Origin of the sequence: Mesorhizobium amorphae, assembly GCF_014843845.1 — a bacterium.
Lineage (GTDB): Bacteria > Pseudomonadota > Alphaproteobacteria > Rhizobiales > Rhizobiaceae > Mesorhizobium > Mesorhizobium amorphae_A.
Genome location: NZ_JHQS01000030.1, coordinates 1 through 56,040 on the forward strand (window position 1 = coordinate 1; position 56,040 = coordinate 56,040).

Consider the following 56,040-nt stretch of genomic DNA (forward strand, 5'->3'; position numbering starts at 1 on the left):
GAGCCCGGCCGGCCGCAGGCCGGTGCGCCCGGACCCTGCCGCTGCCGGAGCGCTACGCGCGTGGAGCTAGTGGCCTTTGTCGGCCAGCCAGAGGCTCACGTCCTGGATCGAGCGCATGAGCACCGACGGATTGTCCCGCGCGGGAATGAAGCCCCAGCTCTGCCAGTAGCGCTCGGCCTCGGCGTCGATCGCCCGCACCACCACGGCGCGGCCGCCGACGATGTCGGCGCCGGCGACGCAGCGATGCAGCGCGTCCCTGACCAGGCCGCTGCCGATGCCTTGTCCGGCATAGCGATGATCGACGGCGAGTTGGCCAATCAGCAGGCACGGGATCGGATCGGGCGGGCGTCCGGTGCGGATGGCGCGCGGCGCGCTGTTTGGCTGGATCACGCCCGGCGCGAGGCCGTAATAGCCGACGACGGTTCCCTGGTCGTGAACGACCAGGACGCGGGTAAACCCGCGCGCCTGGTTCGTTCGCGCGAAGCCGGCCAGCCAAGCGTTGAGCGCCGGCTTGCCGCAATCGAAGCTGTCGAGGCGGTGCGCGTCGTCGAGGAGTTCGATGCCTGAAAGCGCCACCTAGCGGTCCCAGGGCGGGGACCGACGCAGCCGCTCGGCCGCCTTCGGCGGGGGCGCGGCGGCGGGCGCCGAGATCGCCTGCATGAAGGCGTCATAGGCTTCCGGGGAGACGCGGATGACGGTTTCGTTGAGGATGGCCGCCTGCGCCTCGTGGAGTGCCGCGCGCCGCACGAACTCGGTGCGCGACAGACCGAGCAGCTCCGCGCCGCGGTCGATGATCGTGAGATCATCGTCGCGAAACCGCATCGAGACGGGTGTTTCCTTTCTCGTGGCTGTGGTGGCCATGGCGCGCTCCTGTGCTGCGGACATATATACGCCGATGTAACGCGGAACGCAATACACTGCCTGGCGGAACGCTCCACCGCGTCGATACAACCTTTGGAAACGGGTGGCGCGCTTCGAGCGGGCCGAACCCGACCGCGCGCGGTCGGGTTCGATAGTGCGGTTGCGAGGAAACCGGCGCTTCACGCGCCGCCCTCCGCGAACCGCCAGACTGGGATGCCGAGCCGACGGGCCTTGTCGGCAAGGTTGTCGGTGATGCCGGAGCCGGGAAAGACGATCAGGCCGTAGGGCACCACCGAGAGAAGCTGGTCGTTGCGGCGGAACGGTGCGGCCTTGCCGTGGCGGTTCCAGTCCGGCTTGAACGCGATCTGGGTGACCTTGCGGTTCTCGGCCCAGCAGGCGGCTATGCGTTCGGCGCCGCGGGGGCTGCCGCCGTGGAGCAGGACCATGTCGGGATGCTTCTCGCGGGCCTTGTCGAGCGCGTCCCAGATCCGGTCGTGATCGTTGCAGTCGAGACCTCCGGCGAAGGCGATCTTTGTGCCGGCCGGGACGAGCACCTCTGTTTCGGCGCGGCGGCGGGCGGCGAGGAAGTCGCGGCTGTCGATCACCGCCGCGGTCATCGCCTGATGGGAGACCTTGGAGCCGGTGCGCGGCCGCCATGCCGATCCGGTTTGTGCCTCGTAGAGGTCGGCGGCCTCATCGCGCATGATTTCGAGGACATTGCGGCGCTCGATATAGGTGATGCCCTCGGCCGTGAGCCGTTCCAGCTCGACCGACTTTACTTCGGAGCCGTCCTGCTCCTGCTGGCTCGAACGCTGCGCCTCCTCATTGCGGTCGAGACTTCGGGCGACGCGCTCGGCGGCACGGTGGAAGACGTTTGCGAAGGACCAGAGCAGGTCATCGAGATCGGGTTCGAGCCTGGTGTCGCCGAGCATGCCGGCGAAGGTCTCGACGATCCCGGCCAGGCCGGCGCGGATCACCTCGTCGTCGGGAAGTGGCCGAGGATCAGGGTCGTCCTGATGCGGGCGATGGCCGTACATCTGCAGTTCGAGGATGACGCGATCCGTCGGCGAGGAGGCGTGGTAGGGCTCGTAGCCGTCTTCGAGAGGAAGCTCGTAGGTCATGGCGTGTCTCCGGCGGTTGTGGCCGCGCCTATCGCGGCCTGACAGCGCTCCCCGGCCGCGCCGCGGACGCGGCCGCACCGAAGGCCGGAGCGCGAGCGGAGGACGGCGCAGCCGTTGCGGCCGTGACCGGGGCGTGGCAGGGGTCGCCTCTCGGGCAGGCCGCGGGCGCGGCCTCTCAGGCGGACCGCCGCCACGCCTAAGAGTGTTCCGGTGACGCCCCCCGCCCGCCTGCCGCTCCGGCCGTTCATCCCGGCGGCAGGAAAAGACGGGCATCCTCGGGGACGAGCTGATCGCTGAGCCATGCCGCGAGATGGGCCGGGCCGAGATGACGCAGATCGTCGTTGAAGTCGCCGAGCTGCGGCCGCAAAACCAGGGCGAGGATCCCTGACTCGCCTGCGCGTTGGCTGAGACGCTCGATGCCGTGCCGGCCGGCGGCGTCGGCATCGGCCGCGATGTAGAGGCGACAGCAGCCAGGCGGCAAGATCAGGCCGGCGAGGTGATTGGCCGAGGTGGCGGCTGCCACAGGCAGTGCCGGCATCACCGTGCGCAGCGAGGCCATCGTCTCGAACCCCTCGCCGGCGGCCATGACCGGGACCGGGGCGCCGGGATCAAGGCCGAGCCAGATGCCGTTGCCAAGGAGATCTCCCAGTGAGCGGCGTGGATCAGTGAGTTGCGCCTTGCCCTGACCCGAAGGATCAAGCCAGGTGCGCTGCAGGCCGGTGATCTCGCCGTCGAGGTTGGTGACAGCGGCAATCAGCGCAGGCAGGGTCTGCGTCTCGCCGGTCACGAGATCCCTGTAGTAGCAGCCGGGATGGAAGCGCAGGGCGCGCTCACGCGAGGTCAGGAGAATGCCACGGCCGCTGAGATAGCGTTCGGCCAGCGTGCCGGCGATCGGCTGGGACATGGCGAACAGGCGACGCGCCGCCTCAGGCGAGCCGCGTGCCGCGGCAGGTTGGCGCTGCGTGCCCAGGGGCGGCGGCTGGGGCGGTGGCAGCGGCATGGCGAGGAAGCGGCGTGCTTCATCCGCGACCTCGCGGAAGTCGACCAGACCACAGCTCTGCTCGATGACGTCAAGCAGGTCGCCATATTCCCCCGACGACTCGTCGACCCATTTTCCAGCTGCCTTGCCGCCAACCGCCTTGAGCCGCACATGCATGGAACGGCCGCGCGTGTTGCGGACATCGCCGACCATCCAGTAATTGCCGGAGCGATGGCCGTTGGAGAGATATTCGCGGCACACCGCCTCGGCATGTTCGCCAAGGCGGCGTGCCAGCTCGGAGGCCGAGCCGGTCATGATCGCCTCCCTCAAGCCGCCGAGGAACGGTCGGTGACGCCAACCAGCGTATGGCGGTAGAGGAGCGCAGCGAGGATGGCGGCCCCTTGCGCGGATGTCGGGATGAACAGCCGGAGCTTCCAGGAGATGATCTCGGAGATCAGCCCCAGCGCCTTCAGTCGGGGAACAAAAGCGTCCGTGAAGCCGATCAGCTCGATACGGTAATCGTTCATGACCCGACTGCGGCGCAGGATCAAGCCGTCGGCAAGTTGCAACCCGATCCTGCCCTCGACCAAGCCGGTCCATGCATCGTCCGGTGCGAGCGCCGGTACATTATCGAGCCCCAGATTGCGGAACATGGTCGTGACAAGGGTCGGCGCAATGTGACGCCCGATGATGCGTTCGCCGGCATCGGTCTGGATCCGGTAGACCTGACAATCATGGTCCGGCAGCCGACACCAGATCGGCAGCAGCAGACCCGTCACGATGTGAAAGGTGCTGGTGGTGAACTCCGGAACGGCGGCGACTTCTGCCTGCCACAGGTCGCAGAACAGTTTTCGGTCGGCGGGCTGCCAGTGGGTTTCGGCAAGGGCGTCGAGGCCAAAGCGCAGCTCGTCGGTCGGCCGCAGTAGGCGCACGCGGTGCTCTATCGTGCCGTCGTCGAGCATCAGGCTCGCGGTCGGCAGTTGGATTGCCGCCCGGCTGGAACGCGTGTTCACCAACAGGACCGATTGCGGCTCCGACCGGATGATGGCCAGCGCGTCGATCAGACCGAGAGGACGAATGCGGTCCTTGCGCGCGACGGTGAGCACATGCGACTGCGCGCCCGAGACCGGATGCATGTAGACGGTGCGACGATCGGTGACGACGATGCTCTCCGCCGCAATCGTCTCCAGACCTTTGTCAAAGGAGCCGGCAGCGATCGCGCCCTCGACCTTCGCCGTCATCAGTTGCTCGAACACTTCGAACAGCAGGTTCTGGGTCTCGATGCGCAGCGCCAGCAGGCGGTTGAGCCAGGTCGTGATCGGCGGCAGCTCGTCGCGCAACCCGCCCTCGTCGGTCGTCAAAGACAGCCCGGTCACGGCCTCGAAGGTCGTGAGCGAACAACCTTCGATCCTGCCCTGATGCAGCAGCATGTAGAATTGGCGTAACGCTGCACGTGCATAGGGGCTTTCGAGATTGTCCTCGGCACGGAACAGCCCTGCCCCGCCGGTCTGGCGCTGGCCGCGCGTGATGGCGCCCAGCGTGTCGAGCCGTCGTGCGATCGTCGACAGGAAGCGCTTGCCGGCCTTCACATTGGCGGCCATCGGCCGGAATGAGGGCGGTTGCTTCTGATTTGTGCGGTGGGTCCGTCCGAGACCCTGAATGGCGTTGTCGGCGCGCCAGCCGGCTTCGAGCAGATAGTGCTTGCGTAGCCGCTGGTTCTTCACGCCGAGATCGGCGTGGTAGGAGCGGCCGGTGCCGCCGGCGTCCGAAAAGATCAGTACGCGCTTGTCGTCATCCATAAAACTCTGGGTCTCGGCGAGATTGGCCGAGACCGAGCGGTGCTCGACGGCCAGCCGGTCGATGCCGTCGCGGCCGGTCTTCTTCACGATGCGGCGCGAGCGGCCGGTCACCTCGGCGACGGTGTCGGTGCCAAAGTGGTGGAGGATCTGGTCGAGCGCGCTGCCGACCGACGGCAGCGATGCAAGTTTTTCGATCATCTCGTCGCGCCGGCGAACAGCCTCCCGGCACTGGACCGGATTGCCATCTTCGTCATGGACAGGCCGAGAATAGAGGTTGCCTTCGGCGTCCGAATATTCCTCGAACAACTGCGTGGGGAAGGAGTGCATCAAGTACCCGCCGACGTACTCGCGCGGCGTGACGTCGACATGCAGATCCGACCATTCCTCGGTCGGGATATCGGCAAGGCGTCGTTCCATCAGCGCTTCGCCGGTCGAGACGATCTGCACGACCGCCGAATGACCGTCGGCGAGATCCTGCTCGATCGCGCCGATCAGGGTCGGCGTCATCATCGAGGTGATGAGATGGCTGAAGAAGCGCTGCTTCGTGCTCTCGAAGGCTGAGCGTGCCGCCGACTTCGCGTTGCGGTTCAGCGTGCCGGCCTCGCTGGTGATGTTGGCCGCCTCGAGTGCGGCGGTCAGGTTGTTGTGGATGACCTGGAATGCATCGGCATAGGCATTGTAGATGCGGATCTGCTCCTCGGTCAGCGCGTGCTCGAGGAGGTCGTATTCGACGCCGTCATAGGAGAGCGAACGCGCCGTATAGAGACCGAGCGATTTGAGATCGCGGGCGAGCACTTCCATCGCCGCCACGCCTCCGTCCTCAATCGCGGCGACGAATTCGGCGCGGTTGGCGAATGGAAAATCCTCGCTGCCCCAGATGCCGAGACGCTGCGCATAGGCGAGGTTCTCGACCGCGGTCGCACCGGTAGCGGAGACGTAGACGACGCGCGCGTCAGGGAGGGCGTGCTGCAGCCGCAGGCCTGCCCTGCCCTGCTGCGACGGGGCGACGTCGCCGCGCTCGCTTTTGCCGCCGGCGGCATTGGCCATGGCGTGGGCCTCGTCGAAGACGATAACACCATCGAAAGACCTGTTGGTCCCTGAAGGGCCCTCGGCCCTTCCCGCGAGGTTCTCCCCAGTCGGGCCTTCGGAGCTTCCCGCGTCTTGTCCAACCCAGTCGAGGATCTGGGCGATCCGGGATTTCTTGCCCTCGCGTTCCTGCGAGCGGAGCGTCGCGTAGGTCGTGAACAGGATGCCTTCGGCAAGACGGATCGGCGTGCCCTGCCGATAGCGCGACAGTGGCTGGACGAGGAGCTTTTCCTGGCCAAGTGCTGCCCAATCGCGCTGGGCGTCTTCCAGCAATTTGTCGGACTTGGAAATCCAGATCGCGCGGCGCCGCCCCTGCAGCCAATTGTCGAGGATGATGCCGGCGACTTGCCGTCCCTTGCCGCATCCGGTTCCGTCACCCAAAAACCAACCACGACGGAAGCGGACGGCGTTCGCAGCACCTTCTGGCGCGGCCGAGACGACATCGCAGGTCTCGTCAACCGTCCAGGCGCCGGTGAGATGGCCGCAATGGGCCTCGCCGGCATAGATGACGCTTTCGAGCTGGGCGTCCGACAGCAGGCCCTCGTCGATGATCGCATCAGGAAGAAGCGGTCGATAGGAAGGTTTTGGCGGCGCGACGGCGGCCATTGCGGCCGACTGCACCAGCGGCGTCGGATGCGGCTTTGCGCGGGGAATGTCGATCGACTGGAGCGCGTAGGGTTCGTAGATCGTGTCGGTAAGCCGGCCGCCCTCCTCCGGCATCCAGTCGCGCAGCTCATAGGCGAGGGGGACAGCCGGCGTGCTGTTTGCCATGACCTGGCGAGCGGGCTTCACCCGCGCAATCGGACGGACCGATTGGATGGTCTTCGGACCAGCCGTTGAGACAGCGAGGGGGGCGAGAGCCGCACCCGATCGGGCACCCATGTGCATGGCGGCATTGCGCAGGATGCCGCTGGACAATGCACCGATCGAGTCCGGAAAGCCGCCCGGTGTCCGGGGCGGCAGCGCGGAGATCCAGGAGAGCAGCGTCCCGACATCCATAGCCTTGCCGGGCGACGGGACGAAGCCGGTCGGGTCGGTAGCAGGAACTTTGTCGATGATGGTCAAGCGGGTCTCGGCCGTTGTCCCATGGCGGGCGTAGACACGGCCGTCGATTGCTGCGGCGAAGATGATGGTGCCCTGCTCCCGCAGCCGTTCGAAGCCGGCCCGCCATTTAGGATTTTCGGGAGACAGCCCGGTGCCGGTGATGGCGACCAGGCGCCCGCCGGCGCGCAGGCGTGCGAATGCGGAAGAGAGATGCCGCCATGCCGCATCGGCGACATGGCCGTCGACATAAGCGCCGACGCTGAAGGGTGGATTCATCAGCACGACAGACGGCTTCATAGCCGCGTCGAGATGATCGTCGATATGGGCGGCGTCGTGCCGCGAGACGGGGGACCGTGGAAACAGCAGGCCGAGGAGATCGGCCCGCGTCGCGGCAAGCTCGTTTAGGGCGATCGAGGCGCGCGTCATCTCGGCATGGACGGCGAGCAGACCGGTGCCGGCGGAGGGTTCGAGAACGAGGTCGCAAGATGCGATCGCCGCGGCGTGCGCCGTGACGAAAGCCAGCGGCAAGGGCGTGGAGAGCTGCTGCATGGCCTGGCTCTCGTCGGAGCGCCGCGTGTGGGTGGGAAGAAGTTCCGCGATGCGCGTCATCATCGCCAGCATTGCCTGGGGCGTGCTCGACCGGGACAGGATCGCCGGACCGAACCGGCGCAGAAACAGAACCTGCGCGACTTCGAGCGCCTCATAGGCGTCCTTCCAGATCCAGGACCCTTGCGCATCGCTGCCGCCAAAACTTGTCGTCATGGCGGTGCGCAGTGCGGCGGTGGTGACAGGCTCGCCCTGCTCGAGAAAAGGCAGAAGCCGCATTGCCGCCTGATAAATCGCCTGGGCGTTGTTGACGGCGTCTTGTGCCGGCGCGGCGAGGGCAGCGGCCGTCCGGGCGACGATCGATGTCGTCGAAACGATGTTCATGGAGATGTCCTTCGCGAGAGGGAAGTGGCCCTCACGCCGGCACTCTCTCCGCGCCAGCCGGGCCGCACTTCTCCCGGCCCCGCTCTCCCTCTTGCGACGAGGAGCGAGACGTGCCGAAGGCTATTCAGGTAGGACAGCTGCAGACTACCCAGCGGCTGAAGGTCGCGGCTGTGTTGGGGTTGGTGGACCGCTGCTCGTGACCGAAGTAAATGACGACTGGATCCTGCAATAGGATCGATTCTCACTAGGGAATGCGTCTATGAATCGACCCACGCGACCTTTCGTCGTGGAAGTGAAGAGGAAGCGTGTCAGTCCTGCAAAACCGCGCGCAATCTGGGGCGATCTGGACCTTTCAGCCTTAACCGCCGGCGCATTGGCCGTTACCAAGTTGACCTCTGAGCCGGCTGGGAATGTTCGCGATCCCGATCGGGCCGTCGAGGTTGACTGCACGAGCAGTATCGGCTCCGCAATCGAGACCCCATCAGAAGACAGTGATGGGCATGCCATTGCCGACGCAAACCCTGCCGAAGCGCATCCCACTGATGCCGAGACGGAAGGGCGCTATCGATGAGCCTGCGAGGTCGCCTCGGAAACATGTAAGACATCGCGAAGAGCCAACATTGCCAGTGGGCAGCGTTGTGTAACGTCGGCTCCCAAAAGGCCTTCGTCGGTGAGCTGCTGAATGCTTCCGCGCGGAATCTTGGTCCGGTGGTGCTGCTCATGACCCTGGCGGTTCTGTCAGCTCATCGGGGTCGCAGCGTTCCTCGATGATCGCTTTTGCCTTCTCAACCGCGACAATTGCCCTCGGCAGCCAACGATCGAAGTCGACAGTCGACAGGCCCATCGGTTGGGCGGCATAGGCGAGCTGATCGAACAGCTCCTGGAAATGGTCGGCCTTGCGCTGGATCGTCTCTTGAAACTGCGATGGCACGGCCACGGACTCGGCACGGTAGGCGGCACCGGCACCGGACCATATGCCGGTGATGTATGCCTCGCCGGCCGTTTCGTAGTCGAATTTCTCAGCAGACCAGTCGTCATCCTCGATGGCCTGACGACAGGCGTCGGCAGGCGTCGCGGCATCGTAGGTACGGTGCCGATACGCGGGCAGATGGTAGGTGCTCTCGACAGTGAATTTGGACATTACCAATCTCCTGGTATTGGACGTGGCGACGACCTTTGCCGCATAGTCTTACGATGGGTCCACATCGTTGCCCCCTCGCCTCTTCGTGCGTCGTGCGCGGACCGCCGGCATGCGGCTGTCGATCTCTTCGTCGGTCAAATCCTCCAGCAGCTTAAGGGTGGTGCCCTGCCCGACGGTGTAAACAAGGATGGTTCGCTTGCCGTGATGCTCCGGCGGCCAGGCATCGGGATTGGCCTCGCCGGCGATGCCCTTGAAGTCGGCATGTGTGGCGGACCAGATCGCCTCGAGCTTTTCTTCACGCGTCACGCTGTCGCCGGCGCCTGTCTCGTAAGCAATGATCGCTGCACGCATAGCATCAGGACTGCGCTTGTCGGAAAGATCGCAGAAGCCGTGGAACCACCGTTCGCGGCCGCGGATCCTGATCGCGAAAAAGACGCTGGTTACGTAGCCAGCCTTGTATTCAGACATGCCGAACATGCCGGTTCGCTGGAACAGCGGCGGCAGGAGCGCGAGCATGAGTTGGTATTGCTCGGCGGCAATCTCGAAATACTCGCCGGCGTAGGAAGCGCCGGAAATTGGATTTATACCCGGGGTGTCTTTGTGCCGGTTGAAGAGCTGGAACATCTGCTCACGCGTTGCGACGCCGTCGAACACTTTTTGGAAAGGGGGATGGGTGGACATGGCTGCTCTCCGGAAATAGCCGGTCGCCCGCCACAGCAGCGCTGCAGCGGGTGACTGTCGGCGGGGGAAGGGATCGGTGGGCTGGTTTAGGCGGCGCGGCGATCCGCGGAGGGTGCGGCGCCACGACCGATGCCCGTAATGGCGCGGACCGCCGCGGCGAGCGCCAGGATGTCGTCGAGCATGCCGAGCGCGACGAAGTGGTTGGCCCCGCCGGTATAGTCCTTGCGGCCCTTGCAGGTGCGGATCAGAATACCGTGCCCCGACGACAGCCCGAACTGGCCGACCTGGATATAGGCGCGGTCATGATGCAGGGTGATTTCACCGGATACGGCGATGCCCGCCCTGTTCGAGCGCAGGTCAAAGCTACCCGACGGCAAGGCAAGTTCGGCGACAAGCTTTTTCAGCCGTGAGCGCGCCCTCGTATGAAAACGTCTCTTCTGCTGCTCGTCGTAAGAGCAGCTTCTGTTCCAGTCGAACATTTCGATCTCCATGAAACGGAACAGGCCCGCGATCGCTTGCGCGGTCGCCGGGCCTGTCGTCGGTTGGTTTATGCGGTGAGGACGTCAGGCGGCTGCCCGGCCCTCGATGACGTCCGCGTCGACCTCGTCGGCGGAGATCTCCTCCAGATAGGCCCGGCTATGCGGATTGTTGGCGAGCCAGCGTTCGGCCGCTTCCCGATCCCTGGCGAGATGCAGGAGTTCCGGGCTGTCAGCGATGTCCTGCAGCGCGCGGACCATGCCGATCGCGGGTCGCTCGATGATCTCGAAACACAAATCGCTTTCGACGGACCAGGTGCGCCGGACCGAGACAACGATAATGCCGCCCTCGCCGAAATCGCCTTCATGCAAGGTGAAGCAGGCTGGAGAGCTATAGGTCGCCCGCGACCGTGGCGGCTCCTTCTTGACGAGTCGGCCTGTGCCGTTGCGGCTCTCCCAGGCAGACAGCTTCTTTCTGAAGCGGGCCGGCGGTCTCGCAGTGCCGTCGGAATAGCGGATAACGCTTCCAAGGGAGGCGCAATCGTAAATTGTATGTGCGTACATGCGTTTTTTCTCCATGTCGGAAAACAAAAAGGGCCCGGCGGAGATGCCGGGCTCGATGGTCAGTGGGAGGCCGATTATTCAGCGGCCTGGAGATGATCGGTATCTTCGCCGACGGTGGTCCCCGGCTCATCGGACAATGGATCCGCATCGCCCGCGAGGAAGGCCGGTAGTTCGGCGGCATCCTCGTCGAGCGTCGCATCCGCCACATCGTCGGTGACGGTCTTGCCGGTATCGGCAGCCGCCTCTTCGCCATCAAGGCGCAGCGGCTCGGGCAGCCAGTTCGACCCTTCGAGAAGGCGAGCGGCCTCTCGTGCCATCAAGTCCTTCTTCATGTGGTCGATCAACTGCGCGGAGTCCCCGCCGCGTGCTTCGCGGACCGCCTGAACGATCCGGGCCTTGGTGACGCGGCCGAGATAGTTGTCGACGGTCGGCGTCCAGCCCGCCTCGACCATGTCGAAGCCGAGCGTGGCGGCCAGTGCGTCTGCATGGGCAAGCGCTCCGGGTCGCTTGTTCCAAGGCTCGACGACGGCGTTGAGCGAGAGCGACGCGCAGTGCGCGAACAGCGCCTTGCGGCTCGCTTCGTCGAGACCAAGCAGGAACTCCCACAGCTTGTCGCTGTCCGGCATATCCCTGTCCCAGGCTTCCTGACGCTCGGCGATCTCCTTCGCCCAGGGGGTCTCGGCGAGACCCTGGACCTGGCCAAAGCTGTTGCTCACCATGTTGATCTCGAGGCAGCTGTCCTTGGCGAACCGGTAGAACACCTGCAGCACGAGCGCATGGAGAACCGTGGCGAAGGCGATGTCGACGTCACTTGCGAGCGCGTTGCGCAGCGCAAGCGTCTTCTGCGCGGTGAGATCGAAGACGAGCCGTTCGGGTAGCGGCTTGATGTCTTCATCTTCGGGTTCTTCGGCCGTGTCGGATGCGCCGTTCACGGACTTAACAACGGTGCGATTGGCGCCGACATCGTCTGCCTGCGACGGGTCGCGATCCCCGCCCTCGGCTTCTTCATCGTCATCGCCCGTATCGACCCGCGATTCGTCCTCGGGACGAACGAAGCCGGCTTCGATCTGCAACTGGCCGTTTGCGCCGAGCGTGACGAACGCTCCGGCGATGGCCTTCTGCGCCGGATCGTAAACCTGGGGACTATCGCTGAACGCGTCGAGCTCGGCGCCGAGCTGATCGAGCTTGTCCTCGATCTCCTGATCGGCGTCCTCCATCTCGGCATACTTCGCATCGAGCGCATCATACTCGGCCTTCACCGCGTCGTAGCGAGCGATTTCCTCGGTGCTCAGCTCCGCCGGTTCGGCATAGACGCGCCGCATGCCGGAGGTGTGGCCGTACGGGAAGCTGATCGCCGCCTCGACCCACTTCCAGCCGTCGGCGCGGATGGCCTCGGCGTCGATCTTCAGCCGCTCGAAGACGAGTTGCTCAAGCAGGGCTGCATCCTGGAACCAGCCGCCGGAATCCTGCTCGAACAGGTCGCGCAGGATGACGCCGCCGGCCGCCTCATAGACCTCAGTGCCGACATAGACTGCCCGGCGATCGTCGGCACGCACCGTCGTCTCCGTCAGGAGGCGCCTGATGTAGTAGGGCTCCTGCATATGCTGGTTGTTATTGATGCGCTCCCAGACCTGCTCCTGGCGGGCATGGTCGTCCGAAATCGAGAACGCCATGATCTGCTCGAGCCGGATTTCATCCTTTTCATAGAGATCGAGCAGCCTGGGCGAGACCGAGGCGAGCCGCAGGCGCTGCTTCACCGTCGCTGACGAAACAAAGAAGCGCGCGGCGATTTCTTCGTGATCGAGCCCCTGGTCGCTCAGTTTCTTGAATGCCCGGAACTGGTCGAGAGGATGAAGATCCTCGCGGTGGAAGTTCTCGGCCAGAGAGTCCTCTTCGGCCGATGTCGCCGTGCTTCGATTGACGATGCACGGGATCGGCTCGTTCTTTGCCAGCCGCTTCTGTTTGATGAGAATGCCGAGCGCTAGATAGCGACGACCGCCGGCGGGCACCTCGAATATGCCGGTCTCCTCGCCGTCTTCGCCAAGGACGGGACGGACGTTCAGGCTTTGGAGCAGCATGCGCCGTCCGATGTCTTCGGCCAGTTGCTCGATGGAAACGCCGTCCTTTACCGTCCGAACATTCTTCTGCGACAACACGAGCTTGTCGTAAGGAATGTTTTCCGATGGGTTCATCACAATCTTCTGAATGGCCTTTGCCATGGTCAGGTTCTCCATGACGGGCGGCCCGGGGCCTCTCCCCGGACCTCCAAGCCCGTCAGGAAACCTCCCCTCCCCCCTTTGCCTCTGGTGGCGGCGCCAGCGCAGGCAACTGCGGCAATCGTGTCATGCGCGCTGTGAACAGCGCAGCGGATCTATAATTTCGGCTTTGCTGATTTCGGTACTTTCGAGGCTGCCCCAGTGCCTCCAACCTATCGCGTAATCCATGAGCTGGTGGATCAGCGCCTGCCGGCCGAGAGTGGCCAAGCGCCCTTCAGGTGTGCCGTCTGGCTCCGAATACAGCTGAGTTCCTCACCTCGGCCCGACGCGTGCTTCTTTCCAGCAATCTGCAAATAGTGAAGCGAACTTTCGCCGGTTCTTGCGCAGGGGATAATTCTCTATGTTCGCTCTTTGTTCTTTTCCAAAAGCAGTTCCTAAGCTATAGTCTGGCCCTCCTTCATCCAGATTCCTCAGCGAGTCACCGCGAATGACAGTCCAGCCGAGGATTCTCAACGAACCGACAATCAGCTGCCCAAGCTGCAAGGCGGAGATCAAGCTAAACGAATCGCTCGCGGCTCCCCTGATTGCCGCCACCCGTGAGGACTATGAGCGGCGTTTGGCGCAGAGCAACGCTTCCATCGCGGCCCGAGAGGAAGAGCTTCAACGCAAGCAAGTCGCAATTGATGCCGCCCAGTCGGACATCGACAACCAGGTCGCAGCAAAAATCAAGCTTGAGCGCGTGGCTATCGCGGCTGAGGAGGCCCGCAAGGCCAAGCTGCTGCTCTCGGTCGATCTTGAAGACCGGGACAGGAAGCTTGCCGAGATAGAGGCGACGCTCAAGGCGCGGGACGAGAAACTCGCCGAGGCTCAGCTGCAACAAGCGGAATTCCTGAAACAGCAACGTGCGCTCGATGATGAGAAGCGCGAGAAGGCGCTGACCATCGAAAGAAAGATCCAGGAAGGACTGGAGGCCGTTCGCACCAAGGCGAGGTCGGAAGCCGAAGACGGCCTCAAAATGAAGGTTGCGGAGAAAGAGGAACAGATCGCCGGTATGCAGCGTCAGATCGAGGAGCTGAAGCGCCGTGCGGCGCAGGGCTCTCAGCAGCTACAGGGCGAGGTTCTTGAGCTCGAGCTGGAATCCCTCATTGCCAGCCGCTTCCCGATCGACATCATCGAACCGGTCGCCAAGGGCGAGTTCGGCGGAGACGTCTTGCACCGCGTGGTCGGACCGGCCGGCCAGCCCTGCGGCGCCATTTTGTGGGAATCGAAACGCACCAAGAACTGGAGTCAGGGCTGGCTAGGTAAACTCAGAGGCGATCTACGAGCCGCGAGAGCGGATATCGCGCTGATGGTTTCGGAAGCGTTGCCTCCCGGCGTGGAAGCTTCGATCTTTTGGACGGAGTCTATGTCGCCCACCCCAAATGTGCGATCCCGATCGCCATCTTGCTCCGGCAATCCCTGATCGAGCTGGCCAACTCCCGCCTCGCCCAGGATGGCCAGGCTACGAAGATGGAGCAGGTCTATGGCTATCTGACAGGTCCACGCTTCCGCCACCGGGTCGAGGCGATCGTCGAAAAGTTCTCGGATATGCAGGAGGATCTCGCCAAGGAACGCAAGGCCACAACACGTCTGTGGGCCAAGCGCGAGGCGCAGATCCAAGGGGTAATCGAGTCGACCGTCGGCATGTACGGCGACTTGCAGGGCATCGCCGGAAAAGTGATGCAGGAGATCGAGGGGCTTGATGTGCCAGCAATTGCAGCCCCGCCGCCCGAAACCGAATAGGTGAACCGATCGGATTGATGTGAACGTGGGGTGGAGATTTTTCGGGTCGGGAATGCCGACGAAATGAACGACCGCGGACGGGCCGAAGGGCTGCTGTCCATCCTGACCCATCACGAGCGAGGCGTCGTCCTTGTGCTCGAGGACGACGCCCGGTTAAGCGGCAGATGCCGGCACAAGAGGTCGGCATTGGATCCTCAAGCGGCGAAATCGAGAAGCTTCTTGGCCTTGCCTTCCATGTCCAGGCGGACATCCTGGTGCGGCTTGTCACGGGCGACCCTTGTGATGCCCTGCACAAAATCGAAGATCGACTCCGGCGGCCGACCTTCTTCTGCCAACACGGCATCAATGATTTTCATGGTCTCGACCTTCGAGAAGGCGCGTTTGCGCAGAAAGCTCTCGCGGTCTTCATCGTTGCGGGCGACGATCCGCTCCCGCGCCGCCTTGATGCCGTTGACGAACGGCATGGGCGAGGATTCGGCAAACTGGATCAGCGCCGGCTCCGCTTCGGCGGCGAAGCGGGAAGCCGCATATTTGGAATGCCGGATGGTGATCTCCTCAAAATTTTCCACGCCCCAAAGATTGCGGTTCTGGCATACGGCGCGAAGATAGAAGCTTGCGATTCCCAGTGTCCTGGCACCGACTTCGGAGTTCCAGCAGTAGAAGCCGCGGAAGAAAAGATCTGGATCGCCGTTCGACAGCTTTCCGGCCTCGATCGGGTTGAGGTCGTCAACCAGGAACAGGAAAACGTCGCGGTCGGAGGCATAGAGCGTCGTGGTGTCCTTGGAGATGTCGACATTGGGGTTGTAGATTCCCGTCGACCAGTCGAGTACGCCCGGCACCTTCCAGCGCGTATCCCCGGTGCCATTGCCGGCAATCTTCTGCACGGCCTCGACCAGTTCATGGTCGAAAATCCTGCCGTAGTCGGGACCGGTCACCGCTCGCAACTCGAGGCGACCGTTCTGGATTTCGAGTGTCTTTACCTGCTCCGCCCGCTGCGAATTCAGCCCGTACTGGAGATTGATGGCGGCGAGCGGGGCCGGGAGCTGGCGCAGGTATGCAGCCGGTGCGCCGACCAGGCTGGCAAGCTGACCAAAACTCCAATGCGTGGGGGCAACGGGTGCCTCGGCATCGGGCAGCATGAGTAGGAGGCGTTCCGCGTCGTCGCGGCTGGCTTCGACGCGGATCCGTTCGCTTTCGACAATGCGCGTGCGGCTGCGCTGCGATCGCGCCCTTACCGAGTTCCCGAGGACGGTGAGGGACAGGTAGCGCTCGTCGGCCGGTCGGTTGAACCACTCCGACGACACGCGGCCGACGCGCTGGCCGCGGCTCACATCCACCTTGTAGCCTGCACGCGCGTTCCGCGTCGGTGCCTGAATTTCCACCTGTGTCATGGGTTTGCTCCGCGGCGGACGCCGGGAGCCTCTCTCCCGGACCTTCATCCGCCAACCGCAGCCCCCTGCCCTCTTCCTCTGCTGGCCGCACCGTCGCCTATCGAAGCGCCGCCTACGCGGCAGTGGCCAAACGCACGCCCAAGGTGAAGACCAGCCGCAGGCCACTGTTTACCGAAGCGCAGCCCCATCTCGGAGAGAGATCCGGCGATCATGACGTGACGAACAAGCCTGTTGCTTCGATGGCAAAACCATGACTCAATGGGCGTGGGGATGCGGCGGCGTCCGGAGCAACGGAGGCGATGCGACGATTCAGACTTGCTGACCAGGTGATCGAGGAGGCGACGCCGAATCTTCAGGGTTTGTTGGCCGATGCATATCGCAGAAAGCTGCGACCGCTTTGCCTGTGCCAGGAGCCCTGCCCCGCGATGTATATTGCGCAGGTTGGCGACCAATACATCGTCAAGCGGATGCCGCTGTCGGGTGGCGGCCATGATCCTTCCTGTTCCTCTTACGAGCCGCCCGACGAACTGTCCGGCCTCGGCGTGCTGATAGGCAGCGCAATCCAGGTCGACCCCGAGAGCGGCACGGCCGCACTCAAGCTGGACTTTCGCCTGTCGAAGGTCGGCGCGCGATCTGCGCCGGCAGCTGGCGCCGTAGGTTCGGACAGCGTGGTCGGGGACACCAAGAAACTGTCCCTGCGAGGCCTGCTTCATTATCTCTGGCACGAAGCGGAACTGACAGTCTGGACGTCGCGATGGGCTGGCAAGCGCTATTGGTGGAATATTCGTTGGCACCTCGTCGAGGCCGCGCGTCAGATGACGGTCAAGGGCGGAGTGCTTAGCGAAATCCTGTTCGTGCCCGAGCCGTTCCGGTCCGCCGACAAGGCCGCGATCGAACAAAGGCGCGCGGAGGCGCTTGCTTCCGCGCTGCCCCCGAAGAGCGGTCCCAGAAAGCTGATGATCCTGGTCGGCGAGGTCAAGGAATTCGGCACGGCTCGGAGCGGGCACAAGTTGACCGTCAAGCACATGCCGGGGTTGGTATTCTTGTTGGATGACAGCCTTCATCGTCGGCTTCAAACCCGTTTTGAAAGCGAACTGGCACTCTGGGGTGCGGATGAGGCATCGCATTTGATCGCAATTGCCACATTCGGGTTGACCCCGGCCGGGCTGCCGGTGATCGAGGAAATGGCGCTCATGGTGGTGGCGGAAAATTGGGTGCCTTACGAATCCGCCTACGAAAAGAAGCTGGTCGACGCCCTTGCCAGAATGAGGGAGCGAAGCGTGAAAGTGCTGCGTTACAACCTGCCATTGGACAGGCCAACGGCGACGGCGATATTGCAGATGCAGCCACGGCCGGTTGGACTTTACGTCGTTCCCCCTTCGGCCGATGGCGCATACAAGGAATCGCTGGGAGAATTGGTCATATCCCGACCGGAGTTCGATTGCTGGATCTGGCGGACGGCCGACAGTGAGATGCCGACATTGCCAGGTGGGCAGGACCGGGTGCCCCACACATAAAGTGTGGTTCTCCGACGGCGATGCCGAGGTGAACGAACTTTATGAGCACCGTCATAGCTCTTAATCGCCGCGCAGAATCTTTGCTTCGAGCGCGGCAGCGACGAAAGCACGCCGAGCGGCTGTTGGATGAGCCTCTCCACGCAACACCCGCAGACAGGCGTCCATCGCTATCTTGCGCTTCTCGGTCTGACGATCGAGATGTCGCAGCAAGATATTGGACGCGTCATTGACATCGAACACGACACGCTCCGAGCTGTGGCGGCTGACCTGAACAACGACTGGTCTTTCAAATCTGCTCGAGCCGGTCATCACTCCCCCTCCAAACCCAGCGGCGACAGCCTCGCTCGCACATATTTCCTCAGCCGAGCGATTCGGCTGCATCCCGACTGCTAAACTTGATCGCTAGCATCCAAGCGGTGGTCATGAACGCTGTCTGGTCGATGTCTAGTGGCGTGGGATTTGGCTAGCTCAATTTCGACAATGTCGCCTTAAGCCAGTCTCGCACAGTTTGCGGAAGCCTATGCCTGCATTTTCCGCTGCCACCTTACACGCAGCGATCCACTCCATACCGGAGGTTGGGTCCTCCCACGGGCGTGCTATACGGCTTTGATGGCTATTGGTTCGATGTTGCGCCGGCGCTGGCTGCCGGAAAAGAGCTTTCCGTCCTATGCATATCTGCCGGGCAGGCAACCGCATCCCGTGCGCGATCCCGCGGGACATAGCTACAACAGCGAAGCCATGCCGTTGGCGGCAAAGGCGTCGCTGGATTCAGACATATTCCTCTGGGGTCTCGACCTCTTCAACCACGGCTATTACTGGGAAGCCCATGAGGCGTGGGAAGGGCTGTGGCAAGTTGCAGGCCGAGGCGCGCCGCTTCGGACGCTCTTCAAGGGATTGATCCTGTTATCGGCAGCCGGCGTGAAGATCCGCGAGGGCAAGCAGGCGGCAGCGATACGTCATGCCGGACGGGCCGCGGCGCTCCTTCGTCGGGTGAACACGGCGGATCATACCTTCGAGCGCGCGCTCGGCATGTCACCCGCAGGGCTCGCCGAACACGCAGAAGCCGCAGCACGGATTCCGGCTGCCTTGCTGGCGACAGTGCTCGGTCAGCCCCAACCCGTGTTTGACTTCATTCTCGGACCAAGCTCCGGCGAAGGCCAATCAGCTGGCAAAAAAACAAACAGTCATGCGTAGAAGACGCCAGGAATAGACTGGGCCCGTTGGGCCAACGTCACTGACCAACGAGGAACGCCAGGTTTCATTCACCTGGCCGTATTTTCGTGTAGCGCGGAATTTCGCTACGTTGTTTTCGGAATTACAAAAGCTCAAGACGGCATGGCTGCCCATCGGTTCCGGCGCTCGGCAGCCGAACGATTTCCGGGGCGGACGCGTATTAGCAATAGCTTATGGCGATACTTATGCTGCCGAGACATATATTGCTTTCAGCGACAGCCGTCACTATGTAGCGGGACTTCGCCTGCGGTCTTTCAAGCCACCCGGAGAATTTCATGACAGAAGAAGCCGACCACAACCTCGACGCCCTCATTGAGCTTACCGCCGATGTCGTCTCAGCCTATGTCTCGAACAATCCGGTCCCAGTGGCTGATCTCCCTGCCCTGATCGGCCAGGTGCACGCCGCACTCAAAGCCACGGCCGGCTCCAGCGTTTTCGCAGAAGAACCGGAGGTTCTCAAACCTGCTGTGTCGATCAAAAAGTCTGTGATGGCGGACTACATCATCTGCCTTGACGATGGAAAGAAGTTCAAATCGTTAAAGCGCCATCTGTCGACCCACTACGGGCTGACGCCGGACGAATACCGCGCCAAATGGGGCCTGCCGGCGGATTATCCGATGGTCGCGCCAAATTATGCCGCTACGCGCTCGGCGTTGGCCAAGACCATGGGTCTCGGCCGCAAACCGAAAGAGCCGGAAAAACCGGCGCCGGCGAAGCGGACGAACAAGAAGGTCGCAGCCTGACTTTATCTCTCGAGGGTCGTTCTTGAGCGCGCAGCTGCTATCGGCATGATCCGCGCCGAATTGGTAATGCGGGGGACCAACCCCGCCTTACCTCGCGTCCATTCGCTCTTGCCGGGACGCAGGCGAAAATTTAGCCGGCTTTGCTGAGGCTGCCAGCAGAGGACTTGCCAGTACGGCGGTCCTGTTCGATCTCATAGTTGATCTTCTGGCCGTCATTCAGCGTCGAGAGGCCCGCGCGTTCGACAGCGGAAATGTGGACGAAAACATCCTGACCGCCGTTGTCGGGCTGAATAAATCCAAATTTGCTATTGAACCACTTCACCGTTCCAGTCGCCATATGCGTTTCCTTTGTACCATTGCAAATTGGGCAGGCGGTTGGGCCATTCCGTTTTTGAAATCCAAGACCTTCGAGTTAAACGCAGCAAATCGAATAATTGCAAGGCCTGCTTCGATCGGCCGGCGGGTGGCTTGCGCATGCGCCACTATCGCTCGTTGTCGGCGTGACGAAGGCAATTGCGCCGATTGTAAACGCATGGGTGCGACGTTCGTTCGGCGCCAATGAATTCCTCTCCCGTTCCATGAATTGATCGCCTGCACACCGTCCAACCAACAAAGGCGCCGCGAGCTTCTCGGATCCCGCGGAAGCCATAAGGTTGAACCGGCCGTGGGATTGGCGATCGTCATCCTGCCATCCTCGCCGTCACGCCATTCGTCTTCAGTGCCGCCATCAGCATCGGCCCGACCGAAAACGCCCCTGCCCTGGCCTTGTCAGTCAGCGCCCGAAGATAGCCGCCGGCGGAATTGATGTGCTGCGCCCTTTGCAGGATGCAGGCGATCACGATCGCCGCGATCTCCTGGCCCATCACATGGCAAGCCTCCTCATACGCAGACGGCGAAACGCCCAGATATCCCCGCACCTGGGCGGCCGTTATCATGAGATCGCGCCAATTGCCGATCCCGTCGACGGCATAATCCGCAATTTCGGGGCAGGCCTTCAGCACCATCCCCAGCGGGTACGTTTTCAGCACCATCCCCAGCGGGTACGTTTTCGGCGCCTCTGTGGTCCTCGTCGTTGGCTCGGCCGTCGCCCCGCTTTTCTCTAAAGCAGGCTCAAGTTCAAACATAGAGTCGGTATTTGAATCAGATTGCTGCCGCTCGTTTTGAGAGTCATTGCCGCTCGGATTCGTGGATTTCATATGGATTTCCAGCAGCTTGTCCACTTCGTCGTGTAATGCGGCCAGATCGGCTACGATTGGTTCAAGCTCGGCAATGCAGGCCCGACGCGGAATTGCCCCCACAACGCCGCGGAAACGCTTCCACAGGCCTCCCCAGTCGCCCGGGACATCTTCGTCAAGGGCCGCCTCTATGAGCTTGTGGATGTCACGGCGGTGCAAGGTGATCCGCTCCCGCATAAGCCTGAGCGCCCTGTTGTCGGCGCGAACACGCTCAGCCGCCGCCTCAAATTCGTAAGCACGGGCCAGCAGCGGCGCCAGGGAGAAGCCGAATGCTTCCTCGATCTCGCCCCCCCTGCCCTTGCGGGCGTAACGCTTGCCGTTCGGGCTGTCCCGACGGATGATCAGCCCGCAATCCACAAGGGCCGCCAAGTGCCGTCTAACTGTGGGCTCGGGCATCCCATGAGCTCTAAGTGACAGCTGTGCGTTCGAGGGAAACACGATGATGCCGTTTTCCTCGCTCAGCTCACTGTCAGGATAGAAAGATAGCAACGCATTCAGGATGGCTAGAGCACGATCGCCGATGCCGACGATGCTCTTGCCTTCGCAGAGGTTGCGGTAGATCTGCCACTTGTCGACGACCCTGCCTTTGGGAATCTCACGCGACTCGCTTTGCGCCGCCAACATGGCAAGCGACATCGGCCGCCGCCCAAAGGGCGTCGTTGCAATACCCGTCTCCATTTTCTTTCACCCTCGATTAGGCAAAAGAAACCTGCTCGCCAAAACGGCGCCACGACTCTTGACAGTGATTCGGGGAAATGCGATTCTCAGCTTGCGACAGACGAGAAGGGCTTCCGCGACGGTGACGTTCGGGGGCCTTTTTCTTTTGCGGTTTCAGTCTCCTGTTGATGACTTCTCCGACTTTCTGAACGCCTCATAAAGGTTGCCCAGATTATCGGAAATCCACGTCCCAAAGCGGCTGCCGTCCATCTCCTTCACGGCGATCGTGATGGCCTTGCCTGCCTTCTTGACGCTGACGCTAACTGATTTGTCCTCGGGGACCCAGGACTGTGCTTGGGACTTCACGGCTACCTTGCGAACCGGCTTCCCCTTCGCATTCAAGGCTGCTAGCAACCTTTCGAAGCGTTCGTTGCTCTCCAGCTCACCGAATTCTGGTTCGGACAAGATTGCATTAACCACTTCGGATTTCTTGCCGGCGAGCAGAGACAGCTCAACCCACCGTTCGCGGCCTACAGAGGTAGCTGATCCAATCTTACCGATCACAGATGCCGGAATTCTTGTGACAACTGATACCATCTTCGAGACCGCAGCGGCGTTCGAGGCCAATGCTGACGAGATCACCTCTCTCTCGTACCCCAAATCCTCAAGGCTCTTTGCGAACATCGCCTTCTCGATGAAACTGAGATTTGCACGAGCGGAATTCTCCTGACCCTGGGCAATTACATGGGTCTTGTCGTCGATCTCCTTGACGACCGCCCTCACCTTCCGTCCCAGTTCGCGGGCAACTCTAACTCTGCGATGGCCGAAGACGATCATGTAGCGGCCGTCTGAGCTCGGATGCGGACGGACAAGTATGGGAGAATCCTGCCCTCTCTCCCGAATCGCTTCCAGCAGCTCTTGATATTGTTCCTCGTCGTCGCCTATGCGGTCGGAAACGAACGAGCCGTCGACTGCGCTTGGGTCGAGTTCGACGACATGCTCGCCCTCAAGATATGCATCCGCTTGCTTTGCCAACTCGTTGACTGAGCGGATCATGGATTTGGACGCGCCGCGGATCGGATACGCCGCAGCGGAGGCTGATGACGCCCGTTCGTCGGTCTCCGCTTCTACGAGGCCTGCAAGAAGATTCTTACGTGCCATATTTTACCTCCAGATAGCGCGTAGTCCATTGAATACATTTGGCAAATATCCACTTTTGTCAGCAGACAAAGCTCAACGCCCCCATGCTTCATGAATCAAAGATACAATTTCGCCGTTTACGACATCCAAGGCTTCCATTGCCCGCTCGTATGTGGAACGGGTCATTGCATTCTTTTCGACTTCGTAGAGGGTCTGCTTGGTAATCCCCGCATCGGAAATCGCCGTTGATTTCAGCATCTGGTTCTTGAGAATGAATTCGCCGAACAGAGTATGCAGGAACGCCACCATCTGCGCTTGCGGCTGATCCGTGGGTTCGAATCGAGTAACAAGATAGCGATACCACTCCAGATTCACCTCCGCACCGGCCGCCCTGATCGGCTCCAGGATGTTCCCGAGCATCAGCAGAAACTGGCCCATGCTCATAACATCGAGCATCTGCGGATGGATCGTGATCAACACTGAGGTCGCCGCGGTCAGTGCGGTGATCGTGAGGTAGCCAAGCTGCGGTGGACAATCGATAACTATGACATCGTAGCGATCGTCGACCTCCATCAATGCCTTCGAGATGCGCGTGAAAAACGCCCTGCCCACATTCGAAGACTTGTCCGTCATTGCCAGAGGCGTGTCGTATTCAAATTCCTGCAGCTCTAGGTTCGCTGGGACGATGTCCAAGCCCGGGAAATTCGTCGGCTTGATGATTTCCGAGAGAGGCACCCTCTCGTCGTCATAACGAATCGCGTCGTAGAGCGATTTCGTCTGGTCGAGTTCAGGTTGGAACCCATGCAACGAAGAAAGCGACGCCTGCGGATCGAGATCGACAGCTAGGACACGGTGCCCGGTAAGCGCAAGGTATTGGGCGAGATGGGCAGCGGTAGTGGTCTTCCCGCTGCCCCCCTTGAAATTAACCACAGCTAAAATCTGAAGCTTCTCGCTAGGTCGCCGATGGGGAACATACATGCGGGCGTCAGATCGACCGTACTGGTCGAGATACTGGCGCAGCTCAAGCATCTGTTCAGCAGTGTACGAGCGTCTGCCCGACGTCGAGGTTTCAGGCACCGGTCCCTTACCTTCCAGATGCAGTTTCTTCAGATGGCTCTGGGAAACCCCTAGATACGTAGCAACCTCCGCCAGCGAGAACGAACGAAGATTTTTCTTTGCGTGGGGAGGGAAGCGCTGCATCGAAAGCAGGTGCAACTTCTTCGATATCTGGTCGCCCTGATCGAGGATGCTTTTCTCGAACAGCAGCGGGATTTTCGTAGGAGCGGGCGACCTCACGTTCATTCGATCGAGACTCTCTAAAAACGATTTTTGACGTAAAAGCGCCAAGCAACCGTCATTATGTCCGATTCGTTCGCCCGGGCAAGAAATTTAAAGTTAACAAAAGGTTAATGGTCTCGGGATAGGATCACATGATGTGATTCATGCAACTGAATATGCTGCACAATTCGGCGAATTTGTCTGCGGACAAATCCTGCTTCTCCCAAGCACAAATCCTGCTTACCCAAGCGTCCGCGTCGCGCAGCCGCTCAAGCGGGGGAATGGCGCAGTGTCTTGAGGTCGTCGTCGGACAAGATGCCGACCAAAAACGCGCGACGATCGAAGGGGCAGCACCGAATCCCGCGGTTAAGCGCCTCGGCGCTCAGCAGTTTTGCGTCCGATGCAGGTTCGGGAGCCGCAGGTCGATGGTGCTTGCTCAAAACAGATACGGTTTGTCCGCCCAGGCGAGCAGAACGGCGGCGTCCTGGTCGGGTAGCCGCACCCGGCCCGTGCGCAGGCCGTCGGCGATGACGTGACCGACATTTGGATCAACCCAGTGGCCGTGGGTCATCAGAAAGAACCAGGCGAAGGGCAGACCGATTTCGGTGTCGATCGTCTCTATCCGTTCCATCAGCCGGTGCACGGAGACGCCTTCGTCGGCGAGCAGCCGCTCAGTCGGCATTTTGAGAGGCCGCGGGATGAAGCCGATCTCGCGCCGGCCGCGATCCTCAAGGTCGTATATGTCGAAGGCCCAGTGCGCAAAGATGCGGTCGGCGGCCGCACTCGATCGCTCCCAGGCAACAAAAAAGCGGTTTTCGCGCGGCACGAAATCGAACCAATCCGGATTGGCGTCGAAAAACGCGGTGTCGCGCGTGCCGTCTGGCCCGACCTCGCGGATGACACGCTTTTCCAGCTCGGGCCGCTGCGCCTCGCGCAGCTCGCGCTCGATGCGCGTCCGGCGCGCCAGGAAACTGCGCATGTGGACGATGCCACCGCCGGAACGGCCGCGCACCCGGTAGACTGGCCCTGCGAGCTGTTGTGTCTCGGAACCGCGCAAAACCCAGGTCGGCTCGAACAGATCGTCGACTTTGCCGGGACGATAGTCGGGATCGACCACCGCGCCGGCCAGAAACTCGATCTCGCGGCCGAGCGAGATCTGCACGAAGTCGGCGACTCCGGGACCGGTCGGGGCAAAGGCGAAGGCGGTGGTGCCGCGCCATTCGGCGAATTTTTCTCCGCTCTGGCGATGCCGGGTCCAGAAGGCGTTGAGGTCACCGCCGACCTCGGCCAGTTTATGCTCGACCCAAGCGCGATGGTCGCCGAGGCGGGTGCCGTCGGCAGCAACAACGTCGTGAGCGTTGCACCAGTAGGGATCGTCGATGGTCGCGACGGTGAAGACGAAGCCCGGAAAGGCCTTGTTCAGGGCAGGGGCGAGTTCGACGTCGGCCGACTGCGGCTCTAAAGCCGCGAGCACGGTTTCGACGGAAGCGGGGTCGGGCAGGCGGACGGGTTTTTGCTCGGTCATTCTCGGGCTCCGGCCGGGTGGGAAATCCGCGCTTTTTTCGTCAAGGGAACGCCGTGCGTCGTCGTCGGCGATCTTGGAGGCGATTCTGGCTGATTTGGTTCACGAGGACAACGCTGACGTCGCAGCCCACCGATCGGTGCGGAAGAGGGCGGCAACTTGTGCGACAAGCCGGAAACGACTATATCTTGCACGCATTATGAGCAAGCATCTAGGTTCAGTCCTGACGACGGTGAACGCGCCCTACAGCGATCAACTGGACGACGTGGCGCTGGCGCATTGCCTCGCTGATATCGATCTGGCCAAGCAGCATCCCGGTCATATTAGCGCGTTTCTCGGCGAGGTCCCTCTCGCCCAGCAAGTCGAGTTCGCAACCGCGCACCACATCGCGGTCGACGATCTGAAGGCGTTTGCCGCCAAGTTCTCTGCCTGGTCCGGCGAGAGCTATCCGCTCGCCGCGTAATGGTTGGGCGCGACAGCCGGCGCCCTTCCGAATGGCAGCGGCTTTTTCGCATTACTATCGACCTGATCGACCAGCTTCGCCAGAATGCCGGGGGCTACGACTTCGAATGGTCATTTGGCGGCGGAACGGCGATGATGATCCAGATCGGCCATCGCGAAAGCCACGACATTGATATTTTCCTCGACGACCCTCAATTGCTTGGTTTCATCGACCCATCCAGAAGCCACCTGCACTTTGAAACGATGCCATCTGACTATCTGGGGGACGGGCTTCGGTTTCAGAAGTTCGCCTTCGAAGGCATTGGCGAAATCGACTTCATCGTTGCCGGAGCGCTGACGACGACGCCGTTCGAAACCCGTGTGGTGGAAGGCAGAACGGTGCGTCTTGAAACCATTCCGGAAATTATCGCCAAGAAGGTCTATTACCGCGGATCGGAAGCCAACCCGCGCGACATCTTCGACATCGCCGCTGCGGCCCGGTCGCAATTGGGCGAGGTCGTCAACGCCCTACGCGCGCTCCCCGAACATGTCGCTCGCACCAGAGAGCGGATGGAAAAGCTCAACCCGGAATTCGTCAGCCGCGCTATTGCGCAACTGATGATCATGCCTGACTACGAGGCGTCGGCCGCCGATAGTCTGGTCGCAGCGATCGCCGTGCTCGACGAGGTGTTGTCATCTAGAACCTGACCGCCTCACGGTAGCGATCAATCGAGGGAGGGGGCGGCTTTTCAGAGCCCGGACGCCTTGGTGAGGTTGACCCGGAAACGGTCGCGACGCCGCTGGTACTTGCGGGTCATCTCGGCGCTGGCGTGGCCAAGCTGCTTCTGCACATAACGCTCGTCGACCTCGGCGGAGGAAGCGAGCCCGGCGCGCAGCGAGTGCCCGGAAAACTTTTGGCCGCGCTCCCCCTCGGAAAGATCCCCGCGCACACCGGCGGCCAAGGCCGCGCGTTTGACCAGCCGCGCCACCTCCTGATCGTTCAGCCGCTCGGCTCCCACCGCTTTGCCCTGACCGGTGACGCGGCGGAACAAGGGGCCATGGGCAATGCGGGCAAACTTCAGCCAGGCCTGTAGTGCGACAACCGGGCAGGTGGGGTCGGACGAGCCGCGGCCGATCTCGACCTCACGCCAGCCGGTCTTTCCGCGCAATGTCACCAGAACACCTTTGTCCGGGAAAAACTCGATCCAGCCGCGGCCATCTTCGGTTTGATCGCGGACAAGATCGAGGCCGACGATTTCGGAGCGGCGCAAGCCACCTGCGAAGCCCAACAGCAGCATGGCGCGGTCGCGCAGGCCACGCAGTGTGCCACGATCGAGCGTTTCCAGCATGGCGACAAGATCGTCGCGCAGGACGGCCTCCTTTTGTCGGGGAGGGGAGGCGTGTTTGTTGCGGATACCGGCGAGCACCGTGGCGATATGGCGGTCCTTCCGGTCGAGCGGTTGGCCGCGTTGCGCATAGTTCCAGGTCAACGACGATAGGCGGCGTTCGATCGTTGACACCGACTTTTTGTCCCGCTCCGATCCCGAGGCCTGGGCGGTGATGTAGAGGCCGACAATCTGTGGATCTGGCGGCAGCGGATCGAACGACTGGCGCCGGCACCAGGCGCAAAAATGCTTCCAGTCGGCGGCGTAGGCGCGACGGGTGTTTGCTGAAGTCGCCGCATCGACATAATCGCGCGCGCGGTCGGCGAGCTTTTCGAGATGCGTAGGCAACGTTGCCTGTCGCGGGTCGAGGACCGGCGGGCAAGGGGAGGGGCCTTCATCCGGCCGCCCCATCTCCATGATGACGTCGACAATGTCCGGCAGGTCATCGGCGTCGATTGCGTCGGTGGACACCATCAAATTACGGGCATTGCCCATCAAGTCTCGTCCATTTTAATGTCGCAGCACTGCGATTCTTGGGAGCCAAGGTGCTGCCAAAGCGCGGAATTGTCCACCGCGAGCTGCGTGACGGAATAGCTGCGAGATTTGCGTCCGGTCGGGTCCGGTTATCGCATCACCGGGAGCGGGCCTGTCCGATCCAGTGATGGCCGGTGGTCTCTCCTTGCTTTCATGTTCAACATCCTTTATATTCCGTTCAACAGATGGAGATCCCAAGATGGCCATACGTGGAGCAGCGGCAGCCGCAAGCGAGGAGCGGATCGCCCACACCCGCAACCGTCTGGTGCTTGAGCAGGCGAGGAAGGTCGGCCTTCTTGGTGCGGCCAAGAACACACGCCTGTCCGGAAGGGTGGCATCGGAATTGATCGAGGCGGCAAAGAAGCGCGCTCATGTGACCTCCGACACCGAGCTGCTTGAGCTCGCCTTGTCGCGGCTGGCCCTCGAGGATGATTTTGGCGCCCGGCTCGTCGGCCGCAAGGGCAGCATCTCCGCGGACATCGATCTTGGCGTTTGATCTAGGGAGCGCACTGCGTTCCCTAAAACCACAGCGGCGCAGCGCTGGGCTGGCACGGCGACCAGATTCCGCTCTGTCCTGGGCAGGGGACCAGCCGCCTGTCGGCGGTGTATTGCTCCTCGACACGAGCGTCTATCTGGATGTGCTGCAAGGACGCACGCCCGAAGTGGTCGATGAGCTTCTGACCTATCGGCTCTGTCACCACTCGGCCGTCTGCCTTGCCGAGCTCAGCCACGTGTTCGGCCGGCTCGACCCGGCGCACCCCACGACGAAGTCGGTCCTGAAAGCGATTGCGGATACGATCGAGGATATTCCGGGACACCGGTTGCATGCACCCGACGCCACCGCCTGGGGACGCGCCGGCATGCTTGCCGGCCTGTTGTTCCGGCTGAGCCATCTGCCGAAAGGGGAGGGGCATGAACGCCGCTTCCTCAACGATGCGCTGATCTTTCACCAGGCCGGTTTGCTCGGGGCGACGGTCCTGACTGGTAATGTTGGGGATTTCGATTACCTCAGCCAGCTTGTTCCGTCGGTGCGGGTGATCTTCTACCGGCCGGAGCCAGGCTTGCGCCCGCAGGACTGAAGGCGTCGGGGGGGGCGATATGCAGCTGAACCGTCACCGTCGTCGCCAAGATGGTCGTCGTGGCTGTGGGACGGTCCGCGTGCCCGATTTGCGTGAGATTCGACATTCTGCTCGACGGGAGAGGCCTTTCCAGGCGACGTCCGGCAATTGGGCGTGAAGCCGGTCCGCTCATGGGCCGCGAACTCTCGTCGATCTGACGGTGAAAGCGTGCCGTCCGGCGATGAAAAACCAGCTAGAGCGGCCATTTCGCACGCGCTTCTACAACGAGCGATAAGGCAACATTATCATTCGTTTTTGTGCGCCGACGGGTGCGGCGGTTTCGCGCGAAAAGTATTGCGAAAAGCGCCGCGCTGATTCATGCTGCACCACGATGATTCTGCGTCCCAAACTCTCTCCGCGCCACAACGCCCCGCTCACCGGTGCCCCTTCGACTGTGTCGATGGCAACGGTGCCGGCCTGGCTGCGCCGCGCCGTCCCGGATGCGCAAAGCCTTGCCGGCCAGGACGTCGAGGACGTCGCGCTCGCTGCCGGCGCTGCCGTCTTCGCGCTCGATGCGGTGGTCCGCCGACAGGAGCGATGGGCCGGCGCCTGGCGCCGGCGCCTGGCTCTCACAGGAGCAGCGGTGACCGCGCGGCAGATGGGCCGCGTCGAGGATGAAAATGCCCTGCGCGATGCTGTGCTGCTTACCCGGCCTGGCGACGATGTCGGACCCGCCGGCAGGATGCTTGTGGCGTGGCGCAAGTTAGCCGCTACGCCAGCTGAAAACCTGCTGACCGAGGCGAGCATCGGCGCGGTGCTGGCTGACCTCGGTTTCGCGCGTGACGAGGGGAGTGTGCGCGACCTGACGCACGAGTTTCGTGAGCCTGGCGCCAGTGAGGGGACGGTGGGAAGGCTAACCGGCGCCATCGCGAGTGCCGAGCGCCATGGCCTGGGGCGCGCCCTCGGAGCCTGGCTCGCCGACGCCCTGCTGGCGCAGCGCCTGGGCTGGGGCCATGCGGTGCCGTTGCTGGGTGCCGAGGCAGCCTTAGGGACAAGCTCCCGCCCGCGCCGATCGGCAACCAGCTCTGTGGCGACAGGCACTGAGACAAATCCTGAGCGTGCCAAAAATCTGCTTGCCGCGCAGGCGCGGGCTGCGCTGCGTGCCATTGATCTTTCCGCCGAGCTCGAGCGCCGCGCGGACCGGCTGCTTGCCGTTGCGCCGAAACTCAGGGCCAAGGCGGCGGACGCTGTTGTCGACAGGCTCCTGTCCGACGATGCGATCGTTGCCTCGGAAAGGATCGCTGGCATGAGCGACCGTGGGCTGCGCCGCCTGTTCGACCGGCTGGTCGAACTCGGCGCCGTGCGTGAGCTGTCCGGCCGCCCGACCTTCCGCATCTACGGGCTGTGAAGACGATGGTGGAGAGTGCACGTAGGAGAAGGGGAGGAGCTCAAGGAGGCGACAGCCGAACAAATGACCATTTGTTTGATCGGGAGATGGATCACCTACCGCCGGAGGCGCGCTGGCGCGAGTGGATGCACCGCGTCGAGGCAACGATCTTCGCCGCCAGTGAACCGGTCGGCCGCGAGGCGCTGGCCCGCATCGTCGGCAGAAGTTGCAGCATCGATCTCCTCATCGACGACATCCGTGAGGAACTGCGCGGCCGGCCCTACGACCTGGTCGCCGTCGCGGGTGGCTGGAAGCACCTGACGCGGCCGGCCTATGCCGATGCCATCCGCGCCGCGGTCGGAGGAAACGAATTCGCGAGCGAGCTTACGCAGTCCGAGGTGCTGGTGCTGATGTGTGTGGCCTATTTCCAACCGATCACCCGCGCGGAATTGTCATCCTTCTTCGGCAAGGAAATCAGCAGAGACCTGATAGGCCATCTGCGTGGCGCAGGCTTCATCGCCTCCGGTCCGCGTAGCCCGACGCCTGGTGCGCCTTACACCTACGTCACGACAAAAGAGTTCCTGCTGGAGTTCGGGCTCGACACGCTGCGCGATCTGCCGGATTTCGAGGCGCTCGAGGATGCTGGGTTGCTGTCGAAGGAGAAGCTGCTGGCGGGCGACATTATGCCAGAGCTGGCTGGCGCCCACGAGAATGCCGGAGTCGATATGGAGGAATAGCTCGGCGCTAGGCTATGCTTTGCGGGTGCGTCCGGCTTTCAATAGCAATCTGGCGCCCAGGGCGCCTATGTCCGAAATTCGCAGGCAAATTTCGAACATTGATCCAGTCAGCGGCGTCAAGAAGCGATATGCCGGCTATGCAAGGTTCAAAGGAACTTATCTGCGACGAGCGCAAGAAGCCAATGCGGCGTCGGGCGCTTAAGCGGAAGAAGCGGGCCTTGCAGGACCGCAAGCGCGCGCATTGTGGTGAAGATTTGTCCCTTGTATATTCCGAACTGGGCCGATTTAACGCTTCGCACGGCTACGTCGCCGAGACCACCGAATTGATCCACGACCGTTGTCATCGTGAGCGGAAGGCGACGAAAAGGTACGCTTAAATTAATGGGACTTTTCGCGGGTCTAAGGTGATTGAGACAGCTATTTCTTGCCTTGCCCTTCGTCAGGCTTAACAACCTTAAAATACATCTCATTCAAATTTCCCATCGCCTCCTCCTCCCCAATCTCCAACTCCAATTTGCTTCGAATGTACTCATGGCGACCAAGGCAATCCTGAATGATCTCGCCCCAAGTCTTGACCCATATACGTGCGCGGCCAGCTTTGAAAATATGAGCACAACCGGGTGGACGATCCTGCGCGTTACAAAGTTCGTTTAATGCATCGTCGGTTTCGACACCGACAAGCCAAAAATCCCAAGACACCAGGGTTTTGTCGAAGCGCGGGTCTTGAATGACTGAATTTGCGTAATCGAAAAGCTGAGCGAAATCGGCATGAGCCAGTTTCCGGTTTGCGCGCTTGAGTTCTACAATCAAATGATTGTCATCTGTGCGACCGCTAACCTTAACGAGCTTTGCTAGCATAATATCAACACGGCCTGTTTTGCCGCCCGACTTGAGCACTGGTTCGGTAATTCGCGTGTCGCGCCTTAACAGGCGCAAATGCTCACGTAGCATGTTTGTGAGACTGCTTTCCGAGCGGCCCAACGCAAACTGCTCGCCGAATAGCCAAGAATTTGCCTCAACGACCTTATGGATATGCTCTCTCTCCTTGACGCTGTCGCGTATCTCAGCGGTGCAAACGAGGCCACGAAGCCCCACGGCTACTTTGAGCCGATGGTCGATGTCCTTCACCGCATCGATGATGTTGGTAAGGTTTGCCTTGTCGAGTAGTGCGGAGAATTCCTTCTGCTTCGCCTGCGGTAAAATCAGGACCTCGGAGAGAATCTTGGACAACTCAGGTGAGCCCGACTCGATGGCCTCCTTCAAGAGACGGAACGACAATTGACGGGCCGCCTTTGTCTGGTCGTTAAAGCCGTCAACGTAGTCGTTAACAGTCACCGCACAAATATCAAAGACTTGTCGTGCTTTGTCCGCTGAACGCGATGCTGCGACTTCCGGATAGGGATAAACCCCTTCAGCTTTCCAGGTGTCGATGAGAGCCTTCGCCTTCTCGCGTTCCCTCTGCTTGAAATATACGGATAGACGCTCTCGCGCGGCGGCCAGCAGGTGTCCCATGCCGTCGGCCAGATCAATATCTACGAGCGCTCCTTCATCTAACTGAGAGAAATATGTTGACTTAAGGTAGGCGCCAAAATTGAACCCAGGCGCTCTTACCTCCGGCGCTCGCTCCGAAAGTGCGAAGCCATTTTCATCGCAAAGATAGAGAGCACGACCACTTATTGAACGCCATTCGACAATTTCAAGCGACGACGTAATGGTGTCGCCATTACGGAGTGAGAGAGGAGGCAGGGGAAAAGTTTCGCGCTTGGCGACGATCTCATCGGTGTTTAGGCGGTTTCCGTTGATTGAGAGTACAACGCCCCGATAGTTCAGCAAGTATGGTGCGAAAATGCGCGACATGTGCTCCGAGAAGTCAGTCGATAGCAGCGACCCATCACCCGGTTCGGGATTTGCGACGGTGACGATCGTTCCCGTCCGTTTTTCAACCGCCTTTTGCACATCAGAGAGCGTGAACTTTCCCGGCTGGGAAACGGTGCCTCGTATCTCATAGGCTTGAAACCCGTTAGCGTCTTTGAACGTCGTGTACCATGTCACGATTCCGCCTAGCGCAAACGCGCGGAATCGGCCCTCGCCAAACTTCCCATGCATAAGGCGCTTGTCAGGCGTTCGCTGGACCTTTGCCTTCCATGAACCGCCGAGTGCGGCGAACCGGTGCTCGTCGTTTTTTGGGAGAGGTATACCGGACCCATCGTCTGTGACGATTATCTCGTGCAAGACACCCAATGGATTGAGCCGAAATTCGACCGACACGTTGTTGGCATCCGCGTCAAGCGCATTCCACACAATCTCCGACACTGCCCGCAAAGGGCGTGTCCGGCAGAGCCGATGCCAGAAATCTTGCTTTGGGCTTACGTCGATGGTGGTGGCCACAGAAATCTCCTACGCGTAGTTTATGAAGAGATGGCTCGCTTCACTAGAGGGTTTGATTTCCTGCAGGTCTGCAGGCGCGCTGCGAACCAAATATTTGCGCTGGAACGCGGCCACCTTTTATTGACCGCCAAATTTGAGAGGCAGGCACGGAACTCTCATCCGATTGCTCCGACAAGCCGCCCGTGGAATTGTTGCGTTATCTGATCGTAGCGCACGTCCGCTTCGCAGTCGCAGCTGTCGAAAGCACAGGCTGCTTACGGCTCAGTGCTGCCGGGCGGCAAGGCGCCGCATGCCAGCCGTGTGTACGCAAACATTGCCTACGCCAAAGCGGACGTTCCGGCTGACTGGATTGAATATTAGCAATGCGCAACAAACTAGCTGTCCGACAAGTCAAACATCGGTTCCGACTGTTGGCGCGATGGAGGTGGCCAGAGTGACGTAGCTGGCCGGAAAGTAGCACAGTTTTCATAGGCGGCACGAGGGCGCTGCGCCAAGAGTTCGCACGGGTCGCACGCCGTGCTGGTGCGTGCTCAAACAATGGCCAGCCACTGCTCGAGCAGTAATGCAGCCCGAAACGCGGTTTGCTCAGCCCGATCATCGTCAACGATAGCGCCGAGCGCGCTGCGAAGCCCGCCGGGGATGCGATGGCGAAGGCTTTCCACCTGCTCGATAGCGGGCGCATAGCTTGCTTGCTGCTCAGTTCGTGGCACCTTGCCGGCGAGATCCATCAGGCCAAGCGCGATGGCGACATCGCGCGCTGCACCGCCAAACGCGCCGAGGACGATCAGCGGCTTGCCCGCATCCAGTGTCAACACCGCCTCCTCGACGATCCCCGGCATCACCCCGTCATAGGCATCGGCCGGATCGGCCAGCACTCCCATCTTGCCGCCCAAGATCACGCGCGCATCGGCGCGGGCCGTCACCATACGCCGCGCACCGCTGTGTGCTTGTGCGGGCGAGAGGTTTGGAACTGCGGCAAACCAGGCGACAAGCTGCGCATGGTTCTTTACGATCTCCTCGCCGAGCCGGATGCCACCACCGCCGGGTCGGGCGGCAACGAATGCGTCCCCGCGAGCAATAGCCGTCCGCACTGTGCTGCGCCCCTCGTTCAGGATGGCGTAGAGGTCCTCATAGCGTGTCAACCGCGCCACAGGCTCGGGGATGAAATGGTGGAACGGCGCATCGCGGGTGCCGGCATAGGCGCCCGCCAGGTGACGGAAAATCTTAAAAGTATAGCCATCTGGTTCGAGATTGCCCCCATAGCCGATGTCGGCGCCAGCGCGCACAAGCGCGGTGCAGATCGAAAGTACCGCCCGGTCGATCTCACGCTGGGGGAAGCCGAGCCTAGCACGGTCGGGCGCGTCGCTGACCGAGACTGCAACCAGCCGGCCATCGAGCGCGCTCATGTGATTTCTCCAAGCGTGACCATGCGTGTCGCGGGCGCGGTCGCTGCAAGCGCGCGCCGCAGCAGATCGGTCTCGATATCGCCGAGCGGTGGATCGGGATAGACGATACGACTCGGAAGAGCGTCGCGATGGATAATGTCGAAAAGCTCGGGCGGTCTGGGCAGCACCAGCGTATCGGTCGGCGAGGCTTCGGTGGCCTGCTGCTCAAACAGGTCGCAGCGCAACCCTTCCGACATTGTCTCGACCAGCAACAGCTCGATCCAGCTGGTATCGCCTGTATCGGGCCTCACCCGCACGCGGGGCACATTGGCGCCATACGGATAGGTGCGGCTGATTCTTCTGCCTCCGACATCGGCGAGCACGATCGGGCGCCGCCAGCGCTTGGCCTGAGTGAGCTCGAACACGCACCAGGGCCGCGAATCATAGACATCCGAGACAATCGCCAGCAGCGTGCCGCGGCCTATCTCCTCCTTGAAGCGATCCTCATAATTCTCGCCCGGCATGAGCTCGGTCGCGTCATAGAAGGTTTCGAGCGGAACGCCGTCTTTGGTCATGTTGATGAAATCGACGATCGCACGAGCGCTCTTGTCGCCGTCCGCCTTGGCGTGGCTGACGAAGATCGGTTCCTTCTGCGTCTTGCCAACCAACTTGCGCAAATGCTCACGCACGCAGATCAAGAGCAGCAGCAATAAGCGCTGGTCGCGGGCTTCGTCGTTGGCCAGTTCGTGCCATTTCTTGCGGCGCTGATACTGGATGTGGTTGGCCGCGTCTTGGACAAGCGGCGGCTCGCCGGTCGGGCTGCCAAAGGGGATGTAAAGATCCTGTTCGCCCCGCGCGGCCATGCTGGCGCGCAGATCGGACGCCCAGGCGTTCCAGGCGTGGCGATGCTCATGCATCTCCTCGTCATGCAAGAGGACAATGGCATTGTGGCGCGCGCGCGTGAGATTGATCGCCCGGGGTAGCGGCGATGCGTCCGACCAGGGCGTGCTGGCAAACCGCACTGGCACGCGGTGTGCAACGCCGTCCCGCTCCATGCCGATACCGTCGAAATGACGCGAGATTCGCTCGGCGACCCGTGCGCCTTCAGCCGAGCGCTGATCCCACACTACATGGAGTCTTACGAGGTCGATCATTGGCAACGCCTCCTGCCGAGCGTTCTGCATATCATGGTCTTGCTCACCGATTGTAGGACATCAACGCGCGGTTGTTCATGATCAGAGATCGAGGTTTGACCAGTGTTGCCTCGATTGCATTCATGAGTTGCCGATAATCGGCGATGATATTCGTCCAGCGGATCCACACCGCATAGTTGGCGTCGATATTGTCCTGCAGGCGATCGGGCTTGTTGGTTCCGTCCCCCACCAGCGGCAAGGTCGGCAGCCAGATGCCGACCAAGCCCATCTGCTGATCGAGTGACGCCTTGATCTCCCAGTCCACATATTTGCGGCGCCAAGTGTCTGCGCCACACAACACGATGGTGCAGGAACTGCCATGAAGATGAGATTCGCGTATGCGCCGCATGATATAGGAGGGGTCGGCGCTATCGATCCGCCGTTCAAGCGAATTGTCGGTGAGGAGCTGCAGCGAGTCGTGGAACGCGGCCGAGAACGCATCATAATGTCGCTGATCCCCGCGATGATGGTAGCTGACAAACACCTTGCGGCGCACAGATGGAAGCGCCCCGTGATAACCCGACATCATATGTCCCCCTCAGATTACCTTGTTCCTGCACATACCGCCCTGTGGAGTGAAGGGCCAGAGTGGCAAGTGCACGCGATTTCCCTATCATTAGGACAGTGGGTTCGCTTGTCGGAACGAAAGGGGTACACTTTATTGAAATTTTCGCCCGGCGATCCTATTTTGGAGCGATATAGATTCTTTCGATGGGGTTGAGATGAGCAATCGTCGCCACGTTTTCGTCAGCCATCATCACGCCGATGACGTGCATGTCACGGCCCTCACGCGCATGCTCGCGCGCTCCGGTTACGAAATCCGCAACAGTTCGATTCGCTCCAAGCCGGCCAACCAGCGCCGCCTCGATGAAGGACGCATTCCCGAGCGCACGCTCAAGCGTTTGTTGCGCATGAAAATGTCCTGGGCATCGACTGTTGTGGTGCTGATCGGCAGGGATACGCACAAGCGCCCTTGGGTCGACTGGGAGATCAAGAAGGCGAACGAACTCGGCAAGCGCATTGTTGGGGTGTATGAGCGCGGCGGCACCGAGAACGACGTGCCTGACGCCTTCAACAAATATGGCGACGCCCTGGTCAGCTGGAACTCGGCGAATGTGATCGAAGCCATTGAGGGCAAGTGCGATCCGTTCGAGAAGCCCGACGGCGCGCCGCGCCCGCCTGCTAACGATACGCCCCGCAGCAGCTGCGCTGCCTGATGGTGAGCGTCTATATCTATGCTGTGAGCTATGATCTGGGTTTTGCGCCCAATCCGTTCGGCGGACTGTGCAGCTTGGCCTGCTGCAAGCCCAAGATCCGCGAGAAAGCCCTAGCGGGCGACTGGATCATCGGACTGACCGGTGTCAAGATCAGCCCCGCCATGCGCTGTGTCTTCGCAATGGTCGTTACGCGGGACACCAGCTTCGACGACTATTGGGCGCATCCGGATTTCATCACGCGGCGCCCAGTGCGCAATGGAACAGCCAAGAAGCAGGTTGGCGACAACATCTACCATCGCGACAAGCCAGCGACGCCCTGGCTTCAGGAGAACTCGGTCCACAGCCAGGTCGATGGCACGCAATGTCTGCTCAACACCGCGCATGACACGCGGATCAATCGGGTGCTGCTCTCCGACCGGTTCGTCTATTTCGGGGCCTTGGCCCCGCCTGTGCCGCGCCCCATCCGCGATGCGCTGGCCTATACGCGCAATCCGCGCGACTATCGTCGGTTCGACGCGGTCCAGGCCAAGCCACTCATCGACTGGCTCGCACCCCAGATCGCAGCTCATCCCAATCAAGTGCTTGCCGACCCTCTTGACTTTGCGTCGAGCGCCAAGCGTTTTTCACCGGAGCGCCAGCGCCTGATCTGAACCGGTAACAGCACGCGGCGGGGGGAGGGCGGGCGAAGCCGCCGCCTCGCGGCTGTTAGCGCCGTTCATGGTTTCAGCAGTACCCCCTTTTTTGGCCGCTGCCAGCCCCTATCGCCAGTATCTCGACCAGGCCCATTCGATCGGATCGCCAACGCGGCCATGCTGATGAAACCCGTTGGCCCAGGCGAGGAAATCGGCAACGTCCTGGTCGGAGTAGTTATAGGCATAGTTCGGCCGGCCAATATGGAACCGTGCGAACCTGGCTGGAATTTTCGGTGCCTGATCGCCCCAATACGAAAAGTGCCTCGAAAGCAGCACCTTGTCCGTCGTTGCGGTATCCCGCACCAGATTCTTCATGTTGGCGACGGCACCATCCTGGCTGTGGCGGGAGTCGGACTGGATCCAAGGCCCGCCGGGCACCTCGTGATGGTAGATGTTGTCGCCAAACCGGACCTTGAAGCTGCCGTTCAGGACCGGCCGCTTTCTTGCGAACTCCGGGTTGCGCCAGTACTGGTCAAAGGTCGTGATCTCATCCACCCGCATCAGGAACACGGCCCGGTCCGCACATCCACGCTTCGACGGTCCGGTGCCTAGCACCCAGTCGCCAACCACGGCTTTCCTGCGGATGCCGGGTTTGCAGGTGGCAAGGCTGCAGACCCCATGGAAGGGGTTGGGGGCAAAGCCATGATCCCAGCGAACGACATAGGAAAACAGCATCTCGGCTAGCCCTTATGCCAGGGCGTCTTCTGTTTCTCGCGCTGTTTGCCGTCCGGTAACTGCCACACCGGCTCCTTGGTGGGGCTTGCCTTCGTCAGGTCGTCCAACGTCTCAACACCATCGCCCTCGCGGTTGATGGCTGCGGGGATCGTCCCGGACGTCTGGCCTTCAGGCCAGACCCCGATGACCTGCTTGCCAGTCCTGCCAGCGTAGACGATGACGCCGACATAGTCCTCGGCCTCGGTCTCCGGGCAGATCAGGATCACCACAACGTCGCACTGGTCGACACAGGATTGGTAGTCCGAGAGGTCGGTCTTTTCGTCACAGACCAACAGGCCTCCGGCCTTGACGATTTTACTCTTGATAACCTCTATTTGCTTGGCATGCGCAGGAACTGGGCAAACATAGGCCTTTACTTTATTGAAGTCCAACGTAACCTCCGGTTCTAGAGTTTGTGTGATTCTTCGCGGTTTTTCGGCTCAAGTCCACTCAAAAAGTAAAACGCCGGAATCGACATGCCCTCCTACCGAAACATTAGTTTTGCTCTTGTCCAGAGCGTTGAGGAACTCCTTCTCGACGGAGCCAACGTCTTTGTCAAAGAGCGCCAGACGAAGGAACTGATCGCCAGGACCACCCGGCTAGAACGGCCGCTGGAGCGCTATTTGTTCGCTCCCAGGCGCCACAACGATGTTGCGGCCCAGTTCGCTGAGAGCATGTGGGTCCTTGCCGGTCGCGATGACATAGCTTGGCTCAAGAAATATCTGTCGCGCGCACCGCAGTTCTCCGATGACGGCCAGACCTGGCGGGGTGCCTACGGCCCGCGCCTGCGGCGCTGGAGCGGCGTCGACCAGGTCGACGCGGTGCGCAGGCTCCTTTCCACCGAACGCACAAGTCGCCAAGCAGTCATGGCTCTGTTCGACCCCGCCCGGGACTACGAGCCCTCCAAGGACATTCCCTGCAACAACTGGCTGGGCTGGATAATCCGCGATGACCGGCTGCACATGTGCGCCACCTTGCGCAGCAACGACGTGTGGTGGGGCTTTTCGGGGGTCAACGCTTTCGAGTGGAGCATCCTGCATGAGATGCTGGCCTATTGGGTGAACGCCCAGGTCGGCCAAGCCGATTATCTTGCTATGTCGTTCCACATCTATGCCGACCATTTCGAGCGCGGCGGACAGATGGTGACCGGCTTCCAGGGACTTTCGCCCTATGATTTTGGCCTAGGCCGGGCGGAGTTCGCGACTCCGTGGGATGGGTTCCAGACGAAACTCGACCGCTGGTTTGCGCTTGAGGCCGAGATGTCCGCGCGGCCCGACGCGCCGCTTGGAAGTTTCGGTGAGATCGGTGACCCGCTGCTCGACAGCGGCCTGACGTTGGTCCATGTAGCCCAGGCGCACACGCTGTGGGGCGGAGAGCGCTTGGCCCGTGAACTGGCGCGGTTGCCTGCCTGCGACTACGTGGCTGCGCTATACGAGCAGTACGCCCGCAAATATCCCAGTTTGCTGCATGCGGTCCCGCAGCGGCCTATTGCCGATTTCCTCGCCGCGTGTTCGCGCCGCAGCGCCGACATGGTCGGCGACTTCAAGGCTGCGGTCAAAAGGCTGCATGCCGAGAAGGATCGCGCCTATGGCGGAGCCTGGAAAAAGCGGGGGGAGCTGGTCAGCATCCAGCCGAACATTGCCCGCAAGGTGGACAGACTCGACACACTGTCGGCGACCGGTGCAGGGCTTGCCGGCGAGACGGGCCTAGACACCGCTGTCGACCTGCTCGTCTACGTCGAGAAGTACCGCCTGTTCCTTGCCGAGAGCCTGCCTGCCGGCGCGCTAGTGCCGGCGGACGCGCCCGTCCCGCTCAGTAGCTATGAGCAGAACTTCGACACGTTGCTCGACCGGCTGGAGCTGAATCCACCCACCCGCCCAATCGCCGAGATCATCAGGGACGTAAACACGGCTTTTGACGCTTGCTGGCATGGGGCCGAAGATCGTGCTGAGCCCGAGGAAAGGCTCGCGCTTGCGACCACCCTCTCGGAACACGCGACCGAATTGCTCGCATTGCTTGTTCACGGCAACAGGCAGGCCCTGACCGCCTTTCTCCAATCCGGAACCTCCGCATGAGCCCCGAAGACCTCTCAAAACTCAAGCTGAAGCTGCGCGAGGCCGTCACCGAACGCGAGCCGGGCTCGCGGGTGGCCATTGCCGGTTGGTCCGCGGCTGCCTTCGACATTGCGGCGGACCCGATCCTCACCCGCGGTGCGGCCGAGTTGATCGGCATCTTTGCCCGGCAAGGCGGGGCGTCGGTTAAGCCCCTTGAAGACCTGCCCGCCCACCACCCCGACATCGTGGTCATCGCCGAGGACGCAGGGAAGGAATCGATCCTCGAAGCCATCGCTTTAACGCTGCCGGCCAAAACGAAAATCGTCATCGGCGGCTTCTCGCACTTTGAATTCAGCGATCCCGTTTTTGACAAGATCAGGCGCGACGTCTTCATTCCGTCCTTCGCCAACGGCTACCGGCACTGCCTCGTTCATATCTATCAGTGCCTGCAGAACGCGCACCGCCGGGGCCTCAAGGGGTGCGTGGCGGAGTTCGGCATGTTCAAGGGCGGAACTACCATGCTGATCTCGCGCTTCATTGAGGCACTCGGGGCGGATTGGAAGGTGTACGGATTCGACACGTTCGGCGGTTTCCCAGACAAGCGCAGCCCGCTCGACATGTATAGTCATCCCGATTGCGTGTACCTGGACGTGGAAATGATAAGAGCCGTGTTCGCCCGCCGCAACGTAGAGGTGGTCAAGGGCGACGTGGTGGAGTCCGTGTCACGCCTTGCCGCAGAAGACTTGGTGCTTTCTTTCGTCGATACCGACAATTTCACGTCGGCGGAAGCGGTTATTCGTGTCATAGCGGAGAAGACTCAAATCGGGGGTGCGATCGTTTTCGACCATTGGACCGGACACGACCGCCACATCGACACGATAGGTGAGAGAATAGCCGCAAAAAAACTCGCGGCCGACACGCGATACTTCAATCTGCACGGCACTGGTGTATTCTTGAGGCAGCTATGAACTCGTCCCCGACCCCCTTCATCCGACGTACCCCGCCCCAGGCCCGCAAGGGCGTGTACGAGCTGTACTGGACGTTCGCCTCACGGCGGCAAGCCGCCTTCGAGGCGCGCCTGGCCGGCAAGAGCCAACCTTGGACGTTTGACCCGATCCTGCAGATTTACAAGTTCTGCAACGTCTTCCGGGCGGCTGACCGTGTCTCCCAGTTCATGATCAAGGACGTAGCGTACGGCCAGGACGCCGAAACCACCGCTCGCGACCGGGTGTTCCAGATCACCGCATTCCGCACCTTTAGCAACATCGCGACTTGGGAGTCCGTTGCCTATGAACTTGGTGGGGCACCTCGCCTCGATCATTTGCGCTCAGGCGAATTCGAGCAGGCTCTGGATCGGGTCAAGGCACGGAACGGCGGGCTCTATACCGGCGCGTTTATCCTCTGCGCCAATAAGGCGTTCGGTTTCGACGAGAAGCACCGTAACCACGTTGCGCTGTTCAAGTACATGTTCCTCGATCATGCCTGTGCCGAGCGGGTGCTGCAGGCACCATCCCTGAAAGCGGTGGTCGAACTGTTGCAGAGCTTTCCGTTGATGGGACCGTTCATGGCCTATCAGACCGCGATTGACCTCAATTACTCGGAGCTGCTCGACTTCAGCGAGAACGACTATACCCAGGCGGGTCCAGGCGCGCTGCGTGGCCTGAAGAAGGCCTTCACTGATCTGGGTGATTACTCGCCAGCGGATACTATCCTCTGGATGGTTGACCGACAGGACGAGGAATTTCGACGCCTGGAGCTGCCCTTCCGCGGTTTGTTCGGCCGCAGGCTGCACGGTATCGACTGCCAGGGCCTATTCTGCGAACTCGACAAATATTGTCGCGAAGCAGTTCCTGAACTGACCAGCGCGCGCAGCCGGATCAAAGCGAAATACTCGGGGTCACGAGGAGATATCGAGCTGTTCTTCCCGCCCAAGTGGCAGCTTCCTTCGTCAGGTGTCGTTCGCGCATCAGTAATGCTCCCAGGTACCGGTGAGAGCTCGCGGGCGACAGTGGCGCGTCCCAAGCCTCTTAAAGCTGCTCGTGAAGAGCTCGCCGTTGCGGATCTGTTTGCTTAGCAAATCCAGATAGAGCTGGCTGGTGGTCCCATCGAATGGCATGCGCACCAGAAAACCTGCTTTTTTTGCTATTTTTTATACGAACGGCTCACCATCCCCGACTGGTAATTCGAGATTCTAAGCTATCGCCTTCATTGATGATACGCAGAAGCTGTCGTTCGGGTATCGACATTGAGGCAGAGATCAGAAGGGCCGATGCACTTCGAGACCTGTCTGACAGAGATGACTGTTGACACCTCACCCCGGGCATCATATGTCCCTGCCCATTCCAACAAGAGACATCACTGCTGTGATGTCCGAAAGGCAAGAGGCATGTCAACCGAATGGCCGAAACGAATCCGCAGCAGGGCTGCGAAGTTAAAGAATGGAAATGCGCTCCTGGCCCTCGCAGAGGAATCGCCGATCCTCCCGGAGATGCGGCGCCGCATTATGAATGGCGAGAAGCCCGTAGCAGCGCTGTCCGGCGAGATGGTCGAGCGATTCGGTCAGGAACATGCAGAGCATCACGGACTCCGCCAGCTCGCAGGGGAAGCGACCGCGTTCATGGTCGAAAGCATGCTCGGTGCGATCCGTTCGTCCGGATCGCGGAAAATCCTCGACGACCAAGTTTTCACGTCAGGCACGCCTTTCCGGATTCCCGGACAGACCGGAGAGACCGTTCTTGCCGAGCCGCTGGCGACTGAGCTTCTGGTCCGGCACCTGACCGATGCCGCACTCGCCGAGCTGGCGGCCATCCTCGCCGCCGAACAGGAACGCCGCCTTACGACCTAGCGGTCAGCCAGCAGCTTCCTGACTTTAGCGAGGCGGGTCCGGCCATCCTGACCCGCCAGCCCTAGCCGCTCGAGATTCAGCGCAACGCTCCCGCTGGGTCCACAGACCTCCGTCGCCACTGCTTCCGGCATGCAGTCGAACAGCGAAAGGGGGACATCGGATTTGCGTTCGACGATCCTCGTGACGACCTTCGGCTCCGGGTCGTCACACACCATGTCGTGAGAGAAAATCTATCGAGCTGGGATGACGTGTCGCTGCGCGCGGTTGACTGTCGGCGGAATCTGCGAGCATTGGGCGGCGCCCAGGTCGGCGTCATAGTCGCCGAGATGGAACTGGAGCGCATTAAGTATGCGCTCGCAAGCCTCGACGACCTTCTTACGGTCCTTGATGGGATTGCTATGGAAGAGCTCGTTCCGGGTTTCCTTGATGACCCGTAACGTGTCGTCGAACACGGTCTTGTCGAGGTTGAATCCCAGCTCCGCGTTGGCGCAAAACATGCCCCGCATCAAGCCCCAGTCCGCCTTGATGATGCTCCAGAGTTCTCCGAGCGTAAGACAATAGTAGAACTCGTCGCTCTTGTCGGGTCCCGTGACCTTGTGAATCAGCGTGGCGCTGATCATGTCGTCGAACACCTTCCAGACGGCCTTGACGAAGCCGGGGTTGATGACCACGCCTCGAATGTTGGGGAAATTCTGGTAGGTCTGTCCTGCGTCCCGGCCGTCCCTGATGATGGTCCACCAGTCCATCCTGCCGAACCTGTCCTCGAGGTAGTCGGCCAACACTGACCTCAGGCTGTTCTCTACGGCGAATACGAAGGGGTAGATCGAGGAGAACTCCTTGACCTTCCGTGTGTATATGCGGTGGATTATCTGGCGCTGCTGGTCTACTGGTACCGCCTGCAGGCGGCGCACCTGCACTCCCTCCCGTATGCTATCCCGTAAGAGGGTGGGGTTCAGGGTACGCATGTCCACTTCGAAGTGGTCTACCTCCTGGGGACGGGGTACGAAGGTGAGGTACTCACCTAGCAACTCTCTGGTAGGTATGTGCCTCTTCGTAATGCTGGACATGCGCTCCCCTCTTGCAATGCACTCGTATCCGCTCTATAACACCTCTACTCGCTGAGTGGAGGCACAATGGTGTCGCGAGCCCATGGGTCTTGCCATGGCACTTGGAGAGTCTAAACGAACTACCTATGGCTAGGCGTGGCTCTAAAGGCTGCGCCTTTAGTCGTTCAGGGACTGGCCACTCCTTTCCCGTGGTCTTCATGACACCCCGTAACACGCCCTGTGTGTGCCCGATGATCATCATGATGACCATGCCGAGTGTCCCTCGACAAGGTGCTGCTGGTGCTGGTGGCACGGCCATGTGTACGAGGACGACAGGTCGGCCGGGGGGAGCATGAGGTTTTGTGGGGCAGTCACGTTGCGGCCGACCAAACAGACACTTTATGTGGCTCGGCTCCGGCCGCCCAGCGAGTCTCCGCAACCAATCGCCCCACAGTCCTCATGCTCTCATCGTAGCTGCTGCGGCTCCCGCTGAGCATTTTGGAACAGGGCCTGCGAGCCCCAGTTGTACTTTGCACGATGGTACGCCACTGCCTCGGAATCGTGTAGAAGTGGATATCATTCCGTTGCAGGGGGGCGCGGTGAGACTGAAACGACTTGAAAAAATGCGCATGGGCGGTACGCGAACGAAGATGCAGCTGAGCATCCCAGTGCCCAGGACGCCTGACGGCAGGGTCTATCGATACTCACCCAATGTCGACGCTCATCCGAGGCATTTTGTACTCGGCGAGACTGTCGTCGGCTTCGCTGCGGATCCTGATAGAGCCGCGCGGACGAAATATACCGCCGGCACTCCGGGGACTGTCTGCCCCTATAGCGGAATTAGGGCTGACGATTCCCAGTTCACACATCCCGAGGATCGCAAGGCGGCGGTCAAGATTGTGAAGCAAGCGGCCCTGCAGGACATGCAAGACGCGGTATCGGAAATGCTGGCCGGTGTGGCGCGAGGCAGCAAGTCGATCACTTACAAGCCGGCCCCCCGGCAGAGCAAACCTAGGCCGCGTTTCGGACGCCGTGACCTCATGCGTCTGCTGGTTTGCGACTGCTGCGGGCGGGACTATGGTGTATTCGCGATTGCGCTATTTTGCCCGGACTGCGGGGCGCCCAACCTAGCGCTGCACTTTTCTCGTGAGGCCGAGTTGGTCGGCCAGCAGGTCGATCTGGCGGAAGCGTTGGGCAAGGACCGTCAGGAGCTGGCCTATCGACTGCTCGGCAATGCTCATGAGGACGTACTCACCGCCTTCGAGGCGACGCTTAAGGTAGCGTACGCCTATCGAATTCACAATCGGCCTTTGGGATCGATGGCTGCTAAGTCGGTCGTCAACGACTTTCAGAACATTGATAAAGGTCGAAAGCGCTTCGACGAATTCTTGTTCGATCCGTTCGCGGAACTCGACGCGCAGGAGCTGGCGGTGCTGTCCCTCAACATTCAAAAGCGCCATTTGATTGGGCACAATCTTGGCGTGGTTGATGCCAAATTCACGCAACACGCCAAGGAAGCGAAGTTGGGCGAGACAGTCGAGTTGGTGGCAGCGGATATCCGTTCGTTCGCCGCGCTTTGCCGAAGGGTTATCCGCCGCATCGACGATATGCTGGCGGACATGTCGCTACCAGCTCCGGCGGCCCACGACGAGGAGGACGCGATGCCTTCACCAACAGAGACCGTCGGTGATCTGAGCCCGGAGGGATCGGCAGTGGGAAAATGGATTTGCACGACATCCGTCGATGGCCTGCCCTGGAACCTCGATGAGAATGCTCTGGTCGCCGCCTTCCCGAGCCTGTCGACGGACGAGCTCGCCGAAGCGCTCGCCGACCTTGCTGAGGACGACTACGTGAGCCTTTCCCATACGATTTCGGAACGATTGCCTCGCGTACACGTGCGTGAGGACTTGTTCCTGACCTTTGATCCGATTTGTGTGGGAAGCGACCCGGTGGCCGACGCACTGCAGCTGATCCCTCTCGTCTTGAAGAAGGACTCCGTCGACGTACCTGCCTTGCATGTTGAGAGTGCCATGTCGCTGCGCCGGTTCAATCCCGCCATCGGACTGATTATTTCTGAAATTGGCGAAGGACGGGTCTCTGGCACCTGGGTTGAGGGATACCCGACGCCGTACTTCCTCATCGTTGATTCCGATCGCGTCGCGATCAAGCGCCTGGCACGACGGCTCAAAGGATAACGAGGATGTAGTCCTCCCCCTGACGTCCAATCAGCCGTGGGGAACCTGAAGTCGCAGCACACTATCGCGCGATCATCATGATCTGGCCGCAATGCCACACCGCCAAGATCGCGTGTACCGCCGACATTCAGGCGCTTTCGCTTGAGGCTCGGATCTGACGCTGTGATCTGGTAACGAGGCGGTTATGTCGGCGTCGACGTGTTCTCGTTTTGTGCCGCGAAAGTCGCATAAATGGCAGTGTGGTGTGCTGTCCAGAATTATCTGTCGTCGGCGTCCAGAATTATTTGTCGTCAGCCGGAGTGCTAAGTGGCTGATATCCCGCCACTTTCGCACGATTGGGTTACCAATGCCCTTCGGTCAACAGGGTTACCATTGTGTCCCAACGACAATTAATTTCGAAGTGGTGCTAACGCGCTGTATTCATTGAGATAATTGCGACATCGATTGGTAACCCAAGGCCACCCATGACGCGTTTTGGTAACCCACCAGCGACAGGTTTGGTAACCCTCACCGGGTGAGTGCCGCTCGCGCCTCTCGGCGGATTCTTTTCAGTTCTGCTGCGGTTAGTAGATTCCCTTCCGCAGTGCGCATGGCTAACCCGACAAGACGGCTCGCCACGTATTGGTTATCGATCGTTTCGTCGATGCGCTCTGCCTCATCGAGCTTTACGATTTCCTGGAATATTCGAAGGCGGTTGTCAGCGATCCAACTGGCCCAGTCCCTAGCGGAGGCCTCATCGAGCTGACGTCCCAGCGAGATTGCAGCGCTTAAGAGTATTTTCTCGCCGGCGGCTGACATTGATGTTGCCTCCGCGAGGTGATCGCGGACGATCTTGAAATAGTCGACACGCTCACCATCCAGCATGTCTTTGCAAAAATCTTCAGGAATTGCCCCGCGGCGACGCCAGCTTGCTAGCGTTGACTTGCCTATGTTGATCTTGCGCGAGAGGTCGTCGTCGCTCATTACCTTGAAGTGCCGCTTTAGGTCGTCAATGTAGCGATCAACGATCGAGTCTGTCATCTGGGGGAGTTGACGACATTTCGTTTTGAAGCCGTGTTGCAATGTGATTGCAACGGCTTCAAAACAGCGTGGAAACAGGTCCCTCCGATCTCCTCGTAGAAGTTCGTGCGGGGTTTGTGGCGCAAGGCTTATCCCTAAGCAGGTGGTACCGGATCACGGCATTTGCCGAATGGTAGCCGTTTATGCGGTGACCGAAAAGCGCAACGGGCCGAACGTACTGGCCCTCCGCGAGATGCTCTGCCGCGAGAGTAGCGGCCATCGCTATGGGTGAGTGGCTGTCCACGGTTGAGTTTGCTGCGCTGGTCGGCATTCGGCGACAAGTCGCCCACCGCGCTCTTGTTCTGCGTCGCTGGCGCAAAACCGCGCTCGAAGTACGAAAGGTCAAAGGGCGGCGCGGCGGCAACGACGGAGAGCAATATCAGGTCAATTCCACGTCTCTGCCGCTCGAATATCAGCACCGTCTAAAGGCCTCTCAAACCCCCGTTGGAAACCAGTCGAAATCGATCACCGGCAGGACGGCAGAGAACGCATGGGGGCTCGATTACCTGGGGCCAGCGGTTCAGTATGCAGCCAAATCTACCGCCCGCGCCGCCGTATTAGCCGAGCTGGCGGGCAAGCCAACGCGGAACTGGGAGGGTAGGGCGGTCAGCTACTGCCTGCGGACGCTACAGCGTCATGCAGCACGCTTTAACGAAGGCATGAAAGTCGGCCGGCATGGTCGATCGGACAAGGGCAAGAAGCGTTTCATCATAAGCCGAAAGTGGGACAAGCTGGTCCCGTTCGACACCTCCACCAGGACGAAAATCGCTGGCGACCTAAAACAGGAAATCCGCGGCCTGCTCAAAGGCGGCATGTCATGGGGCCACACCCTGAAAGAAGCCGAGAAGTTCCTGATCGACGCGACTCGAGCGTGGGGCTTTCGTCCCGGCGATCCTAACGTACTGGAGCGCGCTTGTTCTGTCCCACCCGAACTCGTCTCGGCGGAACTCCATTTTCGAAACGTCCACCGGTTTAAGCGAGATCATAAGGCGTATGATGATCGCCGGCCCCGGATCCGCCGAACCCTCGCCGGCATGCAGCCGATGGAGCTGGTGGTGGGCGATGTACACCCAGTGGACATTCACCTCACTCGTCCTGACGGCACGCTCGCGACTGCTAGGCTGATCGGATTCTTAGACTGGGCGACGCAGCGCCTCTGGATCGGGTTGATCTTTTTCGAAAAGCGCGGCGGCGTGCAAAATTGCGACGTAATCGAAGTCTTAGCGTCCATGATCGAAGCGTGGGGCATGCCGCAGTCGCTCTATGTCGACAACGGCGCGGAATTCGGCTTCGCCGCTTTTCTAGACGATGCCATGCAGCTCACCGTGCAGAGCTTCCATGGCCCCTCCCGATCAACCCGCGTTATCAACGCCTTGCCCTACAACGCCTCCGCAAAGCCGATTGAGCGTCTGTTCGGTGATTTGGAGACGCGCTATTTCAGCACGGCGCGTGGCCACATTGGCGGCAACCGAATGAACAAGAAGCAGGAGGCGATCGGCAGGACGGTCGCTCCGTTTGGGGCGTTCGAGGATGTAGTGCCAGCCATAGAAGGTTTCGTGCGCACCTACAATCACACTGCGCAGGGTAAGAAGAGCGCGCTCAAAGGTCTCTCACCTCAGGCCGCATACCGCGAACACCTCGAGGTGGGATGGGCGCCGACTGCGGTGAGCCGCGATGAAGTGCGCGCGGCATGTGCTCGAACTGAAGAGCGGTCGGTTATTCAGGGTGCGATATCCGTCGGCGGCCGTCATTGGACATGTCCGGAATTGCAGGCTTACCAGTACGAGAAGGTATGGGTTCGTGTTCCGGCCTATCACACACCGGCCGAGTTGCTGTTGCTTGACCGGCATGGTGAACGAGTCGGCATAGCCTTTCCCGATGTCGAATTCCATCCGCTCGACAAGCGTGGCGCAAAAACAGCAGCCGAACGCGCGAGGGCGCACCGGCAGGCGGTGCGTGACCTTGATCGATCAGCGCCTGATATCGATGTGGCTGCACGCCTGATCGCCCGCGGCCAAGCCCAGCCTGACACGGTTCCCAACGAGCCTGTCGGCGTCGTCTCTTACGATCCGGCGAAGCGGCAGGCACGCATTGTGATGCCGAAGAGGCCTTTGCCCGCCGACGAGTGCCGAAGCGAACAGGACGAGCGCATAGCTGCTCAGATGGACCTGGCCAAGCGGATCGTCGGATGACGTTTATCGAAACCCGCGCCGCGCTCACCGTGCAGGCTGCCTTTGATACGGCCGTGAAGATGCGATATCCGGTGCTTGCGGTCGGCAAAGCCGGGCTCGGCAAGACTGTAGCGCTCAACTGGATAGCCACCCAAAGCGGAGCTGCGTACTGTGAGGTTGCGCAGCATACCAAGGCTATCAGGCCGATGTTCCTGATGCTGCACGACGCCTACGGCGTCCAAAAGGACAGCAAGCACACATACGACCTTGCGAAGGATTGCATGAACTTTTTGGGCGCTCGATACGGCCCGACGCGTCCGTTGCTGGTGGACGAATATCAGAACTTCACACCCACTGTTTTGCGGGAGCTGCTGCATCTTCAGGAGCACTGCGGTTTCGCTTTGCTACTCGCGGGCAACACCCATCGGTTAGCTGGCACGAAGCGTGATACCCACGCTATGGATCAGATCCAAAGCCGTATCGGCATGCGTTTCGAGATCGGGCAGCCGACGCGGGAGGACTGCGTGAGGATAGGAGCCGAATACAACGTTGAGGGATCCAACGCTTACGAGGCGATCGCCACCTACGGTCAGAACACCTCCCTTCGCGCGCTTTGCCACCTTCTCCAGAACTGCGCTGCCGTCACCAGCGGCGACGGCCGCATTCGTCTTCCCCGGATCGAGATCACGCTTCGCGGCATGTCGTGCGGCAGCGACGCCCAGAAACTTCTGCACGAGCGCCGAAACGACGGCGCACACGACGTCCGCAGCCCCGCTTAATTCCGGACAGCGACAGATAATTCTCGACGCCACACCGTCTGAGGGCCGGTCGGGCCGGTCATCCGAATTTTCGTGCAGCGGGCACGGCGATGCGGCCGCAAGCCGAGGACACTTCGATCTCGACGCCGAACGCCCGCGAGCGGGTCGCGAATCCCTCAAGGATGTCTCGCGCCGCGCTTCCCGTGACGGCGACGGGCACCAGTCTGCCTGTTGCTGATCCGAGGGACTGAGCTTCCGCGCCGATCACGACGGGCAGGAGATCCATTTCTGCGAGGTTTCCGCCCGCATCATAGCGGCACGTGGCGACGATGCTTTGCCAGACTTCCGGTGGGTCCCATTCGGTTTCGTCTGGGTGGACGTGGAAGAGGAAATTTCCGAGGCCGTAGAAGATCGGCGAGCCATTGTAGATTTCCACCGCCTGCAGCACCGGAGCGCCGTGGCTGACGAATAGGTTGGCGCCGGCGTCGATGCACATCCTGGCAAAGGTCTGCACCCAGCGCGGCACGTCCTGCCAACCTGGTTCCCAATGATGGTGGTGCAGATAGGCAATGACGAAATCGCCTTGTGCCGCCGCGTGCCGGATGGCGGACAGTTGGACACTCGCGCTCCGCTGATCGACTTCGATCAAACGGCCGAAATCGGCGGCTTGCGTGAACACGGTGCCGTAGAAATTGATCTCCGTGTCGGCCACCTCTACCGGATCCTCCGGTTGCGCATAGTTGGTCAGTTCAAAGGGGGAGCTTTGCAAATGGGCGCCAAGCCTTGCCAGTCTGCGGAAATGTCCGTCCGGCACCCCCATCTTGCGAACGGTGTTCAGACGATTGACGCCGGGCCGAGCCGGCCGGAAGGCCGTGCGGTCTTCGGCATACATGTTGGTCGGGCCGGGGCCCGCATCCATCGCAAGAAGCGCGACCTCGCGCGCGCCCAGCCGGCGGCGGCCCGGTTTCCTGGCCTCCGTCTCGTTGGCCCCGATGCCGGCGTGCAGGAAACCTCGCGCTTCCACTTCCTCCAGCGTCGAGAGGATACCGCCGGCGCCGAGATCGAAGGCGTGGTTGTTTGCGAGCGCAAGCGCGTTGAAACCGATGGCCTGCAATGCGTCGAGCACTTCAGCCCTGGAATATCCGAAGTATTTGCCCTTGGTCGGCCACCCGCCGTGCTTGCCGAGGATTGTCGACTCGAAGTTGGTGAAGACGACGTCGCCTTGGCGCAGGAAGTCCGCAACCGCGATGAAACGTTCGTCTTTGACGTCACGGACGTCGTGCGTGATCAGGGATTGGCCGGTAACGACCGCGCAGAACTGGTCTTTCATGGAGCTCGCCTTGAAGGAGGGGAGGGCGCCGGCGTTCCGGCCAGCGCCACGTCAATGTCGAAGTCGGGTGCCGCCTATTGCGAGAAGGCCGGCGAGATATCGCTCTTGAACCATTTCAGGCTCAGCGCCTTGATCGTCCCATCCTTGGTAGCCGCGTCGATTGCCGCGTTGAACTTGGCGAGCAACTCGGTATCGTCCTTGCGCATCCCGGCGCCGACGCCCGGCCCCCAGAGCCCGCCCTTCAATTCCGGCCCGAAAAACACCGCGTCCGAACCGGAAGGTGTCTCCAGAAAATCCCGCCAGGTGAAGTAGTCGGCGAGGCCGCCGTCGATGCGCCCCGCGGCAAGATCGAGCTTCATGTTGTCCAGGCTGTCATAACTGCGAATGGTCACGACATCGCCCAGGATTTCCTTCACGACGGCTTCCGAATTCGACGAACGCAGGGCCCCGATCGCCTTGCCCGCGAGTGTCGATCGGAGCCGTTCGATGGTCGCCTTTTCCTTGTCCCCGATGGTCGAGAGGTTGACCTTTTCCTTGGTGTCGCCGGCGTCGAGACCCAAGTCCTTGCGCACCACGAACTGGTTGAAGCCGGCGGCGTAGGGGATCGAGAACGCGATTGACTGCTTGCGTTTTTCTGTAATCGCCATGCCGGACATGATGACGTCGAACTTGCCGACAAGCAGTGCCGGGATGATCCCGTCCCAATCCTGCGGGACGAAGGTACATTTGATCTCGATGCGACGGCACAGCTCCTGTCCAACATCGATATCGTAACCGTAGAGTTGACCGTTCGCGTCGGTGCCGTCCCACGGCGGGGAAGCACCTTCGGAGGCGATCGAAATGACGCGCTCGCTTTCGGCGCTGGCCGGGAATGCCGACATCAGGGATGCGATAGAAACAGCAATAGCTAGGGGTATGCGCATGATGCACCTCATCGTTGGTTTGGATGGAAAGGGCAGTTCAAAAGCCGCGGCGTCAGGGCAGGGGCGGCGTCGTGATCTCGTGATCAGGCAATGCCGGGCGCAAGCGAGGCTTTCGTCGATGCACCGGATGGCCGTCAGTCGACAGTCGCCGCTCTAGGAGTTGGATCGCTTTCACGGCGATCGACGTCAGCGATAGGTAGATCGCCCCGGCGACGATGAAGATCTCGTAGGGCGCGAACGTGGTCGATACCATCTGCCTCGCCATGCCGGTGATCTCGAGCAGCGTCACGGTGCTCGCCAGCGACGAACCCTTGATCATCCCAACGACCTCGTTGCCGTAGGCCGGTAGCGATATCCTGAAGGCGATCGGGAAGGTGACCAGGCGAGCGATCTGGAAGCGTTTCAAGCCGAGAGACGTGGCCGCCTCGGTGACACCCTTAGGCACGGACTGGAGACCGCGGCACAGGATCTCGGTGGTGTGTGCCGCGCTGTTCAGCGAAAATGTCAGAAGGGCGCACCAGAAAGGATCCCGCAGGATCACCCAGAAGATGCTGGCTCGCACCGCCTCGATCTGACCGAGGCCATAGTAGAGCAGGAAGAGTTGAACGAGCATCGGCGTCCCGCGGATCACATAGGTGTATGAGAGCACCGCGAGCGAGAGGCCGGGACGTCCGAACGCTCGCATGAAGGCCAGCGGCACGGACAGAAGAAATCCGGCCGTCAGCGACAAGACCGTCAGGGTTAAGGTGAGGCCGATGCCCGAAGGCAGGACAACCAGCGCGTCAAGCATCAAGCCGAGGTTCATCGGTCGCTCCCTCCTACCGGCCGAGTGCCGGATAGCGCCGCTCAGCCAGCCGGATCGACAGCAGCGTGACGGTGGTCAGCGAGAGATAGAGAGCGGAGGCCGCTAGGTAGAAGGTCAATGGTGCGCGCAAGGACCCGGCCCCTACATACGCAACGCGCATGATGTCGGTCAGGCCAACGATTGAGACCAGCGCGGTATCCTTGAAGAGTGAAATCCAGAGATTGCCATAGGCAGGCAGCGCCAGCCGCAGCATCTGAGGTCCGATGACGAACATCCATCGCTGCCATGCGTTCAGCCCAAGCGCCTTTGCCGCTTCGGTTTGACCCGCTGGCACTGCCGCAATTGCGCCGCGAAACACTTCGGTAGCATAACCGCTGAAGACGACCGAAAGCGCGATAACCCCTGCGGTGAATGCGTTCACCTCCACGTACCGGCCGGCGATCTTGCTGGCGAGGGTCGTTCCGCCGAAGTAGATGAGCAGGATAATGAGAAGTTCTGGTACACCCCGGACAACCGTGGTGTAGGCCGTCACAACGCTGTTGAGGCGCGGTTGTGCCGTGCCCTTCGAAATCGCCAAGAACAACCCAAAGGCCGTACCCAGGCATCCGCTGACAAGGGCCAGGCCTATGGTCACGTTGAGTGCGACAATAAACTGAGTAGTAAAACCACCCATTGGGCGCTTTCCTCGACTCGCATTACCGCAGGATACGCCGGCCTTTGTCACTCAGACCAAGTCGTATAACCCAAGGTTGCGAGTTGTTATATTTATAATTTGGAGTTAATTTACGTTGTTGGTTTATTCTAGCGCTTGAAATTACACACTCAATCTATAATTTTTATTATTTTATCTATAACGCACCGTTATATACTGTGGCGGTTCGTTGCTCCCCAGGTTGGCGGTATCTGCTTCCCGGGTGGCGTTATCAGGGAAGGAGCGCAGGGAATGGAGTTGCTGCAGAGCGACCTGAAGCTCCGTCAACTGAAGGTCTTCCGGGAAGTGTTGCGGGCCGGTTCGACAAGGCGAGCAGCGGTTGCGCTCGGGATAAGCCAGCCGGCCGTCAGTCAACATGTGAAGCAACTCGAGACCACGCTCGGCATCACACTCTTCAAGAGATCAGCCAACAGAATCGTTCCCTTGCAGGAAGCCTGGGAACTCCTGCGAAATGTGGAACTTGCCCTGACGTCCCTGGATCGGCTGGAAGCGTCGATCTTCGCGATGAAGAACGAGGAAAAGCAGAGGATTGCGATTGCCGCGCCTTCTGTTTTCGGTTTCGTGACCTTGCCCAAGGTTGTGGCGATTATCCACTCAAAGACCGCTTCGAATGTCCGGTCGATTTCGGGAAGCTACGAGCAGATCGGCGAGCACATCCTGGCTGGGCGGGCGGATCTCGGAATCTCGAGATTGCCACTGGATCCACGCCTGTTTGAGTGGGCACCCCTTGGGTCGGCACGAAACGTATGCATCTTCCATCCCGACCACCGCTTTTCACAACAGACCTGTATCGAGGCTCACGACCTGGCAGGCGAAACGATCGTCGATATCGATCCGCAGTTCGCCGCCCACCAAATGAACTTCAATGCCTTGCGCTTCGCCGGCGTTGAGCCAGACATACTGGTGGAATTCGATTGCAACGGTCACGAAGCCGGGTACGTTTCGGCTGGCCTAGGCATTTCGATAACCAATGAGATCATTGCGCGTGAATACGCGGCGTTTCATCTCGAAGCAAAGCCGGTGGAACCGTCCGCGCTCTATCACTACGTTGCGATTTGGCAGAAGGGCAGGACCTTTTCCAACGCATTGAATGTATCGCTTGAGGCGATCATCGCCGCGTTTTCCCAGATGCCATCTGCGAGAGTGTGATCATCCCTTGAGGGATGGTGTTCTCGACAGCGGCTGCCTTCGAATGAGGGTAAGGGTTCATCCTATCAGAAAACGATCAGCCCGCGCCCCTGCAACAGAACGCGGGCCCTTTGAGCAAAATAGCCCCGATGTCAGGTCGTCTTGATGCCGATCTTGCGGCGCTTCGCTGGCGCCCCTTCAGGCTCAGGCGCTACGGCCTTCCGTCCCAGGCCGATCGCCTTCGCCATCTTCGATCGCGCCGCGGCATAATTCGGCGCAACCATCGGATAGTCGGAGGGCAGGCCCCATTTCGCACGGTACGCATTCGGTGACAGATCGTAGTGAGTGTCTAGGTGCCGTTTGAGCGATTTGAACTTCTTGCCGTCTTCCAGGCAGATGATGAAATCGGGCGTCACCGATTTCTTGATCGGGACAGCGGGTGTAGGCCTCTCTTCCGCTTTGGGTGCGGGTGCTCCCTGCAGCTTGC

51 protein-coding genes and 1 pseudogene (1 of these 52 only partly in view) are annotated in these 56,040 nt (G+C 61.0%); 21 read left to right on the forward strand and 31 right to left on the reverse strand.

The window, feature by feature from the left end:
* Nucleotides 1-66 precede the first annotated feature (66 nt).
* The 5 genes from DH08_RS14505 to DH08_RS14525 all read right to left on the reverse strand — a co-directional run bounded on the left by DH08_RS14505 (nucleotide 67) and on the right by DH08_RS14525 (nucleotide 7,820).
* On the reverse strand, nucleotides 67-576 hold the full coding sequence (locus tag DH08_RS14505; protein ID WP_192179947.1) for a GNAT family N-acetyltransferase: 510 nt from the start codon (nucleotides 574-576) through the stop codon (nucleotides 67-69).
* Nucleotides 577-861: a type II toxin-antitoxin system TacA family antitoxin gene (locus tag DH08_RS14510; protein WP_095204806.1), complete on the reverse strand. Its 285-nt coding sequence runs from the start codon at nucleotides 859-861 to the stop codon at nucleotides 577-579. It lies immediately after the preceding gene.
* Between the two features lie 179 nt (nucleotides 862-1,040).
* Nucleotides 1,041-1,982: a DUF2493 domain-containing protein gene (locus DH08_RS14515; RefSeq protein WP_192179948.1), complete on the reverse strand. Its 942-nt coding sequence runs from the start codon at nucleotides 1,980-1,982 to the stop codon at nucleotides 1,041-1,043.
* Between the two features lie 244 nt (nucleotides 1,983-2,226).
* The gene (locus DH08_RS14520; RefSeq protein ID WP_192179949.1) at nucleotides 2,227-3,276 is read right to left on the reverse strand and encodes a DUF7146 domain-containing protein; all 1,050 of its coding nucleotides are present in this window, start codon (nucleotides 3,274-3,276) and stop codon (nucleotides 2,227-2,229) included.
* 11 nt (nucleotides 3,277-3,287) lie between these two features.
* Nucleotides 3,288-7,820 (reverse strand): strawberry notch family protein, encoded by a 4,533-nt coding sequence (locus DH08_RS14525; protein ID WP_192179950.1) that lies wholly within the window; start codon nucleotides 7,818-7,820, stop codon nucleotides 3,288-3,290.
* Between the two features lie 259 nt (nucleotides 7,821-8,079).
* Between DH08_RS14525 and DH08_RS14530 the strand changes: the two genes are divergently transcribed.
* Nucleotides 8,080-8,391 (forward strand): hypothetical protein, encoded by a 312-nt coding sequence (locus DH08_RS14530; RefSeq protein ID WP_192179951.1) that lies wholly within the window; start codon nucleotides 8,080-8,082, stop codon nucleotides 8,389-8,391.
* A gap of 147 nt (nucleotides 8,392-8,538) precedes the next feature.
* On the opposite strand, the gene DH08_RS14535 is transcribed toward DH08_RS14530, so the two are convergent.
* From DH08_RS14535 to DH08_RS14555, 5 genes are all read right to left on the reverse strand, one after another.
* A complete protein-coding gene (locus tag DH08_RS14535) occupies nucleotides 8,539-8,961 on the reverse strand; it encodes a hypothetical protein (RefSeq protein WP_192179952.1) in 423 nt (140 codons plus the stop codon).
* Between the two features lie 48 nt (nucleotides 8,962-9,009).
* Nucleotides 9,010-9,642, reverse strand: coding sequence for a DUF1419 domain-containing protein (locus tag DH08_RS14540; protein WP_192179953.1), 633 nt, complete (start codon nucleotides 9,640-9,642; stop codon nucleotides 9,010-9,012).
* 86 nt (nucleotides 9,643-9,728) lie between these two features.
* Nucleotides 9,729-10,121 (reverse strand): hypothetical protein, encoded by a 393-nt coding sequence (locus DH08_RS14545; protein WP_192179954.1) that lies wholly within the window; start codon nucleotides 10,119-10,121, stop codon nucleotides 9,729-9,731.
* An 84-nt stretch (nucleotides 10,122-10,205) separates the two neighbouring features.
* Nucleotides 10,206-10,682, reverse strand: coding sequence for a hypothetical protein (locus DH08_RS14550; protein WP_192179955.1), 477 nt, complete (start codon nucleotides 10,680-10,682; stop codon nucleotides 10,206-10,208).
* A 74-nt stretch (nucleotides 10,683-10,756) separates the two neighbouring features.
* The gene (locus DH08_RS14555; protein ID WP_192179956.1) at nucleotides 10,757-12,901 is read right to left on the reverse strand and encodes a ParB/RepB/Spo0J family partition protein; all 2,145 of its coding nucleotides are present in this window, start codon (nucleotides 12,899-12,901) and stop codon (nucleotides 10,757-10,759) included.
* Nucleotides 12,902-13,385: 484 nt separating this feature from the next.
* Here DH08_RS14555 and DH08_RS14560 point away from each other — a divergent pair.
* Nucleotides 13,386-14,680 (forward strand): annotated as a pseudogene (locus tag DH08_RS14560) (DUF2130 domain-containing protein).
* Between the two features lie 194 nt (nucleotides 14,681-14,874).
* On the opposite strand, the gene DH08_RS14565 reads toward DH08_RS14560, so the two are convergent.
* Entirely contained in the window at nucleotides 14,875-16,071 is a 1,197-nt protein-coding gene (locus DH08_RS14565) for a DUF932 domain-containing protein (protein ID WP_192179957.1), read from the reverse strand.
* Between the two features lie 299 nt (nucleotides 16,072-16,370).
* Here DH08_RS14565 and DH08_RS14570 point away from each other — a divergent pair, with 299 nt between their 5' ends.
* Nucleotides 16,371-17,588 (forward strand): DUF1173 domain-containing protein, encoded by a 1,218-nt coding sequence (locus tag DH08_RS14570; protein ID WP_192179958.1) that lies wholly within the window; start codon nucleotides 16,371-16,373, stop codon nucleotides 17,586-17,588.
* Between the two features lie 60 nt (nucleotides 17,589-17,648).
* Here DH08_RS14570 and DH08_RS14575 read toward each other — a convergent pair whose 3' ends face one another.
* Entirely contained in the window at nucleotides 17,649-17,897 is a 249-nt protein-coding gene (locus DH08_RS14575) for a DUF982 domain-containing protein (protein ID WP_192179959.1), read from the reverse strand.
* Nucleotides 17,898-18,197: 300 nt separating this feature from the next.
* Between DH08_RS14575 and DH08_RS14580 the strand changes: the two genes are divergently transcribed.
* Both DH08_RS14580 and DH08_RS14585 read left to right on the forward strand, forming a co-directional pair.
* Nucleotides 18,198-18,782 (forward strand): DUF309 domain-containing protein, encoded by a 585-nt coding sequence (locus DH08_RS14580; protein WP_246800841.1) that lies wholly within the window; start codon nucleotides 18,198-18,200, stop codon nucleotides 18,780-18,782.
* Nucleotides 18,783-19,096: 314 nt separating this feature from the next.
* Nucleotides 19,097-19,564 (forward strand): Ros/MucR family transcriptional regulator, encoded by a 468-nt coding sequence (locus DH08_RS14585; protein ID WP_192179960.1) that lies wholly within the window; start codon nucleotides 19,097-19,099, stop codon nucleotides 19,562-19,564.
* Nucleotides 19,565-19,694: 130 nt separating this feature from the next.
* On the opposite strand, the gene DH08_RS14590 is transcribed toward DH08_RS14585, so the two are convergent.
* The 5 genes from DH08_RS14590 to DH08_RS14610 all read right to left on the reverse strand — a co-directional run bounded on the left by DH08_RS14590 (nucleotide 19,695) and on the right by DH08_RS14610 (nucleotide 25,399).
* Nucleotides 19,695-19,901 carry a cold-shock protein gene (locus tag DH08_RS14590; RefSeq protein ID WP_192179961.1) on the reverse strand — a complete coding sequence of 69 codons (207 nt, stop codon included), beginning with the start codon at nucleotides 19,899-19,901 and terminating at the stop codon, nucleotides 19,695-19,697.
* Between the two features lie 343 nt (nucleotides 19,902-20,244).
* Nucleotides 20,245-21,477, reverse strand: a complete 1,233-nt coding sequence (repC, locus tag DH08_RS14595) for a plasmid replication protein RepC (protein WP_192179962.1) — start codon at nucleotides 21,475-21,477, stop codon at nucleotides 20,245-20,247.
* A 153-nt stretch (nucleotides 21,478-21,630) separates the two neighbouring features.
* The gene (gene repB / locus DH08_RS14600) at nucleotides 21,631-22,617 is read right to left on the reverse strand and encodes a plasmid partitioning protein RepB (protein ID WP_192179963.1); all 987 of its coding nucleotides are present in this window, start codon (nucleotides 22,615-22,617) and stop codon (nucleotides 21,631-21,633) included.
* A gap of 72 nt (nucleotides 22,618-22,689) precedes the next feature.
* On the reverse strand, nucleotides 22,690-23,898 hold the full coding sequence (repA, locus tag DH08_RS14605; RefSeq protein ID WP_192179964.1) for a plasmid partitioning protein RepA: 1,209 nt from the start codon (nucleotides 23,896-23,898) through the stop codon (nucleotides 22,690-22,692).
* A gap of 412 nt (nucleotides 23,899-24,310) precedes the next feature.
* On the reverse strand, nucleotides 24,311-25,399 hold the full coding sequence (locus DH08_RS14610) for a hypothetical protein (protein WP_192179965.1): 1,089 nt from the start codon (nucleotides 25,397-25,399) through the stop codon (nucleotides 24,311-24,313).
* A gap of 196 nt (nucleotides 25,400-25,595) precedes the next feature.
* Between DH08_RS14610 and DH08_RS14615 the strand changes: the two genes are divergently transcribed.
* Both DH08_RS14615 and DH08_RS14620 read left to right on the forward strand, forming a co-directional pair.
* Entirely contained in the window at nucleotides 25,596-25,859 is a 264-nt protein-coding gene (locus tag DH08_RS14615) for a hypothetical protein (RefSeq protein ID WP_140717720.1), read from the forward strand.
* Entirely contained in the window at nucleotides 25,859-26,545 is a 687-nt protein-coding gene (locus DH08_RS14620; protein WP_192179966.1) for a nucleotidyl transferase AbiEii/AbiGii toxin family protein, read from the forward strand. The genes DH08_RS14615 and DH08_RS14620 overlap by 1 nt, the downstream gene beginning before the upstream one ends.
* Nucleotides 26,546-26,586: 41 nt before the next feature.
* Here the strand turns inward: DH08_RS14620 and DH08_RS14625 are convergent, their stop codons facing one another.
* Nucleotides 26,587-27,717, reverse strand: coding sequence for a site-specific integrase (locus DH08_RS14625; protein WP_192179967.1), 1,131 nt, complete (start codon nucleotides 27,715-27,717; stop codon nucleotides 26,587-26,589).
* A 238-nt stretch (nucleotides 27,718-27,955) separates the two neighbouring features.
* On the opposite strand from DH08_RS14625, the gene DH08_RS14630 reads away from it, so the two are divergent.
* The 4 genes from DH08_RS14630 to scpB all read left to right on the forward strand — a co-directional run bounded on the left by DH08_RS14630 (nucleotide 27,956) and on the right by scpB (nucleotide 30,938).
* Nucleotides 27,956-28,252, forward strand: a complete 297-nt coding sequence (locus DH08_RS14630; RefSeq protein WP_192179968.1) for a hypothetical protein — start codon at nucleotides 27,956-27,958, stop codon at nucleotides 28,250-28,252.
* Nucleotides 28,242-28,835, forward strand: coding sequence for a type II toxin-antitoxin system VapC family toxin (locus DH08_RS14635; protein ID WP_192179969.1), 594 nt, complete (start codon nucleotides 28,242-28,244; stop codon nucleotides 28,833-28,835). Before DH08_RS14630 ends, DH08_RS14635 begins: the two co-directional genes overlap by 11 nt.
* Before the next feature lie 439 nt (nucleotides 28,836-29,274).
* Nucleotides 29,275-30,222: a DUF1403 family protein gene (locus DH08_RS14640; protein ID WP_246800842.1), complete on the forward strand. Its 948-nt coding sequence runs from the start codon at nucleotides 29,275-29,277 to the stop codon at nucleotides 30,220-30,222.
* Between the two features lie 5 nt (nucleotides 30,223-30,227).
* Nucleotides 30,228-30,938, forward strand: a complete 711-nt coding sequence (gene scpB / locus DH08_RS14645) for an SMC-Scp complex subunit ScpB (RefSeq protein WP_192180001.1) — start codon at nucleotides 30,228-30,230, stop codon at nucleotides 30,936-30,938.
* 417 nt (nucleotides 30,939-31,355) lie between these two features.
* Here the strand turns inward: scpB and DH08_RS14650 are convergent, their stop codons facing one another.
* From DH08_RS14650 to DH08_RS14665, 4 genes are all read right to left on the reverse strand, one after another.
* On the reverse strand, nucleotides 31,356-33,326 hold the full coding sequence (locus DH08_RS14650; protein WP_192179971.1) for an ATP-binding protein: 1,971 nt from the start codon (nucleotides 33,324-33,326) through the stop codon (nucleotides 31,356-31,358).
* Nucleotides 33,327-33,856: 530 nt separating this feature from the next.
* Complete coding sequence (locus DH08_RS14655) at nucleotides 33,857-34,732, reverse strand: hypothetical protein (RefSeq protein ID WP_192179972.1); 876 nt, start codon at nucleotides 34,730-34,732, stop codon at nucleotides 33,857-33,859.
* Nucleotides 34,729-35,865, reverse strand: coding sequence for a toll/interleukin-1 receptor domain-containing protein (locus DH08_RS14660; RefSeq protein ID WP_192179973.1), 1,137 nt, complete (start codon nucleotides 35,863-35,865; stop codon nucleotides 34,729-34,731). The genes DH08_RS14655 and DH08_RS14660 overlap by 4 nt, the downstream gene beginning before the upstream one ends.
* 43 nt (nucleotides 35,866-35,908) lie before the next feature.
* Entirely contained in the window at nucleotides 35,909-36,430 is a 522-nt protein-coding gene (locus DH08_RS14665; RefSeq protein WP_192179974.1) for a TIR domain-containing protein, read from the reverse strand.
* Nucleotides 36,431-36,626: 196 nt separating this feature from the next.
* On the opposite strand from DH08_RS14665, the gene DH08_RS14670 reads away from it, so the two are divergent.
* Together DH08_RS14670 and DH08_RS14675 are read left to right on the forward strand one after the other, a co-directional pair.
* Nucleotides 36,627-37,121, forward strand: coding sequence for a TIR domain-containing protein (locus tag DH08_RS14670; RefSeq protein ID WP_192179975.1), 495 nt, complete (start codon nucleotides 36,627-36,629; stop codon nucleotides 37,119-37,121).
* Nucleotides 37,121-37,771: an Nmad2 family putative nucleotide modification protein gene (locus DH08_RS14675; RefSeq protein WP_192179976.1), complete on the forward strand. Its 651-nt coding sequence runs from the start codon at nucleotides 37,121-37,123 to the stop codon at nucleotides 37,769-37,771. Before DH08_RS14670 ends, DH08_RS14675 begins: the two co-directional genes overlap by 1 nt.
* A 108-nt stretch (nucleotides 37,772-37,879) precedes the next feature.
* On the opposite strand, the gene DH08_RS14680 is transcribed toward DH08_RS14675, so the two are convergent.
* Both DH08_RS14680 and DH08_RS14685 read right to left on the reverse strand, forming a co-directional pair.
* Nucleotides 37,880-38,488: an Nmad2 family putative nucleotide modification protein gene (locus tag DH08_RS14680; RefSeq protein WP_192179977.1), complete on the reverse strand. Its 609-nt coding sequence runs from the start codon at nucleotides 38,486-38,488 to the stop codon at nucleotides 37,880-37,882.
* Between the two features lie 5 nt (nucleotides 38,489-38,493).
* Nucleotides 38,494-38,919 carry a hypothetical protein gene (locus DH08_RS14685; RefSeq protein ID WP_192179978.1) on the reverse strand — a complete coding sequence of 142 codons (426 nt, stop codon included), beginning with the start codon at nucleotides 38,917-38,919 and terminating at the stop codon, nucleotides 38,494-38,496.
* Nucleotides 38,920-39,003: 84 nt separating this feature from the next.
* On the opposite strand from DH08_RS14685, the gene DH08_RS14690 reads away from it, so the two are divergent.
* The 4 genes from DH08_RS14690 to DH08_RS14705 all read left to right on the forward strand — a co-directional run bounded on the left by DH08_RS14690 (nucleotide 39,004) and on the right by DH08_RS14705 (nucleotide 43,426).
* A complete protein-coding gene (locus DH08_RS14690; protein WP_192179979.1) occupies nucleotides 39,004-40,602 on the forward strand; it encodes a thymidylate synthase in 1,599 nt (532 codons plus the stop codon).
* Nucleotides 40,599-41,549, forward strand: coding sequence for a TylF/MycF/NovP-related O-methyltransferase (locus DH08_RS14695; RefSeq protein ID WP_192179980.1), 951 nt, complete (start codon nucleotides 40,599-40,601; stop codon nucleotides 41,547-41,549). The genes DH08_RS14690 and DH08_RS14695 overlap by 4 nt, the downstream gene beginning before the upstream one ends.
* Nucleotides 41,546-42,655, forward strand: a complete 1,110-nt coding sequence (locus DH08_RS14700; RefSeq protein WP_192179981.1) for a nucleotide kinase domain-containing protein — start codon at nucleotides 41,546-41,548, stop codon at nucleotides 42,653-42,655. Before DH08_RS14695 ends, DH08_RS14700 begins: the two co-directional genes overlap by 4 nt.
* A 312-nt stretch (nucleotides 42,656-42,967) precedes the next feature.
* A complete protein-coding gene (locus tag DH08_RS14705; RefSeq protein WP_192179982.1) occupies nucleotides 42,968-43,426 on the forward strand; it encodes a hypothetical protein in 459 nt (152 codons plus the stop codon).
* A gap of 230 nt (nucleotides 43,427-43,656) precedes the next feature.
* On the opposite strand, the gene DH08_RS14710 is transcribed toward DH08_RS14705, so the two are convergent.
* Nucleotides 43,657-44,493, reverse strand: coding sequence for a hypothetical protein (locus tag DH08_RS14710; RefSeq protein ID WP_192179983.1), 837 nt, complete (start codon nucleotides 44,491-44,493; stop codon nucleotides 43,657-43,659).
* 548 nt (nucleotides 44,494-45,041) lie between these two features.
* Between DH08_RS14710 and DH08_RS14715 the strand changes: the two genes are divergently transcribed.
* Complete coding sequence (locus DH08_RS14715; RefSeq protein WP_192179984.1) at nucleotides 45,042-46,667, forward strand: hypothetical protein; 1,626 nt, start codon at nucleotides 45,042-45,044, stop codon at nucleotides 46,665-46,667.
* A gap of 507 nt (nucleotides 46,668-47,174) precedes the next feature.
* Here DH08_RS14715 and DH08_RS14720 read toward each other — a convergent pair.
* Nucleotides 47,175-47,630 (reverse strand): hypothetical protein, encoded by a 456-nt coding sequence (locus DH08_RS14720; protein ID WP_210328740.1) that lies wholly within the window; start codon nucleotides 47,628-47,630, stop codon nucleotides 47,175-47,177.
* Nucleotides 47,631-47,950: 320 nt separating this feature from the next.
* Between DH08_RS14720 and DH08_RS14725 the strand changes: the two genes are divergently transcribed.
* Nucleotides 47,951-49,918: a hypothetical protein gene (locus DH08_RS14725; RefSeq protein ID WP_192179986.1), complete on the forward strand. Its 1,968-nt coding sequence runs from the start codon at nucleotides 47,951-47,953 to the stop codon at nucleotides 49,916-49,918.
* Nucleotides 49,915-50,676 (forward strand): AAA family ATPase, encoded by a 762-nt coding sequence (locus tag DH08_RS14730; protein WP_192179987.1) that lies wholly within the window; start codon nucleotides 49,915-49,917, stop codon nucleotides 50,674-50,676. The genes DH08_RS14725 and DH08_RS14730 overlap by 4 nt, the downstream gene beginning before the upstream one ends.
* A 58-nt stretch (nucleotides 50,677-50,734) precedes the next feature.
* Here the strand turns inward: DH08_RS14730 and DH08_RS14735 are convergent, their stop codons facing one another.
* The 4 genes from DH08_RS14735 to DH08_RS14750 all read right to left on the reverse strand — a co-directional run bounded on the left by DH08_RS14735 (nucleotide 50,735) and on the right by DH08_RS14750 (nucleotide 54,386).
* Complete coding sequence (locus tag DH08_RS14735; protein ID WP_192179988.1) at nucleotides 50,735-51,985, reverse strand: CapA family protein; 1,251 nt, start codon at nucleotides 51,983-51,985, stop codon at nucleotides 50,735-50,737.
* Between the two features lie 74 nt (nucleotides 51,986-52,059).
* The gene (locus tag DH08_RS14740) at nucleotides 52,060-52,908 is read right to left on the reverse strand and encodes a transporter substrate-binding domain-containing protein (protein WP_192179989.1); all 849 of its coding nucleotides are present in this window, start codon (nucleotides 52,906-52,908) and stop codon (nucleotides 52,060-52,062) included.
* A gap of 52 nt (nucleotides 52,909-52,960) precedes the next feature.
* Nucleotides 52,961-53,713 (reverse strand): ABC transporter permease, encoded by a 753-nt coding sequence (locus DH08_RS14745; protein ID WP_192179990.1) that lies wholly within the window; start codon nucleotides 53,711-53,713, stop codon nucleotides 52,961-52,963.
* Between the two features lie 13 nt (nucleotides 53,714-53,726).
* Nucleotides 53,727-54,386 carry an ABC transporter permease gene (locus DH08_RS14750; RefSeq protein WP_192179991.1) on the reverse strand — a complete coding sequence of 220 codons (660 nt, stop codon included), beginning with the start codon at nucleotides 54,384-54,386 and terminating at the stop codon, nucleotides 53,727-53,729.
* A 270-nt stretch (nucleotides 54,387-54,656) separates the two neighbouring features.
* Here DH08_RS14750 and DH08_RS14755 point away from each other — a divergent pair, with 270 nt between their 5' ends.
* Nucleotides 54,657-55,574 (forward strand): LysR family transcriptional regulator, encoded by a 918-nt coding sequence (locus tag DH08_RS14755; protein ID WP_192179992.1) that lies wholly within the window; start codon nucleotides 54,657-54,659, stop codon nucleotides 55,572-55,574.
* A 131-nt stretch (nucleotides 55,575-55,705) separates the two neighbouring features.
* Here DH08_RS14755 and DH08_RS14760 read toward each other — a convergent pair whose 3' ends face one another.
* A protein-coding gene (locus DH08_RS14760; protein ID WP_192179993.1) for a Ros/MucR family transcriptional regulator crosses the window boundary here: on the reverse strand, nucleotides 55,706-56,040 show its 3' portion. 136 nt of this gene lie beyond the right edge of the window; the window shows 335 of its 471 coding nt (coding positions 137-471); its start codon lies beyond the right edge, outside the window — the gene reads right to left on this strand; it ends in the stop codon at nucleotides 55,706-55,708.

What these genes read in the sequence shown, in the direction of transcription:
- DH08_RS14510 (WP_095204806.1), bottom strand. Translation starts at nt 861, where the DNA reads ATGGCCACCACAGCCACGAGAAAGGAAACACCCGTCTCGATGCGGTTT.
- DH08_RS14515 (WP_192179948.1), bottom strand. Translation starts at nt 1,982, where the DNA reads ATGACCTACGAGCTTCCTCTCGAAGACGGCTACGAGCCCTACCACGCC.
- DH08_RS14520 (WP_192179949.1), bottom strand. Translation starts at nt 3,276, where the DNA reads ATGACCGGCTCGGCCTCCGAGCTGGCACGCCGCCTTGGCGAACATGCC.
- DH08_RS14525 (WP_192179950.1), bottom strand. Translation starts at nt 7,820, where the DNA reads ATGAACATCGTTTCGACGACATCGATCGTCGCCCGGACGGCCGCTGCC.
- DH08_RS14530 (WP_192179951.1), top strand. Translation starts at nt 8,080, where the DNA reads ATGAATCGACCCACGCGACCTTTCGTCGTGGAAGTGAAGAGGAAGCGT.
- DH08_RS14535 (WP_192179952.1), bottom strand. Translation starts at nt 8,961, where the DNA reads ATGTCCAAATTCACTGTCGAGAGCACCTACCATCTGCCCGCGTATCGG.
- DH08_RS14540 (WP_192179953.1), bottom strand. Translation starts at nt 9,642, where the DNA reads ATGTCCACCCATCCCCCTTTCCAAAAAGTGTTCGACGGCGTCGCAACG.
- DH08_RS14545 (WP_192179954.1), bottom strand. Translation starts at nt 10,121, where the DNA reads ATGTTCGACTGGAACAGAAGCTGCTCTTACGACGAGCAGCAGAAGAGA.
- DH08_RS14550 (WP_192179955.1), bottom strand. Translation starts at nt 10,682, where the DNA reads ATGTACGCACATACAATTTACGATTGCGCCTCCCTTGGAAGCGTTATC.
- DH08_RS14555 (WP_192179956.1), bottom strand. Translation starts at nt 12,901, where the DNA reads ATGGCAAAGGCCATTCAGAAGATTGTGATGAACCCATCGGAAAACATT.
- DH08_RS14565 (WP_192179957.1), bottom strand. Translation starts at nt 16,071, where the DNA reads ATGACACAGGTGGAAATTCAGGCACCGACGCGGAACGCGCGTGCAGGC.
- DH08_RS14570 (WP_192179958.1), top strand. Translation starts at nt 16,371, where the DNA reads ATGCGACGATTCAGACTTGCTGACCAGGTGATCGAGGAGGCGACGCCG.
- DH08_RS14575 (WP_192179959.1), bottom strand. Translation starts at nt 17,897, where the DNA reads ATGACCGGCTCGAGCAGATTTGAAAGACCAGTCGTTGTTCAGGTCAGC.
- DH08_RS14580 (WP_246800841.1), top strand. Translation starts at nt 18,198, where the DNA reads ATGGCTATTGGTTCGATGTTGCGCCGGCGCTGGCTGCCGGAAAAGAGC.
- DH08_RS14585 (WP_192179960.1), top strand. Translation starts at nt 19,097, where the DNA reads ATGACAGAAGAAGCCGACCACAACCTCGACGCCCTCATTGAGCTTACC.
- DH08_RS14590 (WP_192179961.1), bottom strand. Translation starts at nt 19,901, where the DNA reads ATGGCGACTGGAACGGTGAAGTGGTTCAATAGCAAATTTGGATTTATT.
- repC (WP_192179962.1), bottom strand. Translation starts at nt 21,477, where the DNA reads ATGGAGACGGGTATTGCAACGACGCCCTTTGGGCGGCGGCCGATGTCG.
- repB (WP_192179963.1), bottom strand. Translation starts at nt 22,617, where the DNA reads ATGGCACGTAAGAATCTTCTTGCAGGCCTCGTAGAAGCGGAGACCGAC.
- repA (WP_192179964.1), bottom strand. Translation starts at nt 23,898, where the DNA reads ATGAACGTGAGGTCGCCCGCTCCTACGAAAATCCCGCTGCTGTTCGAG.
- DH08_RS14610 (WP_192179965.1), bottom strand. Translation starts at nt 25,399, where the DNA reads ATGACCGAGCAAAAACCCGTCCGCCTGCCCGACCCCGCTTCCGTCGAA.
- DH08_RS14615 (WP_140717720.1), top strand. Translation starts at nt 25,596, where the DNA reads ATGAGCAAGCATCTAGGTTCAGTCCTGACGACGGTGAACGCGCCCTAC.
- DH08_RS14620 (WP_192179966.1), top strand. Translation starts at nt 25,859, where the DNA reads ATGGTTGGGCGCGACAGCCGGCGCCCTTCCGAATGGCAGCGGCTTTTT.
- DH08_RS14625 (WP_192179967.1), bottom strand. Translation starts at nt 27,717, where the DNA reads ATGGGCAATGCCCGTAATTTGATGGTGTCCACCGACGCAATCGACGCC.
- DH08_RS14630 (WP_192179968.1), top strand. Translation starts at nt 27,956, where the DNA reads ATGGCCATACGTGGAGCAGCGGCAGCCGCAAGCGAGGAGCGGATCGCC.
- DH08_RS14640 (WP_246800842.1), top strand. Translation starts at nt 29,275, where the DNA reads ATGGCAACGGTGCCGGCCTGGCTGCGCCGCGCCGTCCCGGATGCGCAA.
- scpB (WP_192180001.1), top strand. Translation starts at nt 30,228, where the DNA reads ATGGTGGAGAGTGCACGTAGGAGAAGGGGAGGAGCTCAAGGAGGCGAC.
- DH08_RS14655 (WP_192179972.1), bottom strand. Translation starts at nt 34,732, where the DNA reads ATGAGCGCGCTCGATGGCCGGCTGGTTGCAGTCTCGGTCAGCGACGCG.
- DH08_RS14660 (WP_192179973.1), bottom strand. Translation starts at nt 35,865, where the DNA reads ATGATCGACCTCGTAAGACTCCATGTAGTGTGGGATCAGCGCTCGGCT.
- DH08_RS14665 (WP_192179974.1), bottom strand. Translation starts at nt 36,430, where the DNA reads ATGTCGGGTTATCACGGGGCGCTTCCATCTGTGCGCCGCAAGGTGTTT.
- DH08_RS14670 (WP_192179975.1), top strand. Translation starts at nt 36,627, where the DNA reads ATGAGCAATCGTCGCCACGTTTTCGTCAGCCATCATCACGCCGATGAC.
- DH08_RS14675 (WP_192179976.1), top strand. Translation starts at nt 37,121, where the DNA reads ATGGTGAGCGTCTATATCTATGCTGTGAGCTATGATCTGGGTTTTGCG.
- DH08_RS14680 (WP_192179977.1), bottom strand. Translation starts at nt 38,488, where the DNA reads ATGCTGTTTTCCTATGTCGTTCGCTGGGATCATGGCTTTGCCCCCAAC.
- DH08_RS14690 (WP_192179979.1), top strand. Translation starts at nt 39,004, where the DNA reads ATGCCCTCCTACCGAAACATTAGTTTTGCTCTTGTCCAGAGCGTTGAG.
- DH08_RS14695 (WP_192179980.1), top strand. Translation starts at nt 40,599, where the DNA reads ATGAGCCCCGAAGACCTCTCAAAACTCAAGCTGAAGCTGCGCGAGGCC.
- DH08_RS14700 (WP_192179981.1), top strand. Translation starts at nt 41,546, where the DNA reads ATGAACTCGTCCCCGACCCCCTTCATCCGACGTACCCCGCCCCAGGCC.
- DH08_RS14705 (WP_192179982.1), top strand. Translation starts at nt 42,968, where the DNA reads ATGTCAACCGAATGGCCGAAACGAATCCGCAGCAGGGCTGCGAAGTTA.
- DH08_RS14710 (WP_192179983.1), bottom strand. Translation starts at nt 44,493, where the DNA reads ATGTCCAGCATTACGAAGAGGCACATACCTACCAGAGAGTTGCTAGGT.
- DH08_RS14720 (WP_210328740.1), bottom strand. Translation starts at nt 47,630, where the DNA reads ATGAGCGACGACGACCTCTCGCGCAAGATCAACATAGGCAAGTCAACG.
- DH08_RS14725 (WP_192179986.1), top strand. Translation starts at nt 47,951, where the DNA reads ATGGGTGAGTGGCTGTCCACGGTTGAGTTTGCTGCGCTGGTCGGCATT.
- DH08_RS14730 (WP_192179987.1), top strand. Translation starts at nt 49,915, where the DNA reads ATGACGTTTATCGAAACCCGCGCCGCGCTCACCGTGCAGGCTGCCTTT.
- DH08_RS14735 (WP_192179988.1), bottom strand. Translation starts at nt 51,985, where the DNA reads ATGAAAGACCAGTTCTGCGCGGTCGTTACCGGCCAATCCCTGATCACG.
- DH08_RS14740 (WP_192179989.1), bottom strand. Translation starts at nt 52,908, where the DNA reads ATGCGCATACCCCTAGCTATTGCTGTTTCTATCGCATCCCTGATGTCG.
- DH08_RS14745 (WP_192179990.1), bottom strand. Translation starts at nt 53,713, where the DNA reads ATGAACCTCGGCTTGATGCTTGACGCGCTGGTTGTCCTGCCTTCGGGC.
- DH08_RS14750 (WP_192179991.1), bottom strand. Translation starts at nt 54,386, where the DNA reads ATGGGTGGTTTTACTACTCAGTTTATTGTCGCACTCAACGTGACCATA.
- DH08_RS14755 (WP_192179992.1), top strand. Translation starts at nt 54,657, where the DNA reads ATGGAGTTGCTGCAGAGCGACCTGAAGCTCCGTCAACTGAAGGTCTTC.